The sequence below is a fragment of the Erwinia persicina genome (assembly GCF_014838825.1).
Taxonomy (GTDB): Bacteria; Pseudomonadota; Gammaproteobacteria; order Enterobacterales; family Enterobacteriaceae; genus Erwinia; species Erwinia persicina_A.
In genome coordinates, this window is sequence record NZ_JACYMO010000003.1 from 461,373 (window position 1) to 512,428 (window position 51,056).

A 51,056-nucleotide genomic window follows, 5' to 3' on the forward strand; every position below is an offset into this window, starting at 1 on the left:
CACGGGTGGCGAACTGCAGATTGAGCTGCTGGCGGGCGGTGTCCAGCTCATATTCCCACAGCGGACGGCGGCGCAGGCCGCGACGATTTTCAATCAGCGCCATGGCGGCGAAGTCTTCCGGGTAGAGCAGTTCAGCCGGATTAGTCCGCTGCAGTTCGGCGGCCATGGTTTCCAGGTCCGTCGGTTCTGCCAGGCGAAAACGCCCGGAGCTGATATCCAGCGTCGCATAACCAAAGCCGCGCGGGCTCTGCCAGATGGCTGCCAGCAAATTGTCCTGACGTTCATTCAGCAGCGCTTCATCGCTGATGGTGCCGGGGGTGACGATGCGGACAACTTTACGTTCGACCGGACCTTTGCTTAACGCCGGGTCGCCAATCTGCTCGCAGATCGCCACCGACTCGCCCAGCTGGACCAGCTTTGCCAGGTAGTTTTCCAGCGAATGATAGGGCACGCCCGCCATGGGGATCGGCTCTCCTGCCGAGGCCCCACGCTTCGTCAGGGAGATTTCCAGCAGCTGAGAGGCGCGTTTCGCATCGTCGTAAAACAGCTCATAGAAGTCGCCCATGCGGTAGAACAGCAGGATCTCAGGATGGTCAGCCTTTAGACGTAGATACTGCTGCATCATTGGAGTGTGGGAGGATAAATTTTCGGTGTTGTTCATAGGGTTGATACTCCAATCCATTGAAAGTCCTTGCCACTTCAAGCTGTCGGGACGATGAAGCAAACGGGCAAGGATAAAGCTGACATGGGTGAAAACCGGGTCTTACTCGTGATAACGGCATGACAGGTATCAGGACATTTCTCTGCGGCTATATTATCCCAGTGAGTAAGGCGCTGTCACAGGTAAAAGTGGGAGAAATGCTGCAAAATGCACAGGTTGCGGCGAGGATAGGGTTACAAAAAATTAAAAATAATCAGTAGTACATAAAAAAAGATAACGTAAGGTTCGCCATAATCTATAAAAACGAACCGTTAATGAAGCGTTCTCTATGTTAACGAAGACCCAACGGTCAGACCAGACTGGTGATGAAGGTTATACTCTGATTGAAAACAATAGCTCGAAAATCTATTTGCGGCAGATTAAAAAAATCCCGATATGGGGAAATATGAGAATAAAAGAGATGTAAAAAAGGAATGTTTTATTAGTAACCCTTACTATACATCCCACGAAAAAATTCCATTACCACAATAAGAAGTCAGGGATGAGCCAGGGAAATCTATTCAGGGAGGAGTCTGTTAAGCATCAGCAGGATAAATGGGCAGGGAAAGCAATGCTGCTATCTTCAATACCGGGGAGATGGGTGGCTGGGCTGTCGTTTTTATTTATTTTGACCCTGATACTTTTTTTACTGCTCAGTAGTTATACCCGATGTATTCAGGTGAGTGGTGAGGTAACTACACTACCTCGTGCAATGAATGTTTTTTCAACTCAGCAAGGAATCATTTCAAAGCAATTTGTGGGGGCAGGGCAATCGGTAAAAAAAGGGCAACCTCTGTACAAGATTGATTTAGGTAAGGTGACTGATTCCGGGAAGGTCAGCATACTTGGTAGCAAAAAAGCATAGAAAGACAGTCCAACACTGTTACCGTTCGCTGCAATTTTGTTAGCGCAAACCTGAATTATCTTCGTTCTTAATGTTGGTCTCATTATGATCCCTTCGCAAGTGACAATATCATTACTTCTACAGCCATCGAATTACCTGTCACAGGCTTTCTCAAGCTTCAGGACGGTATCGACAACTCTACGGGCCGACGGCAATCGTTCCACGTCATCAGCTTGCCAATTGGTAACGTCAAGATTACCCGGCCCACCCTGTTTATACCTGGTCACGTGATCTCCCCTATCGGTGCCCGCTACAATCCGCGATTCTGGCCTTTTTACAGATTCAGGTTATTTAATGATGAATGAAGTCTTTCATCATTCTATGTCTGCCGCCAGCGTTAGATGTTCTTCTGGGCATCTGTCGCGGCAGCCGCGGTAGCTGTACACCGTGCGTCTCTGCATTATCCGCCAGCATCTCCTGCGCACGCCGATACGGTGCGCCGCAAGCCGTTACTCCAGCGCCTTCTACAGGTAAGCAATGAAGACGCTGCGCAAACTTCCTGCGCGATCACCCGTATAAACGCGTTCCCGCAGTGTGAGGCGGGTAACGATCGTGACGGGGCTGTGTGTACTGCACGGCCGTATCCATTGCAAACTATAATTTAATCTTTATGTCATTTTTAAAACTGCTCAACAGGAAGGGCGAGGTAGCCTGCTCTCTTATTTTTCTTAATCCTCTTTAATTATAGTTTTCAGAGAATTTCATAAAAATAACAAATATCATGAATTACTCATTAATGATTTTTAAAAATCATTTGTTGTATCATAAAAAATGAGATCAATTACGGCATGTTGTTATGTACAACTTAATACATATCCTCCACATTACTTCCTGAGGGACAAGGAAGTATCATTTTTTTGCTGACTTTATTCTTTGAATCAGTGTTTTACTATTTTCATGGAGGAGTGGCTTACAGATATGCATAATCACTATATCATTAATGGAATTATCGAATTCCACCCGGCGACCAGCACGCTGCGGGATCTGGAGGACCCTGAACATTTGGTCGTTTTGAACTCGCCTGCCGGTCGGTGTCTGTTGTTGTTAATAAATCGCATAGTCACGATTGTGACGCAACACGAGTTAATGGACATCGTCTGGGCGAAAAGCGGAATGCAGGTATCTCCAAATACTTACTATCAAAATATTTCTATTATAAGAAAGGGACTTAAAAAATTTAATCTGAAGGAAGATCCGGTTGTCACGATACCACGTATCAGTTTGACCCTCGCCAGCAGCCCCCGGATCCACAAGATGACCGCTGAACAACAGCGGGAAGACGCTTATAACGAGACGCAGAGCATGAGTAACGCCGGACTGACATCGGAGCCCGGCGAGCGGCAGTCTCCTGAGGGTGAAAGCGAAGGAGATGGCGTTGAAGGCCGCTTACCCGCTGAGGTCAGAGTCCGGGTAGCATCCCGCCCACTTTACACCAGACAGCTGGCGCTGTGCGGTGCGGGTGTTCTGGTAGGCGTGGCTTTTCTCTCTGGCATTGTGTTGGGGACCAGGCCGCATAATGAGGTGCCATTTTTCGCCCACTATCGTTTTTTGACCACCGTGGATGGTTGCCTCATTTTTGTCACAGATAAAAGCTCCACGGCGGTGGCCAGCATGGAGGTTGAATTCCTGGGTGAACAGATGAAAGCCCGCTGCCACAGCTATCCCTGGGTGTTACCCAGGGTGTCGGTGATACGGTGTAACAAACCCATTAATGAAGTGAGCACCTGTATCTCAGACTATTTTATCAAGGGGGGACAAGATGCATAAAAAAAAGTACGCAATAGCTGTGAGCATTATCTTCGGGCTGCTGTTGATGGCATGGATAGTCTGGAAATTTATTCATCAGTGGTATCATAAAGACTTTACGTGCTCGGCCAGTATCTTCCAGCATTACAATCAAGAGAGGCTGGATGTCTCATTAAGCTATGTTTTTCGTGGAGACGAAGGGGTGGTGAGCATGAACGGTCGCTCCGTTCAGTACCCTGATAAGGTCTTCAATCGTGAGGTGTCTTTTCGTTTTAATCGGCGAGGCGATCTCTATTCGCTGGTATCCTGGGAAAATATTAAGCTGCCGGGTGACAATGTCAACGATGGTGAACTCAGCCGCTATGAGCCGGATTTTTTTATATATCCTAATAAAAAGATATTAATGAGGATAGTCAGGCAGCCGAATGGGAACTATCTCTTTATGATAAATTCCATTCCGGCATATATTTGTAACGATGATTTTTCTGTATCGGGAGAGTAGCAATTAAAAGAGGTGCAGATGATTCTGCACCCAATTTTAACGGTTTTTTTGGGCAGATATTATGAGTCGGATTGCAGGCCTGGTTACGAGGTACCGAGCAGAGCAATAAATTCATCCTTTGGTATTTCAGTGACACCGGTTCGGTTGATATTAATAATCCGGTCGGCGCTTAAAATGGTTTCAGGTCGGTGTGCGATGATAATGCGGGTAATGTTCATATGCTTGATCGCATTATTAATGGCGCTCTCACGGGCCACGTCGAGATGGCTGGTAGCTTCATCGAGGATCAGAATGCGCGGATCACGGTAGAGAGCACGTGCCAGGATGACGCGCTGTGCCTGCCCACCGGACAGCGATGATCCCATATCGCCGACCATGCTGTTATACCCCATTGGCATGGCGATGATATCCCCGTGTATTTGCGCGATCTGCGCAGCCCGCTCAACCTTCTCTCTGTCGAGACTGGCATCGAAAAAGCTGATGTTATCCATAATTGATCCGGCAAAAAGCATATCGCTTTGCATTACGCTGCCAATCAGATCGCGGTACTGAGTCATGCCGAGCTGGGTGTGATCTACGCCGTTGACATAAATGGTACCGGCAACGGGTTTAAGCAGCCCCAGTAGTAATTTTGCCAGCGTGGTTTTGCCCTGTCCCGACGGGCCGACAATCGCCACGGATTCACCCGCTTTAATGGCAAGATTGAAGTCGGTAAAAATGTCGGCATCGGTGCTGGAGTAGCGGAAAGAGAGTGCAGAGATGTCGATGCTCATTGACCCCTCCTTCTCAGGCAGAGCCACGTTGCTTGTCATATTCTGCTCTTTTTCCGTGAGCACGATATCGGAAAGACGTTCGCCATGTAAACGCAGCATGCGGAAATCGATCAGCGCATTGATGAGGCCGCCGGAACGCGAGATAAACTGGTCAGCAAAGGAAATAAACGCCACCAGCATGCCGCTGGTGAAGTTGCCGTCGAGCACCTGCAGGGCCGCCAGCCATATCAGCACAATTTTTCCTATGCCAGAAATACTGTCCTGCAGCGTACTGAATCCAATAGAGAGTTTTTGCGTGGTGATCCCTTTATTGGTCGCTTCGACGGTTTCATTGGTATAGGTCGATACACGCAGGTCCTGTTTATTGTTGAGCTTTATTGCCTGCATACCACGAATGGATTCCAGCAGCTGCGACTGTACGACTGCCGAAGCCATCAGTTGATCCTCATTGGCGCGGCGGAACGGCTCAAAGGACACCCAGCGTAGCAGGGCATACAGCAGGAACAGGCCGATGACCACAAAGGTCAGGTTAGCGTTATAGGTAAAAATGACCGCCAGGGTGATCAGCGCCATAACGCCATCAAAGATGGAGGAGATAAAGCGGCCCGTCAGCGTGCTTTGGATAGTCGAGATCGAGCCAAAGCGTGACAGGATGTCACCCACGTGACGTTCTTCGAAGTAGTTCAGCGGCAGGCCAAGCAGGTGAGCACAGAGGTTACTCGACCACTGCACACTTAACAGACTGGAAAACCAGGTGGTTACCCAACTTCGCAGTGCGGAGATCAGGTTCTGGAAGACGGTAATGCAGATAAAGGCCACGCCCAGCAGCGTCAGTAAATCGCGGTCCGCTGACACCAGCACCTGGTCGATGACCCACTGCATATAGAACGGCGTAATGATGCCGAAAAACTCCAGAGCCAGTGACAGCACGACCACCTGCATAAAAGCGGAACCAATCCCGGATACGTTACGGATAAGGTTCAGCATTGAGATGTTTTTTTTCTCGTTTTTCTTCTCAAACGTTGCCGCAGGGAAGACCTCCAGCGCCACGCCGGTAAAGGACGCTGAGACTTCGTCCATTGGCACATTTCGCACGCCGCGAGCGGGGTCGTGAATAATAATTTTGTTTTTTGCGATACCTTTCAGCACCACAAAATGGTTCATATCCCAGTGCAGCACACAGGGCATCGACAGCTTATGTAACTCGTTCAGGTCCAGGCGAAGCGCGCGGCAGCCCATCCCCAGGTTTTGCGCAATGGACATCACATCGGATAGCGTGCTGCCCTTCAGGGAGGTCGGGAAACGCTGGCGCAGCGACACCATGTCGATCTGGTGACCGTAATAGCCAGCAATCATACCGATACAGGTCAGGCCGCACTCAGCGGCCTGGGTCTGACGTAATACCGGTAACTTATGGCGAAATGACAAATTGAGCTTGTGAAATAAATCCATGATAAACCTGATTAAATGATAATAATTATAGGGATGTCATCTTGCCCAGCGCCCGAAGCGGCTCAAGAACCCATTGATAGATATGGCGTTTATCCACAATAAAATCGGCTTCCAGCCCGCTACCGGGTCTCAGTTCGACCTGTTTGCCATAAGCCTGTACCGTCTGATGGTCAACGGTCACTTTGACCTGGTACATGGATTCCTGAACCTGACTGTCACCCGTTATCGTCGCCACCTCCTGCGGCGAGAGCGCCGAATTGGAGATCTCTTTTACCGTGCCGTATTGCTGTCCAAACGTCTGCCAGGGGAAGGACTGATAGCGCAGAACAACCCGCTGGCCGGGGCGAATGAAGCCGATGGCACGGCTGCTCAACATGATGCGCGCCTGTAACTGAGCGTTATCAGGCACCATCATCGCCAGCGTTTGCCCGGCGGTGACAACCTGTCCTTGTTTAACCAGCACGGCGCTGACCGTGCCTTTTTCCGGCGCGAGTAAATCGACGGAGCGGCGCGATTCGTTTTCCATCATCGACTGTGAAATCGTGGAGAGTTTTTGCTGAATATCATTCTTCTGCTGAGAGTAGTTCATCGGCTGTTCGCGCAGCTGCTGGCGCGCCTGAGACAGCTGCTGACGAACATCAATTCTCTGCCGGGCCACATCCTGAAGGCGCACGCTGGCATCCAGCAGTTCATTTTGCTGCTTTTCCACCTGAGTATTAGAGGCATAGCCTTCCACGCGCATCGCTTTGGTTTTATCCAGCTGCGTCCTGGCCAGGGCGATTTGCTCCGTCCGCTGCTTGTAAATGGTGTCCAGCTCGACAGACTGCTGCTGCAGCAAACTGTCTTTTTCGCGTAATGATTTCAGCGTTTCGGTATTCAGTTGTTCAAGATTGCTCAACTGCTGGGTGAGGCCCTCCCGTTGCAGATCCAGCTGGCGGGCGATCGCTTCCCGCGTCTGGCCAAAGCGGGTAGAGATTTCCGAAGAAACGGTGGCGATATGACTGCCTTTTTCCAGCATGTCCCCTTCATGAGCGGGCAGGGCGATCACCGTACCTGGCGTCATCGCGGTGATGGTCATCATGCCATTTTCAGGTACCAGCACACCCTTTGCGGTCTCCCGTTTGGTGTAGCTGCCGAAAACACAAAATGCGATCAGCACCACTACCAGTAAAGCGACCAGCGAAATAATTACCCAGCGAAAGGGCGGGCAATACAGCGCGACGGACCCTAACACTTTGGGTTTTTTTGCCTCTAGCACCTGCCGGCGAAATAAGTCGTTATTCATTAGTAAAATCCCTGATCATGGAGCATCGCAGCTGAAATTTTTCATGGCGGCATAATCCAGCTCACCGGTGGCTGACTTTAATTTAACGATGGACTGGATCAGCGTGTTTCGGGCCTGTGCCAGATTCTGAATGGCCTGGTAATAGTCCTTTTCCGCGTTGAACTCATCGATCAGCGTGCGCTGGCCGATCTCACGCCCGTACTGTGTCGAGGAAAGACGCTTACTGGCAGAAACGATTGCCCGCTCATACGCTTTAATACGCGACTGGCTGCTCTTCACCCCGGAAGCTGCCTGCAGTGCCTGCTGCGCAGCTTTACGCCGCGCTTCAGTCAGCAGATCTTTGCTTTCCTCAAAGCGGTGTGCGGCCTCGATGCTTTGGGAGATATGGCTGCCCCCAGAAAACAGAGGGATAGAAACATTAAGGCCCACGGCGGTATTATCTGTTTTTGACGTAGTACCAAATAAGGAGTCGAGTAAGTTTGCGTTTTCAGCACGCGTCCAGTTTTTGCCGTAGCTCGCCTGGAACGTCACCACGGGAAGATAGTTAGAGGAGGTGGAGAGGATATCGACTTCACTGCCTTTCTGCGCCTGAATAGCGGAAAGCACATCCAGATTATTTTCTGCGGCCTCGCGTGTGATCCGCTCTGGTTTCAGCGCCATATTGAAATGCACGCAGCTCAGACTCTTGTCCGGGATACCCTCCGCATCAAGACCGGTTAACTGATGAAAGGCAATATAGGCATCATCCAGGTCATTTTCAGACGCCAGTTCATCGGCGACGGCCGTATCGTAATTGGCCTGAGCCTCAGCTTCATCCAGCCGTGTGCCATCGCCTACCTCGACGGCCTTTTGCGCCTGTTTCAGCCGGGCGTCGAAGGCAACCAGTATCCGCTGGTTGGTCTGCAATACGCTGCGCTGATAGACCACGTTGTAATAAGCATTGGTGACATCGCTAATCAGTTTTCGCTGGGCAATCATCAGTTTGACATCGGCCATATTGCTAATTACCAGGCTTTTCCGCCAGCTGGCATATTTTGAAGCATCAATAATGGGTTGTGTCAGATTAAAACTGTAATTATGGCGGGTAACGCCGGCAGAATAGGCAGCATCTGGCTGGTCGGTTTTATTCCACCCTCCATCAAGTGTCACCACCGGCAATAATCCGGCGAAGCCTTGATACTTCCTTTCATGATCGGCGGCATGAAGGCTACGGGCAGCCTTCATTTCTGCGTTGTAAGTGGTTGCTGCAATCAGCGATTCCTGAAGCGACAGCGCACAGGCATAGTCAGAAAGAAAAAATCCTGGCAACAATAGCAGGGTGATTTTTATTAGCGCGGCATTCCAAAAGGTTCTCATACGGATAAAAATGCCTGCTGCTGTAAGTCGCGTAATAACTCATTCTCATTATTGACATGGAGCATGTTCGTGGCGTTTCTTTTCTGTGTTGAAATGGTACTCAGCGCGCGGCATTTTTTAGCGACAATTTCAGAAGGGGAATCCCCCTGGTGTATCAGGTTACTCACTGCCCACTCCTTCGGCATCAGTACATCGCTTTCCTGCTGTAACCGTTTCATCACTTTGGATGAGATATAGGGCCGGCATTGTGGGGGGGGCAGAATGTTAACTAGCGCGCTGGTCAATTCCAGCGGAGTATTCCGCACGCTAATCATCATACTGATACCGAAATTAACGGTTTTCTTAAGGAAGTTCTTATTCATGTTTTCTTCAAAAACCAAGGTGATTATTTAGAATTGCTGGTTAGTGTTTTCATGGTGTTTTTAATTTCGATTTCCAGAAAGTAACCATTAATTGAGTGGATTGCATTAATAATAATGAGGGCGATTTGTTTTTCTGCGGCTGACTTTAACAGTTCTTTGGTGGGATTAAAATGGCGTAAGGTGAAATTGTAATTATCCACCTCGCCCGGGAATAGGGTGGTAATCAAATCGTAAGACATATGATACGTGTGGAAATAGGTGGTATTTAAGTTATGAGTCATGATTCTCTTGAATGACGTAAAGTGTCAGGGGCGTTAATCATGCCAGAGGGGCCGTTTCCGCCATGGTGTCCTGATTCAACACCTGCCGCCTGCGGGGGCTGTTCACCATCGCTCTGCCATCACCGGCACTCAGTATCAGTGCCGGTGATGGCAGCTTCTGAAGACTGACAATGATCTGTGCCTGGGCAACGATAGTCCTCAGCATAAGTGGCATGTGGAAATAAAGATTGCATGATTGCCTACGACATTAGTGCGATGTGAAAGTCAATTTTATTATTACTGAACTGGATGTTCATGCGTTTCTATCGGCCCATAATCCTTGATCAGATCGATTATGATTCCTTTACTTCCTCCTGATGCTGGTGATCTCAGAGGAACGTCGGTATAGGTAAAAGGCGCAATCATTGGCATCTTCTCTTTTGAGACGGCGTTTTTACCTCTAAGCGGCCCAGGGATATATCATAAGGTGAGTGGTTAATTATTCTTATATGGCTGGTGGATATTCTGCTAAATGTTAAGTCATCCAACAGATTTTTATTTCTTCCCTTAAGGTTTGCTGGGCGATAAAAATCTTTAAGACGTTTTTTTGATAAAAGTATCATCTGATTTCCTTTATCAGGGTTTCCCGGGGGGATTTGTAGAAAGTTAAAGTAAAAACAGATTCTCTGTACTGAGGTCGTCATGGCGGAAGAAAAGGCGGATGACAGGTAAATGCAGAAGATAGCAGCCTGACAGTCAGGGCTGTCCCCGTTGAATTTTGCAGTGGTTTATGAGATTTCATGTCAATATGTAACCCTTCTTTTACCTACGGGACGTTGGCATGGATGATCTTCTGATAGCGGCCGGGCTGATAGCCATACTGGTGCTGGTGGTGATGCCAGTCATGCTCTTTATTGCGCTGTCGCGTAGTAAACGTAATGAACGCGATCTGGCGCAGCTTAAAAAGACCGTGATCACGCTGCAGCAACAGCTGGCGAAATGGCAGCGGGGCGAAACGCGCTCCGCAGGTACTGATAATGCGGCCAGTGAACCGGCGGACAGGGTCCGCGCTCCGGAGGCCTTAACCGCAGCGCCAGCCGTCAGCCTCAGCGCGCGGACTGCTCCGGCGACGGCAAAAGTGCCTTCCTCTCCACCGGCAGCCTCTGCGCCCCCTGCGCCCCCGCCACGGGTTAAGCCGCTGCCTGATATGTTTACCGGTCTGCTGTCAGGCCTGCTGGCCTGGTTTATGAAGGGTAACCCGCTGGCGAAGCTTGGCGTGCTGCTGATGTTCTTCGGTCTGGCGTATCTGCTGAAATACACGGTCGAGCGGGATATGCTGCCGGTTGAGCTGCGCCTGGCCGGGGCGGCCCTGGCCAGCCTGGCGATGCTGGGGCTGGGCTGGCGGCTGAGAATCAAACAGTCGCTTTATGCGTTAATTCTGCAGGGTGGGGCAGTTGGCGCACTCTATATCACTGTGTTTGGCGCTTTCCGGCTTTATGCTTTGTTGCCGCATCTGCTGGCCTTTGCCCTGATGCTGGTGATCTGTGCTGCCAGCGTCGGCCTTGCCGTGCTGCAGCGAGCCCTGAGCCTGGCAATGCTGGCCAGTATTGGCGGCTATCTCTCCCCCCTCCTGCTGTCGACCGGGGGTGGAAGTCACATCGCGCTCTTTTCTTATTATCTGCTGCTGTCGCTCGGTATTCTGGCCATCACCGTCTGGCAGCCGTGGCGTCCGCTCAACCTGCTGGGCTTTGCCTTCTCCTTTGGTGTGGCGGGACTGTGGGGGCTCCGTGACTATCAGCCAGAATATTATCTGAGCTGCCAGCTGTTTCTCATCGCCAATATTGTCATTTTCGGCGTGCTGTCGCTGGGACTCTCGCTGCGCGGTCAGGTGAAGGGGGAAAAGGTCATCGATGGTGTGCTGCTCTTCGGTCCACCGCTGATCGGTTTTGGCATGCAGTATCACATCACGCAGCACTGGGCATTTGGACCGGCGTTTTCTGCGCTGGGCTTTGGCCTGGCATATTTGCTGCTGGCGTGGGTCGGGCTGCGCCGCTACCCGTCACTGGGACGCCCGCTGGCGGTGGCCGGACTGGCGCTGGGGGCCGTGTTTACCACCCTGGCCATCCCGCTGGCGCTCTCCGCGCAGTGGACGTCAATGGCGTGGGCGCTGGAAGGACTGGGTATTCTGTGGCTGGGTCATACTCAGCGGCAGTCGCGGGTCAGCTACAGCGGTACCGGACTGCTGCTGCTGGCGCTGGGTTCTGCGCTGCTGGCCAGCTATAACGGTATGACCTCGCTCTCATTCAGCCTGATTTTTGCCGTACTGGCCCTGACATGGCTGGGGGCGGCGTGGCTGTGGCGCAGCGTTAACCTGGTGGTGTCACGCACGCTGCTGGGCGGGGGGACAATATTCTGGCTGGTCGCACTCTGTGGTGCGGTATCCGCCAGCCCACTTTATGACACGGATCTCCTGTTTGTGCTGTTGGCACTGATAACCCTTTCCGCGCTGGTGTGGCACCTGGCCAGCCGCCGTCTTGCCTGGATGGATCTCGGATACCTGCCGTGGCTGTTGTGGATCGCTATGCTGCTTGCCCTGCTGTATCAGCAGCTGATCGATAACGCTCTGCTGGCAGCGGGCTGGATGAATCTGGTCTGGCTGCCGGTGCTGGCCGTAGCGTATGCACTGCTGAAACGGGAACAGGGCAGAGTCAGACCGCCATACCTGGAGAAGGGGCTGCATTTATCTCTGTTCTGGATGCTGTTGTCCACCTGGGCGGAGGTCTGGCGCGTGACGGATACGCTGCCATGGGGCATGGACGAATGGCGTATGTCTGCGCTGATGGTGTTTATTGCTGCCATTATCCTGCTGACGCTGTGGGCGCTGCGCCGTGGCCGGTGGCCGTTCGCGGCTTTCCCGCGGTTATATTCGTCGCTCGGGCTGTTGCCGCTGGCGCCCTGTGCGCTGATCGTGCTGCTACAGGGGAATCTGCACGACGGTGTGATGATCGACTGGTGCTATCTGCCGCTGATCAATCCCCTGGAAGAGGGCGCGCTGATGCTGATGTTTGCCCTGTTATTCTGGGGCTGGCAGCTGCGTGCGCAGTTTATGGCGGCTCTTCCTGGTCTCGATCTTGCCCTGCGTCTTGGCGCGATTGCGCTGCTGTTCTGGTGGGGCAACGGTCTGGTGATGCGCATTCTGTCTTACTACGCCGGGATCGCCTGGCAGGCCGATGCACTCTGGTCGTCGCGGCTGGTGCAGACGACCTTTACGCTGCTGTGGATGCTGACCGCACTGCTGACGATGTTGTGGTCAACCCGCTACCGCTACCGCCAGGCCTGGTTTGGAGGCGCCGCCCTGCTTGTGGTGGTCATTATTAAACTGATGCTGGTGGACAGCGCACATGGTGGAGGGCTGGCGCGTGCGGTGGGCTTTATCGGTGTGGCGGTTCTGGTACTGATTGCCGGGTATTTCTCGCCTTTGCCGCCGAAAAACGGACATCAAAAAGAGGCGGTCACCGCCACTGAGGGAAACGATGAAAAATAAAATAAGCCAGGCCTTATTGCTGGTTACGCTGTACCTGATGGCCGGCGCAGCAGCGAACGCGAACGAGGTGCCAAAGGATTATGCTTACGGCCTGCCGTTGATGACCCCGGGGGCTGAACCCTTTTACCGGGTGAAGCTGCCTGAAGAGGTCTATCAGCAAACGGCCTGGCCTGATATGCGCGACCTGCGGGTGTTTAACAGTCAGGGAATGACGGTACCTTTTGCCCTCTATTCCACGGAGATAAGTGAAAGCAAAACGAAGACCTGGCCATTGCGCGTTTTTCCCATGAACAGCCAGCCGCGTCAGGCAAGTGAGAACGCACAGGTGACGCTGAAATCGGCCAGCGGCATTGAGGTCACGCTGCCTGTTGAGGGTGAAAAGCCGCTGGGGCGCAGCCTGCTGCTGGAAGTACCGCAGGAGGGAGAGGGTTTTTCCCCCAGGTTGAGTGGATTGAAACTGACCTGGGAACGTTTACCGCAGAACTGGCAGGCGCGGGTCAGTGTATTCTACAGCAGCGATTTGAAAGACTGGGAGGCCGTGACGGATGACGCCCCGCTAATGGATCTGACCTCCGGGGACAGCAGGCTGCTGCTGGATACGCTCGATTTCAATGAAGATCGGGGCCTGCGTGCGCGCTACCTGATGCTGGTATTTAAAGACGATGCCCAGCCGGAGAATCTTAACCTCAGCGCCATTTCGGGGATTGAGGCGGCGGCAAACCCGGTTCAGCACTTTATCAGCCTGACGCCCTCAGTTAAGGCCGTCTCAGCAAGCGAAGCGGAATACAGCTGGTCGACTCCCCAGCCACTGATCCGACTGAAGATCACGCCTGCCCAGTCAAATGCGGTGTTACCGGTGCACATAGACTATCGCAGCACCGCGGAGGGTGACTGGCTGCCGTTGGCTGACCAGGTGGTTTACAGCCTGGGTGAAAACGCTTCCGCGCCGCTTATTCTTCAGGGCGCGTTAATCCAGGCCATTCGCGTAAAAGGGGTTCACCAACAGTGGAGTGGAACGCCACCGCTGGTAAGCGCGGAGCGTGAAGTGCGTAAGCTGGTTTTCAATGCACAGGGCAGCGCACCCTATATGCTGGTCTGGGGCAATAAGAATGCCGGCTCACAGGTGATCAGTCTGGATCAGCTGATACCGCAGGAGACCCATCCATGGATGAGCCTGCCTGATGCCGGTCAGGAGGGCATACAGACGCTGGGGGGTCGGGAACGTTTAACCGCTACCGCTGAAACGGAGAAAAGCGCACTCTGGCAGAAAGGGCTGCTCTGGGCGCTGTTGATTATCGGTGCGGGCGGGCTGGTGCTGCTGGCACTGAAGGTCTGGCGAGAGGTACAACGGCAGCCAAAATAACCGGAACAGGGGAGAAGGGAGCGCAGGTTATGTTTATTAACAATAATTCCTTCAATCTCTTAGCCACATCATCTTATTATCTCAGGTAACTGTGCCGGAACCATCTTACTCTCAGGCTCTCTAAGACTTACCGGGCGAGAATGGAACCGGCTTATTGTTGATTATTATCGTTTTGATGTACGTTGATTTTGCAGCGGATCGCTGCCAGATAGCCTAATTTTTGGAGAATATATGCGTAAGTTGAAAGTGGTATTCTGTTCAGCGCTCTTCTCGGCTGCGGCGTTATCCTGTGCCCCTGCCGCCTGGGCGGAAGGTGAGCAGAGCGCAGCAGCGACCCCTGAAGTGCAGACACCCGCCGTTCAGACCCCGGAAAGTCAGAACTCACTGGCGCAGGATCCCCAGGCTGCTGCCCCGCAGGCTAATCCTGCCGATCCTTACGATCTGCAATACTTCTTTGCTGACTTTACGCGTTTTGCCATCGGTGACGTGGTGCCCGATCTCTACCGCAGCAAAAAGTATGAAATTGTTCAGTGGAAGGTGCGCCATCTGCCTGCCCCGGAAGCCGATAGTCACTGGACCTATATGGGCGGTAACTACGTGCTGATCACCAATGCGGATGGAAAAATTCTGCAGGCGAAGCAGGGTGAAATCTACTACAAACGCTGATTGACTGGCCCAGCCTCCTCTTGCTTCAGCCTGAGGGGGTTTTCACCGCTTTCCTTCACGCCTTTTGCGTAAATCCGCTTAACTCCTCCCCATCAATGCTTTACCATCGGTTTCTGAGAAATTTAAACGGTTATATGGATATCTGATGCGTTATCTGGCTTCGTTCCTCCCTGTCCTCGCATTACTCACCGCCTGTAGCAGTCAGCCGAAGTCGGCCCCGGCTGAACCGCATGGCAATCCGTTTAAAGGCAACGGCGGGTTCCTGCTGGAACCGGCGCACAGCGGCACCGTGCTGGGGGGCGATTTCGCCAATAACCAGGCGGCTAATGCCTTTATCGATAAAATGGTGCGTAAGCACGGTTTTGAACGTGAACAGCTGCACAACGTGCTGGCGCAGGCGAAGAATCTTGACTGGATTGTCCGCCTGATGGATCGCCAGGCCCCGTCGACTACCGCTCAAGGCCCGACCGGTCCGAACGGCGCATGGATCCGTTATCGCAGTAAGTTTATTACCCCGGATAACGTGCAGAATGGCGTGGCATTCTGGAATCAGTATCAGGATGCCCTTCAGCGTGCGGAAAAAACCTATGGTGTGCCGCCGGAAATCATTGTCGGTATTATCGGCGTGGAAACCCGCTGGGGCCGGGTAATGGGTAAAACACGCATTCTTGATGCGCTGGCGACGCTGTCATTTAACTATCCGCGTCGCGCTGAGTACTTCAGCGGTGAGCTGGAAACCTTCCTGCTGATGGCCCGTGAAGAAGATGACGATCCGCTCGATCTGCGCGGTTCTTTCGCCGGGGCGATGGGGTATGGGCAGTTTATGCCGTCGGCGTTTAAACAGTACGCGGTGGACTTCAACGGTGACGGGCACATTAACCTGTGGGATCCGGTGGATGCGATTGGCAGCGTGGCGCACTACTTCCAGGCACACGGCTGGCTGACCAACGGAACCGTTGCGGTTGAGGCCACTGGCCAGGCTCCGGGACTGGAGAGCGGTTTTAAAACGCGCTACACCGCAGGCCAGCTGGCCGCAGCCGGACTGTCACCGGTTATCCCCTTGGATCACAACCAGCAGGTCAGCCTGCTGAAGTTTGACATGGGTAAGAGCTATAAGTACTGGTACGGGCTGCCCAATTTCTATGCCATCACCCGCTATAACCACAGCAATCACTATGCGATGGCCGTGTGGCAGCTGGGGCTGGCCGTGAAGCAGGCGCGCTAAATCGCGTCTGGAATGTTGCAGCTATCGTGTTATTTATCGCCGGGGCAGCCAGATTTCCAGGAGATCGGGCTGCCACTGCTTATCTGAGCGAGGAATAATGAAAGACTGGAACCCCAATCTTTACCGTCAGTTCGAAGCCGAACGCACGCGCCCGGCGCAGGAACTTCTCCACCGCATTACACGTCCTTTCCCTTCTTACGTTACCGACCTTGGCTGTGGCCCGGGCAACAGTACCGAATTGCTTCGCCGGCGCTGGCCTGAAGCGCAGATTACCGGGCTGGACAGTTCGCGGGCGATGCTCGACCAGGCACGTGAGCGTCTGCCGGACTGTGGGTTTCACGAGGCGGATATTCGTTACTGGCAGGCGACTCCCCTTCAGGATGTGATCTTCGCGAATGCTTCCCTGCAATGGCTGAACGATCATCCGACCCTGCTCCCCGGTCTGGCATCTCAGCTTGCCGCCGGTGGCGTTCTGGCTGTTCAGATGCCGGATAACCTTGAGGAACCGAGCCATCGTCTGATGCGCAGCGTGGCTCAGCGTCCTGAGTGGAATGCTAAAATCGACCCGAAGACGTCGTCGCGTGTGTCTCTGCTGTCAACGGAACAGTACTATGATCTGCTGACGGCTGCTGGCTGCCGGGTCGATATCTGGCGGACCACTTACTATCATGTCATGCCGTCGCCGCAGGCCATTGTTGACTGGCTGCGGGCGACCGGGTTACGCCCCTACCTCGCCGCATTGGATGAGGCTGAACAGGCCTTATGGCTGACAGAGTATCTGGCAGAGATCACCCTGGCGTATCCGCGACGTCAGGATGGCAACCTGCTGCTGGCCTTCCCGCGTTTATTTATGGTGGCAGAGAAAGTCTGACGGAAAATCGCCAGGACAGGCCGCAAAAACGGGTTTTGACGCCGTCTGAATCGGTGAAAAGTGCTACTCTCTTGCTCTGGAACATCGGTAAGGGGAGAGCCATATGACCGATAACGAATTACTGCAGTTGAGCATCCGCGTGGGCGAACGTCTGCGGGCGCATCAGGCCTGTGTGAGCACCGCCGAGTCCTGTACTGGTGGCTGGATTGCAAAAGTGCTGACGGATGTTGCCGGCAGTTCGGCCTGGTTTCAGCGCGGCTTTGTGACCTACAGCAATGATGCCAAGCAGCAGATGATCGGTGTGTCGGATACCTCACTGGCCCGCTTTGGTGCGGTGAGTGAAGAGGTGGTCCGGGAGATGGCGCAGGGCGCGCTGCGTGAAGCGGGTGCGCAGTATGCGATCTCGGTCAGCGGTATTGCCGGGCCGGATGGCGGCAGCGAGGGGAAACCCGTCGGCACCGTCTGGTTTGGATTTGCCTCGGAAAGTGGTGAAGTACTGACACTGGTGCAGCGCTTCAGCGGTGACCGCGAGGCCGTTCGCCGCCAGGCTACGGCTTGGGCGCTGCAAACCCTGTACGATCACTTTCTCAAAAATTAAACTTGATACTGTATGAGCATACAGTATAATCAGCGCATATTTTAGAGACGAAGCAGCATCTATGTGTGCTTTACCCGCATGATTAGGAGTAAAAATGGCTATCGACGAAAACAAGCAAAAAGCACTGGCAGCAGCGCTGGGCCAGATTGAAAAGCAGTTTGGTAAAGGCTCCATCATGCGCCTGGGTGAAGACCGCACCATGGATGTGGAAACCATCTCAACCGGTTCTTTATCACTGGATATCGCGCTGGGTGCCGGTGGTTTACCAATGGGCCGTATCGTTGAAATCTATGGCCCGGAGTCTTCCGGTAAAACCACCCTGACGCTGCAGGTTATCGCTTCTGCACAGCGTAAAGGGAAAACCTGTGCATTTATCGATGCCGAGCATGCACTGGACCCGGTCTACGCTAAAAAACTGGGCGTGGATATCGATAACCTGCTGTGTTCTCAGCCGGATACCGGTGAGCAGGCGCTGGAAATCTGTGATGCGCTGGCCCGTTCTGGTGCCGTTGACGTCATCATCGTTGACTCCGTAGCCGCCCTGACGCCAAAAGCGGAAATCGAAGGTGAAATCGGCGACTCTCATATGGGCCTTGCAGCACGTATGATGAGCCAGGCGATGCGTAAGCTGGCCGGTAACCTGAAGAACTCCGGTACGCTGCTGATCTTTATCAACCAGATCCGAATGAAAATTGGCGTGATGTTCGGTAACCCGGAAACCACTACCGGGGGTAACGCCCTGAAATTCTACGCTTCTGTCCGTCTGGATATTCGCCGCATCGGCGCAATCAAAGAGGGCGATGAAGTGGTGGGTAGCGAAACCCGCGTTAAAGTGGTGAAAAACAAAATCGCAGCACCGTTTAAACAGGCTGAGTTCCAGATCATGTACGGCGAAGGCATCAACGTTTACGGTGAGCTGGTCGACCTGGGCGTGAAGCACAAGCTGATCGAAAAAGCCGGTGCCTGGTACAGCTATAACGGTGACAAGATTGGTCAGGGTAAAGCCAACTCAGGTAACTTCCTGAAAGAGAACCCGGCTATCGCCAACGAAATCGAAGCTAAACTGCGTGAAATGCTGTTGAACAGCCAGGACGATAAGCCTGATTTTGTTCCTGCTCCGCATGAAGCTGACAGCGAAGTTAACGAAGATATCTAATCGTTACTCACCGGGCGGACAGCGTTTTGTCCGCGCCATAAAAAGGGAATCGCTAACCACAGCGATTCCCTTTTTTTTAATGATATTCCAGAACATTCTGTATTAAACGGCTGAACCTGCTCGTTATCCTCTCCTTTCTACGCTTTTTCCTCGCAAGCACTGCCATCAAACGTTAACCTGACTGTCTGTTACTTAGACTGAACGCGGTATGAGGCAATATGTCAGAATCCACTGAACGAACCCGGCATGCAAAACTGCTGGAGCGGGCAATGCGTATTCTCGCCATGCGCGATCACAGTGAGGCCGAGTTTCGCCGAAAGCTGCAAATCTCCAGCGATCGCGCCGCCCAGTTCGCGAAACAGCAGCCGGCTAAAGCCGAAGCGCCACCTGAGCCGCTGGCTCCTGAAGAGATCGATCGCATTGTTGAGTGGTGCTATCAGCACAACTGGCTGGACGATACGCGCTTTGCAGAGCGCTATGTGGCCGGGCGCAGTCGTAAAGGCTATGGGCCACAGCGGATTCGTATGGAGCTGGGGCAGAAGGGCATTGATAAAACGCTGATTGATGATGCCCTGTTTACTGCTGAAATCGACTGGCAAAAGGAAGCATTTGCGCGGGCAGAACGTAAGTTTGGACTGCCCCTGCCCACAGAATGGAAGGAAAAAGCCAAAGTGCAGCGATTTCTGATGGCGAAAGGTTTCTTTATGGAAGATATTCGCGCCATTTTCGAGAATTTTGATGATTGACCGTCGATGGGATTTTACTTCCCTCTGAAGAAAATTTATCTTATTCACCACTTTTTGTTCGTGTGTCGCCGCAGGCAGAAGCCGATCCGGCGTAACATGACCCACGAAACGTACGTTAGCGTGATTCCAGGACAAATATGAGCAAGAGCACTGCGGAGATTCGTCAAGCGTTTCTCGACTTTTTCCAGAGCAAGGGACATCAGGTTGTAGCCAGTAGCTCCCTCGTCCCTAACAACGATCCGACGCTGTTATTCACCAACGCCGGGATGAACCAGTTTAAAGACGTTTTCCTTGGGCAGGACAAGCGCAACTACTCGCGCGCCACCACGTCGCAGCGCTGCGTGCGCGCCGGTGGTAAGCACAACGACCTTGAAAACGTCGGCTACACCGCCCGCCATCACACCTTCTTCGAAATGCTGGGCAACTTCAGCTTTGGTGATTACTTCAAAAAAGAAGCCATCGCCTTTGCCTGGGAATTACTAACCAGCCCGGCGTGGTTCGGGCTGCCAAAAGAGAAACTGTGGGTCACGGTATACGAGACCGATGATGAAGCGTACGGCATCTGGGAAAACGAGATCGGCGTACCGCGCGAACGCATTATCCGTATCGGTGACAACAAGGGGGGCGCGTACGCCTCTGATAACTTTTGGCAGATGGGCGATACCGGCCCGTGTGGCCCGTGCTCCGAGATCTTCTTCGACCACGGCGACCATATCTGGGGTGGCCCTCCGGGTAGCCCGGAAGAAGATGGCGATCGCTATATTGAGATCTGGAACATCGTCTTTATGCAGTTCAACCGTCAGTCAGACGGTACCATGCTGCCGCTGCCGAAGCCGTCCGTGGATACCGGGATGGGACTGGAGCGTATCAGTGCCGTTCTGCAGCATGTGAACTCCAACTATGAAATCGACCTGTTTGCCCGACTGATCAAATCGGTCGCCGAGGTGACAGGCGCAACTGACCTGGGCAATAAATCCCTGCGTGTGATTGCCGACCATATCCGTTCCTGTGCTTTCCTGATTGCAGATGGTGTGATCCCCTCGAATGAAAACCGCGGTTATGTGCTGCGTCGCATCATTCGCCGTGCGGTACGTCACGGCAACATGCTGGGTGCAGAAGGCACATTCTTCTACAAGCTGGTTGCTCCGCTGATTGCCGTCATGGGCGCTGCGGGTGAAGACCTGCAGCGTCAGCAGGCACAGGTTGAGCAGATCCTGAAGAGTGAAGAAGAGCAGTTTGCGAAAACGCTGGAGCGCGGTCTGGCGCTGCTGGATGAAGAGCTGGAGAACCTGCAGGGCGATACCCTGGATGGTGAAACCGTCTTCCGCCTGTACGACACCTTCGGATTCCCGGCTGATCTGACGGCGGATGTCTGCCGTGAACGTAATCTGAAAATTGATGAAGCGGGCTTTGAGCAGGCAATGGAGCAGCAGCGTCAGCGTGCGCGTAATGCCAGCGGTTTCGGTACGGACTACAACAATGTGATCCGCATTGACCAGGCCTCTGCTTTCAAAGGTTATGAAGAACTGGCGCTGAATGCAGCCGTGACCGCTATTTTCGTTGATGGCCAGGCGGCGGAGGAGATCAGCGCCGGTCAGGAAGGGGTCATCGTTCTCGATGAGACACCGTTCTACGGTGAGTCCGGTGGCCAGGTGGGCGACACCGGCGAGCTGAAGAGCGAGAAGGGTGCCACCTTCACCGTGAACGACACACAGAAGTATGCTCAGGCCATTGGTCACATCGGTACTCTGGCGTCCGGCCAGCTGCGGGTGGGCGATCGTCTGGCGGCACAGGTTAACGAAGCCCGTCGTGCTCGCATTCGCCTCAATCACTCCGCGACGCATCTCCTGCACGCCGCGCTGCGGCAGGTGCTGGGCGATCACGTTGCGCAGAAGGGCTCTCTGGTTAACGATAAATATCTGCGTTTCGACTTCTCGCATTTTGAAGCGATGAAGCCGCAGGAGATCCGCCAGGTCGAAGAGATCGTTAACGCACAGATCCGTCGCAATCTGCCGGTTGAGACCAATATCATGGAGCTGGAAGCCGCGAAAGCACACGGGGCGATGGCGCTGTTTGGTGAGAAGTACGATGACCACGTGCGCGTTGTTGGCATGGGTGACTTCTCAACCGAACTGTGCGGTGGTGTTCACGCCTCCCGTACGGGCGATATCGGCCTGTTCCGCATCACCTCAGAGTCTGGCACTGCTGCAGGCGTGCGCCGTATTGAAGCGGTGACGGGGGAGGGGGCACTGGCGCAGGTTTACAGTCAGAATGAGCAGTTACTGGATATTGCTCACCTGGTGAAGGCCAACAACAGTAACCTGAATGAAAAAGTGCGTGCGCTGATTGAACATGCGCGCGGGCTGGAAAAAGAATTGCAGCAGCTGAAAGATCAGCAGGCTGCGCAAGAGAGTGCATCACTGAGTAGTAAAGCCATTGCGCTGAAAGGCACCAGGCTGCTGGTCAGCGAACTGAGCAACGTTGAGCCGAAGATGCTGCGTACGATGGTCGATGACCTGAAAAACCAGCTTGGTTCTGCGGTTATCGTGCTGGCGACAGTCGCTGATGGCAAAGTATCCCTGATTGCCGGGGTGACTAAAGACCTGACCGACCGTGTTAAAGCGGGCGAGCTGGTGGGCGAGCTGGCCCAGCAGGTCGGTGGTAAGGGTGGCGGTCGACCGGATATGGCTCAGGCTGGCGGTACAGACGCACAGGCGCTGCCTGCTGCTCTGGCTGGCGTTGAGGCATGGGTGGCTGCAAAACTGTAACACTATAAAAAGGTATTGCCGGGAAGACGCTCAGGGCTACGGGTTCGGGCGTCTTTTCAAGTGATACACCCCTGTAATCATAAAGTCAGGTTGATGATCTGGTTTTCGGCTAAACTAAGTATCAGCAGAATGTATTGGTATGCAGGTGCACAAAGGGTGTATTTGTCATAGGCTACATTTAGCGTTATACGATGGATAATGCCGGGAAGCACTTAACCCGACTCTTTTAATCTTTCAAGGAGCAAAGAATGCTTATTCTAACTCGTCGAGTTGGTGAAACCCTCATGATCGGTGATGAGGTGACTGTAACTGTGCTGGGTGTTAAAGGTAACCAGGTACGTATTGGTGTGAACGCCCCTAAAGAAGTGTCGGTGCATCGCGAAGAGATCTATCAGCGTATTCAGGCCGAAAAGACTCAGCAAACAAGTTACTAACGGATCCAGCGCCTCGCTCCAGTAGCGAGGCGCTACCGGTTTTTCGCTATTCCCCTCTCTTTTGTCGCTCTCATTCTTTCCTGCGTTCTTATCCACGTCATTTTATGACCTTTTTTTTCTCCTCCCTCCTTTTTATTCGTGTGTACTCATTCTGTCTGGGCCCACTTTCTTTGTTGATAAATCACTCTTTTTGTCGTCAAAATGGCCGACTTGCGTGGCTTTTGTGCAATCAGACACGAGTGATGAAAAAAGGGGGAGAAATTGTTTGACTTACAACGCCCAGAAAGTAATATGTGCGCCACGCAGTGCCGATGAGCAGATACAACGTTCTGAAGCACAACTCGAAAGAGTGCTAGTGGTGAGGTGGCCGAGAGGCTGAAGGCGCTCCCCTGCTAAGGGAGTATGCGGTCAAAAGCTGCATCCGGGGTTCGAATCCCCGCCTCACCGCCATTTTGCATCCATAGCTCAGCTGGATAGAGTACTCGGCTACGAACCGAGCGGTCGGAGGTTCGAATCCTCCTGGATGCACCACATTTTTTAAAGCGGCTTAGTGCGGCTTTAATATTGGGAAGTACTGGTGCAGCGTTAGCAGCCCTGCATCACGGTGAGTAGTCAGCACACTGCGTTATACAAGAAGTAGCAATGCATCCATAGCTCAGCTGGATAGAGTACTCGGCTACGAACCGAGCGGTCGGAGGTTCGAATCCTCCTGGATGCACCATTTTATTTAAGAGTGAAACCCTGTGGGCTGGCATGTTGTAAAGTTTTTCGCCAACACAAAGGAAGGTAACGTCGTTCACGACGACACATGAGGCTTAGGTCATAGCCGAATGTTCTTCCGGGTGACATCATTTCTTAATGAGTGGTCGTGATTTTCTTCAGTATCTCCTCAGGTTTGTCGCTTTATCTCCCCCGATAGTGTTACCCCGCAGAAAACTGCGTCGCTTTACCCTTGCATCCATAGCTCAGCTGGATAGAGTACTCGGCTACGAACCGAGCGGTCGGAGGTTCGAATCCTCCTGGATGCACCATATTCTGAAAAGTGGCAGGCTACTCTGTAGTAGCCTGCTTCTGAAGTCTGTAAAATCAACATGCCTTACCCCTGCATCCATAGCTCAGCTGGATAGAGTACTCGGCTACGAACCGAGCGGTCGGAGGTTCGAATCCTCCTGGATGCACCATATTCTGAAAAATGGACGTCTCTTTGAGTGGGCACCGTGTAGAGCTCTTACCGCCAGCACAAGGAAGAATAAGCGCGTTCGCGACGGCTCTTCCGGGGAAGGCGAAGCCGAATCATCCTCCTGACTTCCCCCTCATCGACTTATTCTCTTCGCTTGTTTACTGCACATCCTTCTTCAGGATCATCATTTTAAAGCAAATTTTCCTGCGCTTTATCTCACGCATTTATCTGATAATCAAAATCCCTCTATATTTCAAGGCATTTGCTGATCCATACCAGCAGCGACAACACGGGTGCTTTACGCTAAAGTAATCGTTCCGTGATCAGAATGGATGCGCGAATGTACGATGCTTACGACGGTTTGATCTTCGATATGGATGGCACCCTCCTCGATACCGAGCCAACACACCGTAAAGCCTGGCATCAGGTGCTGGGAAAATATGGTATGACCTTCGATGAAGCCGCCATGGTGGGGTTGAATGGTTCACCTGCATGGCACATTGCACGGGTGATCCTTACCCGCCATCAAAGCGATCTCGATCCTTACCGGCTGGCGGAAGAAAAAACGGCGCTGCTCAAAACGATGTTGTTTGATAGCGTACAGCCGCTCCCGCTGGTTGAGGTGGTCAGAGCGTACAAAGGGCGTCGCCCGATGGCCGTGGGCACCGGCAGTGAGCATTCAGTGGCCATCGGCCTGTTACAGCATCTTGGCCTGCTCAATCATTTTGATGCGATTGTCGCAGCAGATGATGTTAAACGTCATAAGCCAGAACCTGATACATTCCTGCGCTGCGCTGAGTTAATCGGCGTACCGCCTGCACGCTGTGTGGTGTTCGAAGATGCTGACTTTGGTCTTCAGGCGGCCTGCGCGGCCGGCATGGATGCCGTGGATGTCCGACAGCTGTGAGTGAATGGTTCGCTTACGGTTCAATGTTTGCCAGCAGTTTTCTGAGTGCCACGCTACTGCCGGGCAGTTCAGAAGCCTTACTGGTGGGGTTACTACTGGCAGGGAAGGTCTCTGTCAGTATGGTGGTCCTTGTTGCCGCGCTGGGGAATACGCTGGGCGGTCTGACCAACATCGTGATTGGTCGCCTGCTTCCCGTAAAAAGTCAGGGGCGATGGCACAACACAGCAACGGCGTGGCTGCACCGATTCGGGCCTGCTGCGCTGCTTTTTAGCTGGTTACCCGTGATGGGTGACCTGCTGTGCGTTCTTGCTGGCTGGCTACGTTTCGCCTGGCTGCCGACGGTGATTTTTCTCGCCATCGGTAAAACCTTGCGTTATGTGCTGCTGGCAGCCGCAACACTACAGGGCATGGAATGGTGGCATTGATTCGCTTTAAGGCGGCGCTGCGATTAACATTATGCTGAACAATAATAAATTTTTCTCTGAGCGGGAGGTCAATTTGATCCCGGACGTATCACAGGCGCTTTCCTGGCTGGAAGCTCATCCTGACGCACTTAAAGGTATTGGTCGCGGTATTGAGCGCGAAACGCTGCGCGTCATGCCGGATGGGCACCTTGCCACCACCGGACACCCGGCTTCTCTTGGTTCCGCTTTAACCCATAAGTGGATCACCACTGACTTTGCAGAAGCACTGCTGGAATTTATCACACCGGTCGATCAGGATATTGATCATCTGCTGGCATTTTTACGCGATATCCACCGCCACGTTGCCCGTGAACTGGGTGAGGAGCGTATGTGGCCGATGAGCATGCCGTGCATGATCGATCCCCACCAGGATATCGAACTGGCACAATATGGCCGTTCCAATATCGGCCAGATGAAGACGCTGTATCGCCAGGGGCTGAAAAACCGCTATGGCGCACTGATGCAGATTATCTCGGGCGTACACTACAACTTCTCGCTTCCGCTCTCTTTCTGGCAGGCGTGGGCAGGGGTAGCCGATGCTGAGAGCGGTAAAGAGGCCATCTCAGATGGCTATCTGCGCCTGATCCGCAACTACTACCGTTTTGGCTGGGTAATTCCGTATCTCTTCGGGGCGTCTCCGGCCATCTGTTCCTCCTTCCTGCAGGGCAAAGAGAGTGCGCTGCCGTTTGAACGAAGCGATAAGGGAATGCTGTCATTGCCTTATGCCACCTCGTTACGTCTCAGCGACCTGGGGTATACCAACAAATCCCAGAGTAACCTCGGTATTACCTTCAATAACCTTCCTGACTACATCACTGGTCTGAAAGCGGCGATCAAAACGCCTTCAGAAGAGTTTGCGGCCATGGGCGTCAAAGATGAGCAGGGTAACTGGTTACAGCTGAATACTAACGTGCTGCAGATTGAAAACGAGCTGTATGCGCCTATCCGGCCCAAGCGCGTCACCCGCTCCGGGGAAGCGCCTTCTGATGCATTACAGCGCGGGGGCATTGAATATATCGAAGTTCGCTCACTCGACATTAACCCGTTTTCCCCGATAGGTGTCGATGCCAATCAGGTGCGCTTCCTCGACCTGTTCCTGATCTGGTGTACGCTGGCTGATGCTCCTGAGATGAACAGCGCAGAGTTGGCCTGTACGCGTAAGAACTGGAACCGGGTGATCCTTGAAGGACGTAAACCTGGCCAGACCATCGGCATGGGCTGTGAAGAGTCTCAGCATCTGCTGGTAGATGTGGGTAAGGCGTTGTTCAGCGATCTGCGCCGCGTGGCGGAAACGCTCGACAGCCAGAGCAACGAACATCACTATCAGGACGTGTGCGACCGTCTGGTGGCGTCATTTGACGATCCCGACCTGACCTTCTCTGCACGATTCCTGCAGACGCTGAAAGAGAACGGCATCGGTGGTGCCGGTCTGGCGCTGGCAGAACAGTATCGTGCTCAGTTAAGCGAAGAGTCTTATGAAGTGCTGACAGAACAGCAGTTTAGCGATGAAGCGCAGCGATCTAAGGTGAGTCAGCAGGACATTGAAGAAAGTGATACGCTTGACCTGGAAACCTTTTTGCAAGGTAAGCGTTAAGCGGCACAAAAGAAAAAGGCCACATTACTGTGGCCCAAATTACATCTCTGTTGTCAGGGATGAGATGATGATAACAAATGCGCGTCTTTCATATATTCAGACGTACATAGTTTGAAAAAGTTTCATCGGTTCAAAAATAAATTCATTAGTTGAGGTAACAAGTATGCCATTGCTGGATAGCTTTACCGTCGATCACACCATCATGGCCGCTCCCGCCGTGCGCGTAGCCAAAACCATGAAGACCCCTGCGGGTGATACCATCACCGTATTCGATCTGCGTTTTTGCCGCCCGAATATCGAGATCCTGACCGAACGTGGTATCCATACTCTGGAGCACCTGTTTGCAGGCTTTATGCGCGATCACCTGAACGGCGACGGCGTAGAAATCATTGATATTTCGCCAATGGGCTGCCGTACTGGTTTTTATATGAGCCTGATTGGGACGCCGGACGAGCAGCGCGTGGCAAAAGCATGGAAGGCCGCGATGGCTGACGTGCTGAAGGTAAAAAACCAGAGTGATATCCCTGAGCTGAATATTTATCAGTGCGGGACCTGCGAGATGCATTCACTGGATGAAGCGCAGGATATCGCGCGCAACATCATCGACAACGACATTCGCGTTAACCGTAACGATGAGCTGGCGCTGCCGAAAGAGAAGCTGAAAGAGCTGCACATCTAGTTGGTGTGTCTGGTCGATTGAAAAAAGGCCGGCCCCTGCGGTATGCAGGGCCGGCCTTTTTTTTAACCCACTGAACCCATTACGCTTACGACCCCACTGATTCCTTCAGCGACGTCTGCGGGGTGATGCGAACCTGCTTGATCATGTTGTCCTGCACGTCGAGAATATCGACGGCGTAGTGATCGATTTGCACCGTAGTGTTGGCCAACGGGATATCCTGTAAGGCTTCCAGAATCATGCCGTTAATGGTGCGGGCTTCTTCTTCCGGCAGCGTCCAGTTAAAGGCTTTGTTCAGCTCACGCACGTTAGCGCTGCCTTCAATTAATACCGAACCGTCATTCTGCGGCATCACCTCTTCAGCCAGCGAAGGGGACATTGAAGTCGTGAAATCACCGACAATTTCTTCCAGAATATCTTCAATGGTCACCAGCCCCTTAATGTCACCGTACTCGTCGATCACCAGACCCACTTTTTCCTTATTGCGCTGGAACTTAACCAGCTGCACGTTAAGCGGTGTCCCTTCAGGCACAAAGTAAATCTCATCTGCCGCACGTAGCATCACCTCTTTGGTGAACTCTTTTTTCTCGGTCATCAGGCGATAGGCTTCGCGCACCCGCAGCATGCTCATGGCATTGTCGAGAGAGTCGCGGTAAAGCACAATGCGGCCGTGCGGGGAGTGAGTGAGCTGGCGCACGATGGACTTCCAGTCGTCGTTGATGTTGATGCCGACAATTTCATTACGCGGCACCATGATGTCATCAACGTTGACTTTTTCCAGATCGAGCACGGACAGCAGCATATCCTGATTACGGCGTGACATCAGCGATCGTGACTCGTACACAATCGTGCGCAGCTCCTCTTTGCTCAACGCGGCACTGGCTGCGCCATCGCTTCTGATCCCCACCATACGCATCAGCATGCGGGTAATGGTGTTTAGCAGCCACACCAGCGGCATCATTACCACCTGCAGCGGGCCCAGCAGTAAGCTACTGGGGAAGGCCACTTTCTCCGGGTAGAGCGCGGCAATGGTTTTCGGCAATACCTCAGCGAAAACCAGCACGAGGAAGGTCAGAATACCGGTAGCAATCGCCACGCCGGCATCGCCATACAACCGCATTCCGACAATGGTCCCCAGCGCGGAAGCCAGGATGTTGACCAGATTGTTACCAATCAGCACCAGGCTAATCAGGCGGTCAGGACGGCGCAGTAATTTTTCGACACGACGGGCGGCACGGTCGCCATTTTTAGCCTGGTGGCGCAGTTTATAGCGGTTGAGGGTCATCATGCCGGTTTCAGAACCGGAGAAGTACGCTGATACTAAAATCATAATGACCAGCGTAACGATGAGGGTCGTGGTTGAAACGTGTTCCAAGGGAAATCCTTGTGGTGATCAATCAGGAGGTAAGAAAATGCTGCAACATGCGGCTACCGAAATAGGCCATGGTCAGTAAGAAAGCGCCGCCGCAGTTAAACCACACCACGCGGCGACCGCGCCAGCCTTCATGGTAGTGGCCCCATAGCAGTACGATATAGAGGAACCACGCCAGAATAGAGAGTACGGCTTTGTCGATATTTTCCCGACTGAACAGGTCCTGCATGTAGAACAGGCCGGTACAGAGCACCAGCGTCAGCAGGACAACGCCTATCTGCGTGATATGGAACATTTTACGTTCAATGGTCATCAACGGAGGGATGTCCGTGTTGAACGCCAGCTTCTTATTCTTCAGCAGCCAGTCAATCCACGCCAGCTGTAAGGCGTACAGCGCGGCAATAATCAGCGTGGCATAGGCAAAGAGTGCAAGGCCGATATGCACCATCATACCCGGCGTGGTTTCCAGGTGAGTGATAAAGGCGTTGGGCACGAACGTCGCAAATGCCAGATTGATCAGCGCAAAGCTGTAAACCACAGGCAGCAGGATCCAGCCACGGTTACGCGAGGCGACAATGGTCATAATGGCGCAAATCAGCAGGCTCACCAGCGAACCAATATTCAGCAGGCTCAGATTCTGCCCGCCGTCCGGCCCGAAAATACGCTGCTCCAGCGCTACCGCATGGCACACCAGGGCCACCACAGCTGACAGAACCGCCAGCCGACGCCAGGTGCTGTTTTTCCGCAGCAGACTGGGAACGATAAGTGCAAGGCTGAATGAGTAGGCAAGTAGCGCCAGAATCGCAATGACAGACATAGATTTCGTCAGGTACAGACCAGATAAGAAAAAAGTCAGTATAGCGCCAGCGGCTGCTGGCTCCAAACGATCTCATCGCATATGGCTGAGATCCCGCCATCTCTATGTTATAATCCGCGCCATTGTGTCGCTGAGGCGGCCTCTCATTACGTTGAGCGAGAGACGATGTTTGATAATTTAACCGACAGACTGTCGCAGAGCCTGCGCAATATCAGCGGCCGCGGGCGTCTGACAGAAGACAATATTAAAGACACGCTGCGCGAAGTTCGCATGGCGTTGCTGGAAGCAGACGTTGCGCTGCCGGTCGTTCGTGACTTCATCGGGCGCGTTAAAGAGCGCGCTGTCGGTCATGAAGTGAACAAAAGCCTGACCCCGGGTCAGGAGTTCGTCAAGATCGTGAAAAACGAGCTGGTTGCCGCCATGGGGGAAGAGAACAACACTCTGAACCTGGCCGCTCAGCCGCCAGCCGTGGTGCTGATGGCCGGTTTGCAGGGTGCGGGTAAAACTACCAGCGTCGGTAAACTGGGGAAATTCCTGCGTGAAAAGCACAAGAAAAAAGTGCTGGTGGTGTCCGCCGACGTTTATCGCCCGGCGGCGATTAAACAGCTGGAAACCCTGGCCGAACAGGTCGGTGTTGATTTTTGTCCATCAGATCTCAGCCAGAAACCGGTCGATATCGTTAAGAGCGCGCTGCAACAGGCGAAGCTGAAATTCTACGACGTACTGCTGGTGGATACCGCCGGCCGACTGCACGTTGATGAAGCGATGATGGACGAGATCAAACAGATCCACGCCGCGATTAATCCGGTAGAAACGCTGTTTGTCGTCGATGCCATGACGGGGCAGGATGCCGCTAATACGGCCAAAGCGTTTAACGAAGCGCTGCCGCTGACGGGTGTGGTCCTGACCAAGGTCGATGGTGATGCCCGTGGTGGTGCGGCACTGTCGATTCGCCATATTACCGGTAAGCCGATTAAATTTATGGGTGTCGGTGAAAAGACCGAAGCCCTCGAACCGTTCTATCCGGACCGTATTGCCTCGCGTATCCTCGGCATGGGCGACATGCTGTCGCTGATCGAAGATATCGAAAGCAAGGTAGACCGTGCTCAGGCAGAAAAGCTGGCCAGCAAGCTGAAGAAGGGGGATGGCTTCGACCTGAACGACTTCCTCGACCAGCTGAAGCAGATGCGTAACATGGGTGGTATGGCCAGCCTGATGGGCAAACTGCCGGGCATGGGGCAACTGCCGGATAACGTTAAATCGCAGATGGATGACAAAGTGCTGGTGCGAATGGAAGCGATGATCAACTCAATGACGCGTAAAGAGCGTGAAAAACCTGAGATTATCAAAGGCTCCCGTAAGCGCCGCATTGCCACAGGTTCAGGTATGCAGGTGCAGGACGTTAACCGCTTATTGAAGCAGTTCGACGACATGCAGCGCATGATGAAGAAGATGAAGAAGGGCGGTATGGCGAAGATGATGCGCGGCATGAAAGGTATGATGCCGCCGGGCTTCCCTGGCCGTTAAGCCAGCCGGAAAATCACTCAGGCGAATTAGATTGCTTTTTGCGCCAAAATGAGTAAAATTTTCGGGCTTTTTATATTGCATCCGGGCCCCGTTCCCTCAATGGGGCCCGGCTGTTTTATTAACTAAAGAGGATGTTATGGTAACAATTCGTTTGGCACGTCACGGCGCTAAAAAGCGTCCGTTTTATCAGGTAGTCGTAACCGACAGCCGTAATGCTCGCAACGGTCGCTTCATCGAGCGCGTTGGTTTCTTCAACCCGATCGCTTCAGGTCAGGCTGAACCACTGCGTCTGGATCTGGACCGCATTGAGCACTGGGTTGGCCAGGGCGCTACTCTGTCTGATCGCGTTAACGCGCTGATCAAACAAGCTAAGAAAGCAGCTTAATCTGTCACGGTGGTCAACATGAGCAAGCAACTCACCTCGCAGCCTCCCGCTAACCCGTTAATTCTGGGGAAGATGGGCTCGGCTTACGGTATTCGTGGTTGGCTCAAAGTGTTTTCCTCCACCGAAGACGCCGAAAGCATTTTTGACTATCAGCCGTGGTTTATCCAGCGGGCGGGTCAATGGCAGCTTGTCGAGCTGGAAGGCTGGAAGCGCCACAATCAGGACATGATCATCAAAGTCAAAGGCATTGACGATCGTGATGCTGCGGGTCTGCTGACGAATTGCGAAATTGTCGTAGGCTCAGAGCAACTGCCGGAACTGGATAGCGGTGACTACTACTGGAAAGACCTTATGGGCTGCCAGGTGGTAACCACTGAAGGGTACGAACTGGGTAAAGTCATCGATATGATGGAAACCGGTTCGAACGACGTTCTCGTCGTGAAGGCAAACCTGAAGGATGCATTTGGTGCGCAGGAGCGGCTAATTCCGTTCCTCGATGAACAGGTTATCAAGAATGTCGATCTCACTACTCGTACCATTAAAGTAGATTGGGATCCTGGTTTTTGAGCTCCGAACAAAACGGTAATACTCCGGCGCAAAGTATGTGGATTGGCGTAATCAGCCTGTTTCCTGAAATGTTTCGCGCAATTACCGAATACGGAGTAACTGGTCGGGCAGTAAAAAATGGCCTGCTCAACATTCAGAGTTGGAGTCCTCGTGACTTCGCTCATGACCGGCACCGTACCGTGGATGAACGTCCTTACGGCGGCGGACCGGGAATGTTAATGATGGTACAACCCTTACGGGATGCCATCCACGCAGCAAAAGCGGCGGCAGGAGAAGGGGCCAGGGTGATTTATCTGTCACCTCAGGGGCGCAAACTCGATCAAGATGGGGTTTGTGAGCTGGCGACCCACCAGAAGTTAATTCTGGTCTGTGGTCGCTATGAAGGGATTGATGAGCGTGTAATCAAAACCGAAATCGATGAAGAATGGTCGATTGGGGATTACGTACTCAGCGGTGGCGAGTTGCCAGCGATGACGCTGATTGACTCAGTATCCCGGTTTATTCCGGGGGTGCTGGGAAAACAGGCGTCAGCCGAAGAAGATTCGTTTTCTGACGGTTTGCTGGATTGCCCCCACTACACCCGCCCTGAAGTGTTAGAAGGGATGGAAGTACCGCCAGTTTTACTGTCGGGTAACCATGCTGATATTCGCCGGTGGCGCCTGAAACAGTCGCTGGGCCGTACCTGGCTTAGAAGACCTGAACTTCTGGAAAACCTGGCTCTGACTGAAGAGCAAGCAAAGTTGCTGGCTGAGTTCCAACGGGAACACACCCAGGCAACAAAACGATGATACGGTTGAACGGGCATAGCGCTTAGTTCACCTTAACTATCAGTTTACCCAGGATAAGAGATTTAATTATGAGCAACATTATTAAGCAGATCGAACAAGAACAGTTGAAACAGGACGTACCTTCATTCCGTCCGGGTGATTCCGTGGAAGTGAAAGTATGGGTCGTTGAAGGTGCTAAAAAGCGTCTGCAGGCATTCGAGGGCGTGGTTATCGCTATTCGTAACCGCGGTCTGCACTCTGCATTCACTGTTCGCAAAATTTCTAACGGCGAAGGCGTTGAGCGTGTATTCCAGACTCACTCCCCGGTAATCGACACGATTACTGTGAAACGTCGTGGTGCTGTGCGTAAAGCCAAACTGTACTACCTGCGTGAGCGTACTGGTAAGTCTGCACGTATCAAAGAACGTCTGGGCGCTTAAGCGACATCTGATAGTTAATAGCAATAAAGGGGCTGACCAGCAGGTCGGCCCCTTTTTTATCGTCTTTTGCCGACAGCGTAACGGAATGACACTTTCTGCCTCCTGCCTGCCGCTAAAAAAAATTAAAAGCCGTTTGCCGCTGATTTTTAAGCTGATCTAAAACAAAATCCGCGTATGTTTGAGTGATCCCTCCCTTGCCAGGAATTCTTTTTGCTATGCGTTCTTCGCCCAGCCCTTCCACCGGCGTGTCGATGAAAATTGCCGGTGCCCTGACCTCAACGCTGATGATGGCCTGTGTCAAAGGACTTGATGGCGGTATTCCAGTCGGAGAAGTCATCTTCTTTCGTTCCTCCGTGGCGCTTATCCCGCTGTTTATCTGGCTGTGGTGCCAGGGGAATATTCTGGATGGTATCCGGACGCGTAACGTAAAAGGACATTTTATACGCGGGCTGGCAGGGACGGGCGGGCTGTATTTTAGCTATCTGGCCCTGATCTATATCTCCCTGACCGATGTCACGGCGATCAACTATGCGGCTCCGCTGTTTACGGTAATTATGGCGGCGATTTTTCTGCGGGAGAAAGTGAAGTATCACCGCTGGGTAGCAGTGATCGCCGGGTTTGCCGGGATTCTGGTGATGCTGTCCGGCCAGCTGTTCTTTTCTTCTGGAGGGGCTTTCACCACGGTAAGCTGGCTGTCGACGCTGGGCATGGTGCTGGCCCTGATGGCGGCAGTCTGCATTGCCACAGCCTCCATCCAGATACGCTATCTCAACGGTATTGAAAAGCCGGGGGCTATTGCATTCTGGTTTGCTATCACCACCACGCTAACCTCGCTGCTTACACTGTGGTTCGGCTGGTCAGTACCCAGTGGCAGGCAGCTGCTGTTACTTCTGGGCTGTGGTCTGTTAGGCGGGATCACCCAGATTTTACTCACTCTGAGTCTGAAATACGCAGATGCCTCCCTGCTGGCACCGTTTGACTACAGTACGCTGCTGTGGTCGGTGTTTATCGGTTATCTGTTCTGGGATACGCTCCCGGAGTCTGCCACCATTGTAGGCGCAGGTCTGGTGGTTACCGGCGGCGTCATCTCAATGTATTTTGAACGGCGTCAACGTCGGGCGATCACGCCGTTGAATGTCAGCGGCTAACGACGTATATCCATAGCGATAACCCAGGGCTGGCCATGAGGTCGGCCTTTTTAGTTTTTTTCAACATGATGACGAATGTTTCACAGAATGTTAGGATATTTCTTAACTTAAGAGAGGAATAACCCGGATGACAGGGCCAGAGTGAGGGCCGGGGCTGCAGAGGTTTCATGGCGAAAAGATATGTACTGCTACTGTCGATCCTGCTGGGTGTCATCAGTTTACCGTTAAGAAGTGAAATGTCGTCTGTAAAGCCAGAGGGGGCTTCAGCGTCTGACGTGCGCCAGACGGTAGCCGGTATGATCAGTTATACCCGCTGGCCTCATCTGAACGGCTTACCCCGGTTATGTGTTTTCCGGTCCGCTCACTATGCTTCAGTGCTGATCAGCGCCTCTGTCCAGCATCCCCCCGCTGTGTGGAATGCCGTTCAGGTCGATGATGTGCAGCAGGCGCTGACCTCGCAGTGTGATGTCCTCTATTTTGGTCGTGAATCCTCACATCAGCAGGTTGAACTGATTAACAGCTATCAGCCACGGCCCCTGCTGACCATTGCCGAACAAACCCCTGATTGTGCAGTCGGTAGTGCATTCTGCCTCAAGTTTATTAACCACCGCGTCAGTTTCTCGGTCAATCTCGACTCACTGGGTCGAAGCGGCGTTCGGGTGCATCCCGATGTATTAATGCTGGCCTCTTCAGGGAGTGAAAGACATGGATAAATTTTCAGCAGAGAAGAGCAGGCCCAGCTTTCGTAAAATGCTGGCACGTATCAGCGTGATCAGCGCGGTGACGACAATGATCGTCGCCTGGCTGTTTATCTCTGCCACCTCAATGCTATCGTTTCGCCAGTACGCCGACAAGAACCTGCAGCTGCTGGCCTACACCGTCAGCCACAGTCTGGAAGCCGCAGTCGTCTTTGGTGATGGCAACGCGGCAATGGAAACGCTGGTGGAGCTGGGTAAGCAGGGGCAGTTTTCTTCGGCTATTGTGGCAGACAGTAAAGGTAAGGTACTGGCGCACTGGGGACAGGATAATGAGCACTCGCTGCGTGCCGATCCGCTGGCCCGGCTGGTTTCTGGCTGGTTGTTCCCGAAACCCGTTCAGCAACCGATCCTGCACAACGGGGCGCAAATCGGCACTATCACGCTGACCGGAGAAGACGCCACCGTGACCGATTTTGTTTATCGTTCCTTAAGCGTACTGACCCTCTGCCTGCTGCTCGCCTCGGTAGTGGCATTTCTGCTGACCCGTCATCTGTTCAGCGGCCTTATCGCCGCCTTAAGAAACATGACAGGCGTGGTGCATGACATTCGTGCGACGCGTAATTTCTCGCAACGGGTTCCCCCGTCCAAAATCGATGAGCTGCACGTTTTCGGTGAGGACTTTAACAGCCTGTTGAATGAGATTGAGAAATGGCAGCGGCGTGAGAAAAAAGAGCGCGATTCACTGCTGAAGCGTGCGTTACACGACCCCCTTACCGGATTGGCAAATCGCTCAGCCTTCCGCAGCGCGCTGGACAGCGTGCTCAGTGACAGTGAGCGCAAGACGCATACCGCACTGTTGTTTATGGATGGCGATAATTTCAAAGATATCAACGACACCTGGGGACACGCTGCCGGGGATGAAGTGTTGATGGCGATAGCCGGGCGACTGCTTGAGTGCGCGGCTAACACCTATCTGGTATGCCGCTTTGGCGGAGATGAGTTTGCCATGATCCTCGATGAGGTGAATCACCATGAGGATATCGAGAGGGTAATCGATACCATCACTATGCGGATGGCCGAGCCGATCGTTCTTAACTCCGGTGAGTCTGTCGTCATGACGTTAAGTATTGGTTACGCAGTGGCCAGTCAGGCGGCAACGGCAGAAGGCATTATGGAAGCGGCCGATCGCAGTATGTATCTGGAGAAACAGCAGCACCATCAGCGTGCGGCTGGCTAATAAGAATCAGGAGAAAGACGATGAAGATATTACGCGTGATGGCTGGCGTGCTGTTGGCTCTGGTGCTGGCGGGGTGCCAGACTGCGCCGCAGGGTAAATTTACGGCAGAACAGATCAGCGCTATGCGCGCCCAGGGCTTTACCGAAGTCCCGGAGGGGTGGATGCTGGGGATCTCGGAAAAGATTCTGTTTGGTAAAAACAAGGCTGAACTGACGCCGGAAAGTGTGGCAACCGTCCAGCGCATGGCAAAAACGTTGTCCGCCAGTGGCCTGCGTCATGCCCGTCTTGATGGCCATACTGATAACTACGGTGACGAGAAGTACAATGAGGCACTTTCGCTGAAGCGTGCCAACGTGGTAGCCGATGCGTGGGCCAGCGGGGCCGGCGTGACGCGCAGCAATATTACCACGCGCGGCCTGGGTGCCCGTGACCCGGTGCAAAGCAATAAAACCTCGCAGGGCCGTGCGGAAAACCGTCGGGTCGCGGTGGTTATCAGCGCTCCCTGACACTGGTGTTGCCATGCCGCTCGCTGGCTGACCGGATATGCCGGCGAGCGGCATCACTAGCTGGCGGCGCGGAGCAGTTCGACGACCAGCGGGGAAAGTTCGTTGCGCAGGGCAGCCCGTTCGGACTGGAACAGGGTGGCAGCATAAAATTTGTGCTCGGGCAGCTCAATTGCCCGGACATCCCCCTCCCGGTCGTAAGCGGTGATCTGCAGCGGATAACGTTTGAGGTCGGCCACAAAATCCGCATTGACACCATAGTTACAGTGATATCCTTCACTGATCTCCGTCCTTCCGTAAGCCCGCGCCAGCAGTGTATCCGGTTCAATGACGATATCGCCGGTTTTTTCAACCAGCGAACAGGTTAATGGTGCAATCACCAGACGCCCACCGCTGTCAGTTTCAGCATGTCCGGCATCGCTCCAGCCCATCACATTGCGTGCATATTCCACAATGGCGTACTGGAACCCCCCACAGGAGCCCAGAAACGGGATATTGTTTTCACGGGCGTAGCGAAGAGTAAGGAAGGCACCGTCATCGTTGACATACGGGCTGCCGGGGATCAGCCAGAAAGCATCGTAATCCAGCAAAGCGCGACGGTCAGTAATCGCGGCGGTCGGCAGCCAGTGTGATGTGACATCAAGGTTTAAGAAATTTGCAGCAAGCGTGATGGCTTTAGGGATGGCCTGATGCGAAACGGCATTGGCGCGGTAGTCACCAACCAGAGCTAAACGAACCATGAGTATGTCCTGTGCAGGTAAAAAAGGATGCTACTGCACTGCGGCAATACTGGCAAGACGCCAGCGTTATTCGTATGCTGGAAAATTGCCACCGCAAGGAGAACGATGTGACGCAGAGAACCAATCAGTACGGCCAACCCGTTGGCGAGCCACTGCCTTACTGGCAGCCTGTTCCCGTCCCGCAAGCCACCATGATGGTCGGGCTTTACTGCCGGCTGGAACCTCTGGATACCGCACGGCACGGCGAAGATCTTTACACCGCCTTTGCCTCCGCGCCCGACGACAGTGACTGGACATGGCTGACGGAAGATCGGCCCGGCTCACTGGCTGCCTTTCAGGTCTGGCTCAGCCAGCGTGCGGCAGAGCCCGGGTTTGTGACCTTTACCATTATCTGTGCAAAGCGCAATAAACCGGTCGGGCTGGTATCGTATTTGCGGATTGATCCGGTCAATGGATCGCTGGAGATCGGCGGAGTGACCTGGTCCCCCCTGATGAAACGCACGGTAACAGGCACCGAGGCCCTGTGGCTGATGCTCAATAATACCTTTACCCTTGGCTATCGCCGCTGTGAATGGAAGTGTGATGCTCTCAATGCGCCTTCGCGGCAGGCGGCACTCCGTCTCGGTTTTACTTACGAGGGAACCTTCCGTCAGGTGATGGTGCGTAAGGGACGTTCACGGGATTCCCACTGGTTTTCTATCATAGACAGCGAATGGCCGGCGGTTAACCAGGTGCTGACCCGGTGGCTGTCGACAGAGAATATCGATGCCAGCGGACAGCAGCGCCAGTCACTGGGCAGCCTGATGCGGGCGCTGAAGCCGGTAGATGGCGGTATTGACCGGCCCGCTGTCTAATACAATCAGGCCGTAACGAACGGCCATCAGCTCTGCGCCAACGCTGGTGGCCACCGCACGGCTGGCGATATTATTCTCAGCCGCAAGAATTTCGATAACATCGATGTCAGGCTGTTTAAAGGCTTCTTCAGCGATCAGCCGCACAGCCTGACGGGCAACGCCTTTTCGCTGTTCGCTGCTGCGTACCCAGTAGCCCAGTGCGGCCGGAATGCCTGGCTCCGTACTGTAGCGCAGACCCACCCCGCCCAACAGGCGGCCATCCCCGGCAAACAGGCCTGACTCACTAGCGGCCCCCTGACGACGTTGCCAGTGCGTGTAGCTGAACCAGCGACGGGCTTCGTCCGGCGTATAACCCTCATGGGCCCAGACCATCCAGGGTTTCAGGCTTGCCACTGATTCCTGCACGGCGTCAGCAAAGGCTCCGGCATCGGCATGTTCAAAAGGTCGTACGATGATTTCCATTATGCTCTCCGGTAGCGGCCTACAGGCCGGAAGTATAGATCGTTCCAGCCACACGGGCAGTGTTAACAGGACGAGAGGGAACAGGGTAGAATTGAGTGTAATTATTTATTTACAGATTGGTTAATGGTGTTGGTTTGTGTGTTTTATTTATATCATTGTTTTGCATGGTAAATGATAAATTTTTTGTTGTTGTTTGATTGAGTGGTAATAAAAGTGTACAACATGCGATTGTGTTATGTACGCATTCTGGTACAGTTGTCAGCAACCTCAATGAGGATCCCTTTTAAACGAATCACCCAGGATAACGATCATGCAAAAAGATGCGCTGAATAACGTTCATATCGCTGACGAACAGATTCTGATTACCCCGGAAGAGCTGAAAAAACAGTTTCCGCTGAACAGCGTACTGGAAGGGCAGATCGCCGCTTCACGCCAGACCATTTCTGACATTATCAGCGGTAAAGATCACCGTCTGCTGGTGGTCTGCGGTCCCTGCTCAATTCACGATCCTGAGGCCGCGCTCGCCTATGCCCGCGACTTAAAAGCCCTTGCGGACCAGGTTGACGATCAGCTTTACATCGTGATGCGCGTCTATTTTGAAAAGCCGCGGACGACGGTGGGCTGGAAAGGTCTGATCAACGACCCGCACATGGATAACACCTTCGATATGGAAGCGGGTCTGCATATTGCGCGTCAGCTGCTGTTGAACCTGGTCGAAATGGGACTGCCCCTGGCCACAGAGGCACTGGATCCTAACAGCCCGCAGTATCTTGGCGATCTGTTCAGCTGGTCAGCGATTGGCGCACGGACGACGGAATCGCAGACACATCGTGAAATGGCTTCCGGTCTGTCCATGCCGGTGGGCTTTAAAAACGGCACCGATGGCAGCCTGGGCACGGCGATCAATGCGATGCGCGCAGCAGCAATGCCGCACCGTTTTGTGGGGATTAACCAGGCAGGGCAGGTATGCCTGCTGCAAACGCAGGGTAATCCGGACGGACACGTGATCCTTCGCGGTGGTAAAAGCCCGAATTACGGCCCGAACGATGTGGCCCAGTGTGAAAAAGAGATGCAGCAGGCGGGACTCCGTCCTTCCTTGATGATAGATTGCAGTCATGGCAATTCTAACAAAGATTTCCGTCGCCAGTCCGGCGTGGCTGAGTCTGCTGTTGCGCAGATCAAAGATGGTAACCGTTCCATTATTGGCCTGATGCTGGAAAGCAATATTCACGAAGGCAACCAGTCTTCCGAGCAGCCGCGCAGTGATATGCGCTACGGTGTTTCAGTGACCGATGCGTGCATCAACTGGGAAACGACTGAACACCTGCTGCGTAATATTCATCAGGATTTGACCGGGGTACTGGCGGCGCGTCTGTCGCAAGAGGGTTAACGAGTTATGGTGGCTGAACTGACCGCGCTACGCGATCAAATAGATGTAGTGGACAAAGCGCTGCTGGACCTGCTGGCAAAACGACTGGCGCTGGTGGCCGAAGTGGGCGAGGTCAAAAGCCGCTACGGATTACCGATTTACGTCCCCGAGCGTGAGGCCACCATGCTGGCGTCGCGCCGGGCAGAGGCTGAAAAGTTGGGTGTTCCCCCGGATCTCATCGAGGATGTGCTGCGCCGAGTGATGCGGGAATCCTACACCAGCGAAAACGATAAAGGCTTTAAAACGCTTTGTCCTGAACTGCGTCCGGTGGTGATTGTGGGCGGTAAAGGTCAGATGGGGCGTCTGTTTGAAAAGATGCTCACGCTGTCGGGTTATCAGGTGCAGATCCTTGATAAAGGGGACTGGGATAACGCGGAAGCGATGCTGTCCAATGCGGGTATGGTGATCATCAGTGTGCCAATCCATCTGACCGAGCAGGTGATCGGTCAGCTGCCGCCGCTGCCGCAGGACTGTATTCTGGTTGATCTGGCATCGGTAAAAAACAAACCGCTGCAGGCGATGCTGGCGGCTCACGCCGGACCTGTTTTAGGATTACATCCGATGTTCGGTCCCGATAGCGGCAGCCTGGCAAAGCAGGTTGTGGTGTGGTGTGATGGGCGTCAGCCGGAAGCGTATCAGTGGTTCCTGGAGCAGATTCAGGTGTGGGGCGCGCGCCTGCACCGCATCAGCGCAGTGGAGCATGATCAGAACATGGCATTTATTCAGGCACTGCGTCACTTCGCGACTTTCGCTTACGGCCTGCATCTGGCGGAAGAAAATGTGCAGCTCGACCAGCTGCTGGCACTTTCGTCACCGATCTACCGGCTGGAGCTGGCAATGGTCGGACGGCTGTTTGCACAGGATCCTCAGCTCTATGCGGATATCATCATGTCGTCAGAAAATAATCTGGCGCTGATCAAACGCTATTATCAGCGCTTTGGTGAGGCGATTAAGCTGCTTGAGCAGGGTGATAAGCAGGCGTTTATTGACAGTTTCCGCCGCGTGGAGCACTGGTTTGGTGACCATGCCCAACGTTTCCAGGCAGAAAGCCGCACGCTGCTGCGCCAGGCGAACGACAGCAGGGCATAACAACGCTTATGCCCTGCTGTCGCGGGCTGACCCGAACAGAAGGTCAGCCCGCGACAGTACCAAATCCCGCCGCGACTAAAATCTTTTGCCCCTCCTGCGTTAACAACATCTCGGCCAGTTTTTTCCCGACAGGGCGACACACCGCATAGCCATAATCAGCCCGCGTCTGCCATTCAGCAGGGATTAACACGGTGCTGATGGCGTCGGCCGCCTGCAGCTCATGCGCATAGCTTTGATAGCCGATAAAAATCTCTGCCTGGCCCGACTGAATGATCCACTGCGACGCCCGTTTACCCGGCGGGACAGGCAATGACTTTTCTCCCCCGACCAGCTTTAGTGCCCGCTGCTTTAACTGTTTACCGAGAGTGGCATATTGCCGCTCAATGCGATCGAACAGCAGCCAGGCATAATCACCGCACGGATCGCATCCCGGCGTTGAGGTTGCAACGCGCAGCACCGGGTTGCCCAGCAGTTCGAGCCAGGGGGCGGGGGGGATACGGTGAGAGACGTTCAGACACAACAGGTTGTGACAACATACTCCCACATCCTGTGCCCGTCCGGCCCGCTTTAGCGCCAGCGGGTGCATCATGCTGGCGGAGACGAAAAGATCGCACTGTTCGCCCTGTTCAATGCGCTGGCGCAGTAAACCTGCCGGACCAAACTGCGTCACGATGCCTGCCGGATAGTGATGCTGGAATGCAGCGATGATGGCAGGCCAGACGTCGCGCAGGCTGCCTGCTGCCAGCACCTGTAAAGGGAGCATCAGTTGCCACCGCGATAGTGTGTGCGGTAAAAACGCTGATACCAGCGGTCTGCCTGCTGCTGCATATCAATATCGGCAAATCTCGCCGGATAGAGTTTTTTCGCCATCCACAATTCACCCAGTGCCATGGCTTCCGGCATCGGATATCCCCACGCCTTAGCATATTCCGGCATCAGATAAACCTGATGGTTTTTAACGGCATCCACAGCCTGCCAGGCGGGCTGCTGTGCGATCTCGTCAATCACCCGTGGATAGCGATCCTGCACAAAAATGACCTGTGGGTTCCATGCCAGAATCTGCTCCATGGAAACCTGCTTATAACCTTTGACCGTGGCGGCGGCGACGTTGATCGCGCCAGCGTGGGCCATCATCAGACCAGTATACTTACCGGTACCGTAGGTCGTCAGGTCAGGATTAGCCATATACACGCGAACGCGCGCTTTTTCGGGTATATCCTGCAGCCGCCGGGCTACCTGCTGGCGCTGGCTGAACGTGGCGGTAATCAGTTGTTCTGCCTGCGGTTGCTGACCCACCACGTCCCCTATCAGACGAATGCCCTGCGCAAGACCCTCATTATAGGCCTGCTCTTCGTTTTTCAGCTGTGGGTTGAGCTGTCTCGCCTGTTGCGTATCGCTGCGCAGAGAGATGGCAACCACCGCGATGCCCAGGCTCTGGATCTGATCGATCATCTCCTGTGGGGCATAATTGGTGACAAAGACCACCTGGGGATGCAGGGCTACCAGCTTTTCCAGATCAACATGAGTAAGATCGCCCAGCGTGGGCAGGGTATTGAGTTCCGGGACCAGCCGGCTATAGTCATCGCCAAGCTGTTGTTTCCAATTGCTGAGGATACCCACTATCTTATCTGTCGCATTCAGCTCTACCAGCAGATTTAACGCCTGATGTTGCAGAACCACGACCCGATCGACCCGGTCGGGGAGGGTCACCTGCCGGCCAAGCTGGTCGGTCACCAGTCTGGAAGCCTGGGCGGAAAAAGTCATAAAGACGCTAAGGAGTAATGCAGGATAAAGGCGGGTGAGGGAGATCATAAGTATTGCTCGAACATCGTTGTATATCTAATGATATAGCGATGGTGCGTCAGCGTAAATATTTCTCTGCAGGAAAGACGAAAACCGCCAGTGGTAAAGCACTGGCGGGCAAAAACTTACTGCGGATCGACAGCGACAACATTCTCGCTGGGATAGCAGCCGAGTACTTTGAGGGATCGGGTAATGGGCGTCAGTTCACGTAGCGCCTGCTGCACGTCTTCGGTATTCAGGTTGCCCTGAAAATCGATATAAAACATCTCCTGCCACGGGTTGCCGTTAATCGGACGTGACTCCAGTTTACTCATGGTCAGGTTGTGCTTACGCAGTACCAGCAGGGCTTCAACCAGCGCACCCGCCTGCTGGCCTGTAGCCATAATCAGCGTGGTTTTTGCCGGAACCTGCAATGACACCTCAACCGGCTTGCGGGCCAGTACGATGAAGCGGGTAATGTTCTGGCGCTGATTGGCCAGATTGCGCTCCAGCACCTGCAAACCATACAGCTCACCGCCTGCTTCGCTGCCCAGTGCGGCCACCTTCGGTGAATTCATCGCCGCCACTCTTTCCATCGCAGCGGCGGTACTTTCGGTGTACTCAATTTTCCAGTGCGGGTAGCGGTTAATAAACTGGCTGCACTGCTGGAACGGCTGCGGATGGCTGTACACCGTTTCAATTTCCTGCAGCGTGGTTTGACCGGTGACCAGTACGCAGTGATCGATAGGCAGGGTGATCTCGCCGACAATGGACAGGCTGGTTTGCTGCAGCAGGTCATAGACATCGTTAATCGACCCCGAGGTGGTGTTCTCGACGGGTAACACGGCATAGTCCGCCAGCCCGGTTTCTACCTGATTAAAGATATCGTGAAACTTCAGGCAGCCACTCTCGATAAAATTATCAAAATGGCGTGCAGCGTAGTGGCGTGAGGCCAGGTGCGAATAAGAGCCCTTTGGCCCGAGGAAGGCAATACGTGCCGAGTGGGGATTCGTGTTGTTGAGATGCTTTTGCAGCAGCGCCTGCTGCGTCAGCACGGAGTCTTCAATGATCTGTTGAAACAGGCGCGTAATGTAGTGTGCGTCCAGCTTGTGGCTTTTACCCAGTGTGATCAGGTTTTCAAGCAGGTCACGTTCGCGGTCGATGTCGCGAACGGGGCGATGGGTGGCCATTTTGGCCTCGGCAACTTCAATGGCCAGTGCGCGGCGCCGGGCCAGCAGTGACAACAGCTCTTCGTCCAGAGCGCTGATCTTACCGCGCAGAGCCAGCAAAGGATTTTCGGGATTCATATTTGCTACCTGTCAGATGTGGCTAAAAAAAAAGCCTCCCGCTGGGGAGGCTTTATTGTTCGTCTTCGCATTGCTTCTTACACGACGAATAGCCTCCCGGTCAGGGGAAGGTAAAGAAGGTAAAAAAGAATGCGAAGAAAAACGAAGATTGTTTCATCAGGCTATCCATGAAGTCAGAAAGGATAAAGTAACCGCTGCAATTTCATTCTGTCAATAAAAAACGCGCCCTGAGGCGCGTTATCACTGTTTTAGCAATTACTCTTCGTCAGTCTCAACCACACTGAGATCTTTAACACTGGCAGAGGCGCGACGCGCTTCACCTTTATGCTGAACCTTGTTCAGCTGACGTTCCAGTTTGTTAATCAGATCGTTGATTGCCGTGTACATATCTTCATGCTTGGCGCTGGCGATCAGCGGGCCATTTGGCGTATTAATGTTGGCATCGGCAACGAATTCTTTCGGTTCTTTTGACAGAACGATGTGCGGGTTAATCAGATGAGTTTGCCATTTTTCAAGCTTGGCGAGACGGTCTTCGACATGTTGGCGGATAGCCGGAGTGATTTCCATTTGCTTACTGGTAATGTTCAGAATCATAGTGCTTACCTCTCTGTCATTTCCGTCTTGGTGAACCCAGCATACCGTGAAAAGGGTAAAAAAGTGTGATCAAAATCACGTTATTTTGTCACTTTTTGTCAAGGAGAAGAAAAGTGTGAGACGGAAGGATAAATCGGACTCTGAGGGTTGTCGGGCGGCGTTTTCAATGGCATTGTTGACCAGTTAAACTGACTGGAAAAAGGGGATTACCTCCGTTTCAGGTCAAAAAAAGGCAGCCCGCAGGCTGCCTTTTTTATGACTTCAAACTTAAGCCTGATTGGCGGCAATAATTTTTGCCACGCGATCGGCCTCAGCATTCAGCTGCAGCTGACGGTAAGCATTTTCCATCAGTGGCAGTGCGTTTCGTGTAGCCTGTGTATCCGGGTAATCTTTCAGCATTTGTTCTACGCGGTTAACCACAGCGACATATGCCTCACGTTTAGTGTAGAATTCCGCCACAGACAGTTCGTATTTCGCCAGACGATCTTTCAGGAACACCAGGCGCTTGCGTGCATCCGTCGCATACTGGCTGTTTGGATAGCCACGCAGCAGCTGCGAGAAGTCTTTAAAAGCATCACGCGCATGGGTCGGATCGCGGTCTGAACGGTCTATACCAAAAAAGCCCTGCAGTGCACTGTCATCCAGCGCCATATCCGTCAGACCACGCATATAGATAACGTAGTCCACGTTTGGATGCGTAGGATTCAGACGCATAAAGCGGTCAATGGCGGCTTGCGCCAGTGGCAAATCGGCATTTTTATAGTAAGCGTAGATCAGGTCTAGCTGAACTTGCTGGGAGTAAGGGCCGAATGGATAGCGGTTATCGAGCGCTTCCAGTTGCGTTATTGCTCCTTTAAAGTTACCGTCCTGCAGTTTTTGCTGGGCAGTGGCATAGATCTCGGAAGGCGGGCTGTCAGGCACCACATCCTTGGAGCCGGAACATCCAGCTAATGCCAGGCTCAACGTGGCTGCAGCCACCAGATATTTCATACGCGTCATGACGATTTGCTTATCCTCAGAGTGTTATTCAGGAAGCTGTCCGTTAAGCTTCCGGTAGTGACCAGGTACGATAGCACATTATATTAAACGGCATCGCCGTGAAAACCCAACGTTAACGAAGAAGCTGTTTATTTATGGCACAACAAGTAAAACTCAATGCAACGGTATCCGAATCGCAACTCGGACAACGGTTAGATCAGGCTTTGGCCGAATTGTTCCCTGATTATTCACGTTCCCGCATAAAAGAATGGATCCTCGACCGCCGCATCACCGTCAATGGTGCAATAATCGACAAACCGAAAGAAAAAGTGCTCGGCGGCGAGCTGATTACGCTTGATGCAGAAATTGATGAAGAAGCCCGCTGGGAAGCCCAGGACATTGCCCTGAACATCGTTTACGAAGATGACGATATTCTGGTGATCAATAAACCGCGCGACCTGGTCGTGCATCCGGGGGCCGGTAATCCTGACGGCACCGTGCTGAATGCACTGCTGCACCATTTCCCGGCGATTGCCGATGTCCCTCGTGCAGGAATTGTGCACCGTCTGGATAAAGACACCACAGGCCTGATGGTGGTGGCAAAAACGGTACCGGCACAGACGCACCTGGTGGAGTCGCTGCAACTGCGTGAGTTTACCCGTGAATATGAAGCCGTTGCTATTGGCCGCATGACGGCGGGGGGGACGGTCGATCAACCGATCAGCCGCCACTCGACGAAGCGTACCCACATGGCTGTACACCCGATGGGTAAACCAGCTACCACCCACTACCGTATCATGGAGCACTTCCGTGCCCATACACGCCTGCGGCTGCGGCTGGAAACCGGGCGTACGCACCAGATCCGTGTGCATATGTCGCATATCAATCATCCGCTGGTGGGTGACCCGCTTTACGGCGGTCGTCCTCGTCCACCAAAAGGGGCTTCTGAAGCCTTTATCAGTACTCTGCGTGGTTTCGACCGTCAGGCTTTACACGCCACGATGCTGCGTCTCTATCACCCGATCACCGGGATTGAGATGGAATGGCATGCGCCTCTGCCACAGGACATGGTCGATTTGATCAATGCTCTGAAGGCCGATACCGAAGAGTTCAAAGAGCAGCTGGACTGGTAATGAACCTGATTATTCCCGGCTGGCAGGTTCCGGCCAGTGTTCGAGCGTGCAGCAGCACGCGTCGGGGGGGCGTAAGCCAGTCCCCCTGGGACAGCCTCAATCTCGGTGCGCACGTGGGCGACGACGAGCAGCATGTGCAGACCAATCGTCAGCGCCTGCTGGAGCTCGGCGACCTTCCCTCCATGCCGCAGTGGCTGGATCAGGTACATGGCACAGAGGTACTGACGCTGGACTGGAAGGTCCCGCCATCACTACGGGCGGATGCGGCCTATAGCCGGACGCCGGGTGTGGTTTGCGCCGTGATGACCGCCGACTGTCTTCCGGTATTGTTCTGTTCCCAGGATGGTCAGGAAGTCGCTGCTGCTCATGCAGGCTGGCGGGGGTTGTGTAATGGGGTACTCGAAGAGACATTAAATGCTTTTTCTGCCCCTCCCTCACAGATTTTTGCCTGGCTGGGCCCGGCGATTGGCGCGGACGCATTTGAGGTCGGACAGGAAGTCCGTGAGGCCTTTATTGCACAAAATCCAGGCGACTCAGTGGCTTTCCGCCCGGCGGGTGAAAAGTTTTATGCCGATTTATCGTTGCTGGCAAAACATCGTCTTCAGGCCTGCGGAGTGCGTCACGTCTGGGATGATGGCCTGTGTACCTATACACAGCCTGAGCAATTTTTCTCCTTCCGACGCGATGGCGTCACTGGCCGTATGGCAAGTTTGATCTGGCTGATATAACCTAGCGCCATAAGACGGTCCGGATTGATGTTTTTTTCTCCAAAATGTCAGGCCATTAACCTTGAAAAATTTGAGGGATGACCTCATTTAATCTCCAGTAGCAATTTGACCTGATAGGGGGAAATTATGCGTCTGGATCGTCTTACTAACAAATTCCAACTGGCACTCGCCGACGCTCAGTCACTGGCTCTTGGCCGCGACAACCAATTTATCGAACCTCTGCATCTGATGAGCGCACTGCTTAATCAGGAAGGCGGATCCGTTCGTCCATTACTCACCACCGCAGGCCTTGACGTTTCATCACTGCGCACCGGCATTGAACAGGCCCTGAGCCGTTTACCGCAGGTGGAAGGTAGCGATGGTGATGTTCAGCCTTCTGCCGATTTAGTGCGGGTACTTAACCTGTGCGACAAGCTGGCTCAAAAGCGGGGCGATAATTTTATTTCATCAGAGCTGTTCGTTCTGGCGGCGCTCGACTCCCGTGGCTCGCTGGCTGACCTGTTAAAGTCCGCCGGTGCCACCAGTGACAAACTGAGCAAAGCCATTGATCAGATGCGGGGAGGAGACAGCGTGAACGACCAGGGAGCAGAAGATCAGCGGCAGGCACTGAAAAAATACACCATCGATCTGACTGAACGGGCGGAGCTGGGTAAGCTGGACCCGGTTATCGGGCGTGACGAAGAGATCCGCCGTACCATTCAGGTGCTGCAACGCCGTACTAAAAACAACCCGGTACTGATCGGTGAGCCTGGCGTGGGTAAAACGGCCATCGTCGAAGGCCTCGCGCAGCGCATCATTAACGGAGAAGTGCCGGAAGGGCTGAAAGGCCGTCGTGTGCTGGCGCTTGATATGGGGGCGCTGGTCGCCGGGGCGAAATATCGCGGTGAATTTGAAGAGCGCCTGAAAGGGGTGCTGAGCGACCTGTCTAAGCAGGAAGGCAACGTCATTCTGTTTATTGACGAGCTGCATACAATGGTCGGTGCAGGTAAGGCCGATGGGGCAATGGATGCCGGTAATATGCTGAAGCCAGCGCTGGCACGAGGTGAGCTGCACTGTGTGGGCGCGACCACGCTGGATGAGTATCGTCAGTATATAGAGAAGGATGCTGCACTGGAGCGGCGTTTCCAGAAGGTCTTCGTTGCTGAACCAACGGTCGAAGATACCATCGCGATCCTGCGTGGCTTAAAAGAACGTTATGAGCTGCATCACCATGTGCAGATCACTGACCCGGCGATTGTGGCGGCGGCGACGCTCTCTCATCGCTACATTGCCGACCGTAAGTTACCGGACAAGGCGATTGACCTGATTGATGAGGCCGCGTCCAGCATTCGTATGCAGATTGACTCGAAGCCGGAATCACTGGACAGGTTAGAGCGTCGTATTATTCAGCTGAAGCTGGAACAGCAGGCGCTGAAGAAAGAGTCTGACGATGCAAGTATCAAACGGCTGGAGATGCTGGAAACCGAACTGAACCAGAAAGAGCGTGAATACTCTGAGCTGGAAGAAGAGTGGAAAGCAGAAAAAGCGGAACTGTCTGGCACCCAGCATATTAAAGCCGAGCTGGAGCAGGCGAAGCTGGCAATGGAACAGGCTCGTCGTCAGGGCGATCTCGGTCAGATGTCTGAGCTGCAGTACGGAAAAATTCCGGAGTTGGAAAAACAGCTGGCGGCGGCCACGCAGAATGAAGGCAAAACCATGCGTCTGCTGCGTAACCGCGTAACGGACGTCGAAATTGCCGGTGTGCTGGCGCGTTGGACCGGGATCCCTGTCGACCGGATGATGGAAGGTGAGCGCGACAAACTGCTGCGTATGGAGGAGGAGCTGCACACCCGGGTGATTGGGCAGAATGAAGCGGTGGAAGCGGTATCCAATGCGATTCGCCGCAGCCGTGCCGGACTGGCCGATCCTAACCGCCCAATCGGGTCATTCCTGTTCCTCGGCCCGACCGGTGTGGGTAAAACAGAGCTCTGTAAGGCGCTGGCTAACTTTATGTTCGACAGCGACGACGCGATGGTACGTATCGACATGTCCGAATTTATGGAAAAACATTCGGTATCGCGTCTTGTCGGGGCACCTCCGGGTTATGTCGGGTATGAAGAAGGCGGTTATCTGACCGAGGCGGTTCGCCGTCGCCCTTATTCTGTCATTCTGCTGGATGAGGTAGAGAAGGCGCATCCGGATGTGTTTAACATCCTGCTGCAGGTGCTGGACGATGGTCGTCTTACTGACGGGCAGGGCAGGACGGTCGACTTCCGTAATACGGTTGTGATAATGACATCGAACTTGGGGTCAGACTTAATCCAGGAGCGCTTCGGTGCGTTGAGCTACGGCGATATGAAAGAGATGGTGCTGTCAGTCGTCAGTCAGAACTTCCGTCCGGAGTTCATCAACCGTATTGATGAGCTGGTGGTGTTCCATCCGCTGGGTGAACAGCATATTGCTTCTATTGCCCGCATCCAGCTGGCCCGCCTGTATCAGCGACTGGAAGATCGTGGCTATACTCTGCACATCTCCGAAGAGGCGCTGAAGAAACTGGGCGAAAATGGTTATGACCCGGTCTATGGGGCAAGGCCGCTGAAACGCGCTATTCAGCAGCAGATAGAAAACCCGCTGGCTCAGCAGATCCTGTCTGGTGCGCTGGTTCCGGGCAAAACCATAGAAATGGATGTCGAAGACGGCGTTATCGTCGCTCATCAATAATCAGTGCAAGCAACAGAAATGGGCCTTTGGCCCATTTCTGTTTATTAAAGCAGCATAAAACGAGGTTAAAGTGCAGTTTTGGGTGAAAAGTAATCACTTGAAAGTATTTTTGCAATTTACCCTTGTCAGCTGCCAGAAAATCCCTATACTGCGCCTCCACTGACACGGAACAACGGCTTACAGGTTACCGGGTCAGCAGCATCAGGTAACTGATAGCGCCGGAAAAACTTCTCAAAAAGAAGTTGACTCCGAAGGAGGAAAGCGTAA

49 protein-coding genes, 5 tRNA genes and 1 other annotated feature (1 of these 55 only partly in view) are annotated in these 51,056 nt (G+C 53.5%); of the genes, 37 read left to right on the forward strand and 17 right to left on the reverse strand.

What is annotated here, in order from left to right; translation table 11 throughout:
* On the reverse strand, window positions 1–682 hold the start of the coding sequence (gene mutS, locus IFU29_RS11245) for a DNA mismatch repair protein MutS (RefSeq protein ID WP_423244836.1). The gene continues 1,895 nt to the left of window position 1, outside the view; the window shows 682 of its 2,577 coding nt (coding positions 1–682); its start codon is at window positions 680–682; its stop codon lies off the left edge, out of view.
* A gap of 520 nt (window positions 683–1,202) precedes the next feature.
* On the opposite strand from mutS, the gene IFU29_RS11250 reads away from it, so the two are divergent.
* The 3 genes from IFU29_RS11250 to IFU29_RS11260 all read left to right on the forward strand — a co-directional run bounded on the left by IFU29_RS11250 (window position 1,203) and on the right by IFU29_RS11260 (window position 3,852).
* Window positions 1,203–1,565 carry a hypothetical protein gene (locus tag IFU29_RS11250; RefSeq protein ID WP_191934001.1) on the forward strand — a complete coding sequence of 121 codons (363 nt, stop codon included), beginning with the start codon at window positions 1,203–1,205 and terminating at the stop codon, window positions 1,563–1,565.
* A 957-nt stretch (window positions 1,566–2,522) separates the two neighbouring features.
* On the forward strand, window positions 2,523–3,371 hold the full coding sequence (locus IFU29_RS11255; protein WP_191934002.1) for a winged helix-turn-helix domain-containing protein: 849 nt from the start codon (window positions 2,523–2,525) through the stop codon (window positions 3,369–3,371).
* On the forward strand, window positions 3,364–3,852 hold the full coding sequence (locus IFU29_RS11260; protein WP_191934003.1) for a hypothetical protein: 489 nt from the start codon (window positions 3,364–3,366) through the stop codon (window positions 3,850–3,852). The genes IFU29_RS11255 and IFU29_RS11260 overlap by 8 nt, the downstream gene beginning before the upstream one ends.
* Window positions 3,853–3,935: 83 nt before the next feature.
* Here the strand turns inward: IFU29_RS11260 and IFU29_RS11265 are convergent, their stop codons facing one another.
* The 6 genes from IFU29_RS11265 to IFU29_RS22815 all read right to left on the reverse strand — a co-directional run bounded on the left by IFU29_RS11265 (window position 3,936) and on the right by IFU29_RS22815 (window position 10,044).
* The gene (locus IFU29_RS11265; protein WP_191934004.1) at window positions 3,936–6,077 is read right to left on the reverse strand and encodes a peptidase domain-containing ABC transporter; all 2,142 of its coding nucleotides are present in this window, start codon (window positions 6,075–6,077) and stop codon (window positions 3,936–3,938) included.
* Window positions 6,078–6,102: 25 nt separating this feature from the next.
* The gene (locus tag IFU29_RS11270; protein WP_191934005.1) at window positions 6,103–7,362 is read right to left on the reverse strand and encodes an HlyD family secretion protein; all 1,260 of its coding nucleotides are present in this window, start codon (window positions 7,360–7,362) and stop codon (window positions 6,103–6,105) included.
* A 15-nt stretch (window positions 7,363–7,377) separates the two neighbouring features.
* Window positions 7,378–8,718 (reverse strand): TolC family outer membrane protein, encoded by a 1,341-nt coding sequence (locus IFU29_RS11275; protein WP_191934006.1) that lies wholly within the window; start codon window positions 8,716–8,718, stop codon window positions 7,378–7,380.
* Window positions 8,715–9,080 carry a hypothetical protein gene (locus IFU29_RS11280; RefSeq protein ID WP_191934007.1) on the reverse strand — a complete coding sequence of 122 codons (366 nt, stop codon included), beginning with the start codon at window positions 9,078–9,080 and terminating at the stop codon, window positions 8,715–8,717. Before IFU29_RS11280 ends, IFU29_RS11275 begins: the two co-directional genes overlap by 4 nt.
* A gap of 318 nt (window positions 9,081–9,398) precedes the next feature.
* Complete coding sequence (locus IFU29_RS11285) at window positions 9,399–9,566, reverse strand: hypothetical protein (RefSeq protein WP_191934008.1); 168 nt, start codon at window positions 9,564–9,566, stop codon at window positions 9,399–9,401.
* A 196-nt stretch (window positions 9,567–9,762) separates the two neighbouring features.
* Window positions 9,763–10,044, reverse strand: coding sequence for a fimbrial biogenesis chaperone (locus tag IFU29_RS22815; protein WP_191934009.1), 282 nt, complete (start codon window positions 10,042–10,044; stop codon window positions 9,763–9,765).
* A 137-nt stretch (window positions 10,045–10,181) separates the two neighbouring features.
* On the opposite strand from IFU29_RS22815, the gene IFU29_RS11295 reads away from it, so the two are divergent.
* The 19 genes from IFU29_RS11295 to luxS all read left to right on the forward strand — a co-directional run bounded on the left by IFU29_RS11295 (window position 10,182) and on the right by luxS (window position 27,535).
* Window positions 10,182–12,884, forward strand: coding sequence for a DUF2339 domain-containing protein (locus IFU29_RS11295; protein WP_191934010.1), 2,703 nt, complete (start codon window positions 10,182–10,184; stop codon window positions 12,882–12,884).
* Entirely contained in the window at window positions 12,874–14,247 is a 1,374-nt protein-coding gene (locus IFU29_RS11300) for a DUF3999 family protein (RefSeq protein WP_191934011.1), read from the forward strand. Before IFU29_RS11295 ends, IFU29_RS11300 begins: the two co-directional genes overlap by 11 nt.
* A 231-nt stretch (window positions 14,248–14,478) precedes the next feature.
* Window positions 14,479–14,913 (forward strand): RcnB family protein, encoded by a 435-nt coding sequence (locus tag IFU29_RS11305; RefSeq protein ID WP_191934012.1) that lies wholly within the window; start codon window positions 14,479–14,481, stop codon window positions 14,911–14,913.
* Window positions 14,914–15,058: 145 nt separating this feature from the next.
* Complete coding sequence (mltB, locus tag IFU29_RS11310) at window positions 15,059–16,138, forward strand: lytic murein transglycosylase B (protein ID WP_191934013.1); 1,080 nt, start codon at window positions 15,059–15,061, stop codon at window positions 16,136–16,138.
* 97 nt (window positions 16,139–16,235) lie between these two features.
* On the forward strand, window positions 16,236–17,009 hold the full coding sequence (gene tam, locus IFU29_RS11315) for a trans-aconitate 2-methyltransferase (RefSeq protein ID WP_191934014.1): 774 nt from the start codon (window positions 16,236–16,238) through the stop codon (window positions 17,007–17,009).
* Window positions 17,010–17,112: 103 nt separating this feature from the next.
* Window positions 17,113–17,607, forward strand: a complete 495-nt coding sequence (gene pncC / locus IFU29_RS11320; RefSeq protein ID WP_191934015.1) for a nicotinamide-nucleotide amidase — start codon at window positions 17,113–17,115, stop codon at window positions 17,605–17,607.
* A 94-nt stretch (window positions 17,608–17,701) separates the two neighbouring features.
* Window positions 17,702–18,763, forward strand: a complete 1,062-nt coding sequence (gene recA, locus IFU29_RS11325) for a recombinase RecA (protein WP_191934016.1) — start codon at window positions 17,702–17,704, stop codon at window positions 18,761–18,763.
* Between the two features lie 218 nt (window positions 18,764–18,981).
* On the forward strand, window positions 18,982–19,509 hold the full coding sequence (locus tag IFU29_RS11330) for a regulatory protein RecX (protein WP_191934017.1): 528 nt from the start codon (window positions 18,982–18,984) through the stop codon (window positions 19,507–19,509).
* A 137-nt stretch (window positions 19,510–19,646) separates the two neighbouring features.
* Window positions 19,647–22,277 carry an alanine--tRNA ligase gene (gene alaS, locus IFU29_RS11335; RefSeq protein WP_191934018.1) on the forward strand — a complete coding sequence of 877 codons (2,631 nt, stop codon included), beginning with the start codon at window positions 19,647–19,649 and terminating at the stop codon, window positions 22,275–22,277.
* Between the two features lie 248 nt (window positions 22,278–22,525).
* A complete protein-coding gene (gene csrA, locus IFU29_RS11340; RefSeq protein ID WP_004155916.1) occupies window positions 22,526–22,711 on the forward strand; it encodes a carbon storage regulator CsrA in 186 nt (61 codons plus the stop codon).
* Window positions 22,712–23,068: 357 nt separating this feature from the next.
* A tRNA-Ser gene (locus IFU29_RS11345) sits at window positions 23,069–23,161 on the forward strand.
* Window positions 23,162–23,165: 4 nt separating this feature from the next.
* Window positions 23,166–23,242: transfer RNA gene (locus IFU29_RS11350), tRNA-Arg, on the forward strand.
* A 113-nt stretch (window positions 23,243–23,355) separates the two neighbouring features.
* Window positions 23,356–23,432 (forward strand) — tRNA-Arg (locus IFU29_RS11355).
* A 233-nt stretch (window positions 23,433–23,665) separates the two neighbouring features.
* A tRNA-Arg gene (locus IFU29_RS11360) sits at window positions 23,666–23,742 on the forward strand.
* 73 nt (window positions 23,743–23,815) lie between these two features.
* Window positions 23,816–23,892: transfer RNA gene (locus tag IFU29_RS11365), tRNA-Arg, on the forward strand.
* 339 nt (window positions 23,893–24,231) lie between these two features.
* The gene (gene yqaB, locus IFU29_RS11370) at window positions 24,232–24,798 is read left to right on the forward strand and encodes a fructose-1-phosphate/6-phosphogluconate phosphatase (protein WP_191934019.1); all 567 of its coding nucleotides are present in this window, start codon (window positions 24,232–24,234) and stop codon (window positions 24,796–24,798) included.
* A 23-nt stretch (window positions 24,799–24,821) separates the two neighbouring features.
* Entirely contained in the window at window positions 24,822–25,223 is a 402-nt protein-coding gene (locus tag IFU29_RS11375; RefSeq protein ID WP_194710716.1) for a YqaA family protein, read from the forward strand.
* Between the two features lie 31 nt (window positions 25,224–25,254).
* Window positions 25,255–26,856, forward strand: a complete 1,602-nt coding sequence (gene gshA, locus IFU29_RS11380; RefSeq protein WP_191934021.1) for a glutamate--cysteine ligase — start codon at window positions 25,255–25,257, stop codon at window positions 26,854–26,856.
* Between the two features lie 163 nt (window positions 26,857–27,019).
* Window positions 27,020–27,535, forward strand: a complete 516-nt coding sequence (gene luxS, locus IFU29_RS11385; RefSeq protein ID WP_062744165.1) for an S-ribosylhomocysteine lyase — start codon at window positions 27,020–27,022, stop codon at window positions 27,533–27,535.
* 85 nt (window positions 27,536–27,620) lie between these two features.
* Here luxS and IFU29_RS11390 read toward each other — a convergent pair whose 3' ends face one another.
* Both IFU29_RS11390 and IFU29_RS11395 read right to left on the reverse strand, forming a co-directional pair.
* On the reverse strand, window positions 27,621–28,907 hold the full coding sequence (locus tag IFU29_RS11390) for an HlyC/CorC family transporter (protein ID WP_191934022.1): 1,287 nt from the start codon (window positions 28,905–28,907) through the stop codon (window positions 27,621–27,623).
* A gap of 22 nt (window positions 28,908–28,929) precedes the next feature.
* Window positions 28,930–29,721 (reverse strand): cytochrome C assembly family protein, encoded by a 792-nt coding sequence (locus IFU29_RS11395; RefSeq protein WP_191934023.1) that lies wholly within the window; start codon window positions 29,719–29,721, stop codon window positions 28,930–28,932.
* A gap of 165 nt (window positions 29,722–29,886) precedes the next feature.
* Here IFU29_RS11395 and ffh point away from each other — a divergent pair, with 165 nt between their 5' ends.
* The 9 genes from ffh (at window position 29,887) to IFU29_RS11440 (ending at window position 36,996) form a co-directional block, all read left to right on the forward strand.
* Complete coding sequence (gene ffh, locus IFU29_RS11400; RefSeq protein WP_062744162.1) at window positions 29,887–31,248, forward strand: signal recognition particle protein; 1,362 nt, start codon at window positions 29,887–29,889, stop codon at window positions 31,246–31,248.
* 136 nt (window positions 31,249–31,384) lie between these two features.
* Window positions 31,385–31,633, forward strand: a complete 249-nt coding sequence (gene rpsP / locus IFU29_RS11405; RefSeq protein WP_004155935.1) for a 30S ribosomal protein S16 — start codon at window positions 31,385–31,387, stop codon at window positions 31,631–31,633.
* Between the two features lie 18 nt (window positions 31,634–31,651).
* Complete coding sequence (rimM, locus tag IFU29_RS11410; protein WP_062744161.1) at window positions 31,652–32,200, forward strand: ribosome maturation factor RimM; 549 nt, start codon at window positions 31,652–31,654, stop codon at window positions 32,198–32,200.
* Between the two features lie 35 nt (window positions 32,201–32,235).
* Window positions 32,236–32,988, forward strand: a complete 753-nt coding sequence (trmD, locus tag IFU29_RS11415; protein WP_187510490.1) for a tRNA (guanosine(37)-N1)-methyltransferase TrmD — start codon at window positions 32,236–32,238, stop codon at window positions 32,986–32,988.
* A 68-nt stretch (window positions 32,989–33,056) separates the two neighbouring features.
* Window positions 33,057–33,407, forward strand: coding sequence for a 50S ribosomal protein L19 (gene rplS, locus IFU29_RS11420; protein ID WP_062744160.1), 351 nt, complete (start codon window positions 33,057–33,059; stop codon window positions 33,405–33,407).
* Window positions 33,408–33,622: 215 nt separating this feature from the next.
* Window positions 33,623–34,555, forward strand: a complete 933-nt coding sequence (locus IFU29_RS11425; RefSeq protein WP_191934024.1) for a DMT family transporter — start codon at window positions 33,623–33,625, stop codon at window positions 34,553–34,555.
* 167 nt (window positions 34,556–34,722) lie between these two features.
* Window positions 34,723–35,268, forward strand: coding sequence for a YfiR family protein (locus tag IFU29_RS11430; protein WP_062744158.1), 546 nt, complete (start codon window positions 34,723–34,725; stop codon window positions 35,266–35,268).
* A complete protein-coding gene (gene dgcN / locus IFU29_RS11435; protein ID WP_191934025.1) occupies window positions 35,261–36,490 on the forward strand; it encodes a diguanylate cyclase DgcN in 1,230 nt (409 codons plus the stop codon). The genes IFU29_RS11430 and dgcN overlap by 8 nt, the downstream gene beginning before the upstream one ends.
* Before the next feature lie 20 nt (window positions 36,491–36,510).
* Window positions 36,511–36,996 carry an OmpA family protein gene (locus IFU29_RS11440; protein ID WP_191934026.1) on the forward strand — a complete coding sequence of 162 codons (486 nt, stop codon included), beginning with the start codon at window positions 36,511–36,513 and terminating at the stop codon, window positions 36,994–36,996.
* Window positions 36,997–37,052: 56 nt separating this feature from the next.
* On the opposite strand, the gene IFU29_RS11445 is transcribed toward IFU29_RS11440, so the two are convergent.
* Window positions 37,053–37,733 (reverse strand): CTP synthase C-terminal region-related (seleno)protein, encoded by a 681-nt coding sequence (locus IFU29_RS11445; protein WP_191934027.1) that lies wholly within the window; start codon window positions 37,731–37,733, stop codon window positions 37,053–37,055.
* Window positions 37,734–37,840: 107 nt separating this feature from the next.
* Here IFU29_RS11445 and IFU29_RS11450 point away from each other — a divergent pair, with 107 nt between their 5' ends.
* Window positions 37,841–38,587, forward strand: a complete 747-nt coding sequence (locus tag IFU29_RS11450) for a GNAT family N-acetyltransferase (protein ID WP_191934028.1) — start codon at window positions 37,841–37,843, stop codon at window positions 38,585–38,587.
* On the opposite strand, the gene IFU29_RS11455 is transcribed toward IFU29_RS11450, so the two are convergent.
* The gene (locus IFU29_RS11455; RefSeq protein WP_191934029.1) at window positions 38,522–39,049 is read right to left on the reverse strand and encodes a GNAT family N-acetyltransferase; all 528 of its coding nucleotides are present in this window, start codon (window positions 39,047–39,049) and stop codon (window positions 38,522–38,524) included. The two genes, IFU29_RS11450 and IFU29_RS11455, sit on opposite strands and share 66 nt — an antisense overlap.
* A gap of 310 nt (window positions 39,050–39,359) precedes the next feature.
* Here IFU29_RS11455 and IFU29_RS11460 point away from each other — a divergent pair, with 310 nt between their 5' ends.
* Both IFU29_RS11460 and tyrA read left to right on the forward strand, forming a co-directional pair.
* On the forward strand, window positions 39,360–40,439 hold the full coding sequence (locus IFU29_RS11460) for a 3-deoxy-7-phosphoheptulonate synthase (RefSeq protein WP_191934030.1): 1,080 nt from the start codon (window positions 39,360–39,362) through the stop codon (window positions 40,437–40,439).
* A gap of 6 nt (window positions 40,440–40,445) precedes the next feature.
* Complete coding sequence (gene tyrA, locus IFU29_RS11465; RefSeq protein ID WP_062744152.1) at window positions 40,446–41,567, forward strand: bifunctional chorismate mutase/prephenate dehydrogenase; 1,122 nt, start codon at window positions 40,446–40,448, stop codon at window positions 41,565–41,567.
* A gap of 43 nt (window positions 41,568–41,610) precedes the next feature.
* Here tyrA and IFU29_RS11470 read toward each other — a convergent pair whose 3' ends face one another.
* From IFU29_RS11470 to bamD, 6 genes are all read right to left on the reverse strand, one after another.
* Window positions 41,611–42,330: a substrate-binding domain-containing protein gene (locus tag IFU29_RS11470; protein ID WP_191934031.1), complete on the reverse strand. Its 720-nt coding sequence runs from the start codon at window positions 42,328–42,330 to the stop codon at window positions 41,611–41,613.
* Entirely contained in the window at window positions 42,330–43,379 is a 1,050-nt protein-coding gene (locus IFU29_RS11475; RefSeq protein WP_191934032.1) for an ABC transporter substrate-binding protein, read from the reverse strand. The genes IFU29_RS11470 and IFU29_RS11475 overlap by 1 nt, the downstream gene beginning before the upstream one ends.
* Before the next feature lie 116 nt (window positions 43,380–43,495).
* On the reverse strand, window positions 43,496–44,656 hold the full coding sequence (pheA, locus tag IFU29_RS11480; protein WP_191934033.1) for a bifunctional chorismate mutase/prephenate dehydratase: 1,161 nt from the start codon (window positions 44,654–44,656) through the stop codon (window positions 43,496–43,498).
* Window positions 44,657–44,680: 24 nt separating this feature from the next.
* Window positions 44,681–44,814 (reverse strand) — a sequence feature (Phe leader region).
* On the reverse strand, window positions 44,757–44,825 hold the full coding sequence (gene pheL, locus IFU29_RS22820) for a pheA operon leader peptide PheL (RefSeq protein ID WP_187510489.1): 69 nt from the start codon (window positions 44,823–44,825) through the stop codon (window positions 44,757–44,759). It overlaps the preceding feature by 58 nt.
* 86 nt (window positions 44,826–44,911) lie before the next feature.
* On the reverse strand, window positions 44,912–45,250 hold the full coding sequence (gene raiA / locus IFU29_RS11490) for a ribosome-associated translation inhibitor RaiA (protein ID WP_191934034.1): 339 nt from the start codon (window positions 45,248–45,250) through the stop codon (window positions 44,912–44,914).
* A gap of 267 nt (window positions 45,251–45,517) precedes the next feature.
* Window positions 45,518–46,249: an outer membrane protein assembly factor BamD gene (gene bamD, locus IFU29_RS11495; RefSeq protein WP_062744148.1), complete on the reverse strand. Its 732-nt coding sequence runs from the start codon at window positions 46,247–46,249 to the stop codon at window positions 45,518–45,520.
* Window positions 46,250–46,383: 134 nt separating this feature from the next.
* On the opposite strand from bamD, the gene rluD reads away from it, so the two are divergent.
* From rluD to clpB, 3 genes are all read left to right on the forward strand, one after another.
* Window positions 46,384–47,361 carry a 23S rRNA pseudouridine(1911/1915/1917) synthase RluD gene (gene rluD / locus IFU29_RS11500; RefSeq protein ID WP_191934035.1) on the forward strand — a complete coding sequence of 326 codons (978 nt, stop codon included), beginning with the start codon at window positions 46,384–46,386 and terminating at the stop codon, window positions 47,359–47,361.
* The gene (gene yfiH / locus IFU29_RS11505) at window positions 47,361–48,089 is read left to right on the forward strand and encodes a purine nucleoside phosphorylase YfiH (protein ID WP_191934036.1); all 729 of its coding nucleotides are present in this window, start codon (window positions 47,361–47,363) and stop codon (window positions 48,087–48,089) included. Before rluD ends, yfiH begins: the two co-directional genes overlap by 1 nt.
* A 126-nt stretch (window positions 48,090–48,215) precedes the next feature.
* On the forward strand, window positions 48,216–50,789 hold the full coding sequence (gene clpB, locus IFU29_RS11510; protein WP_191934037.1) for an ATP-dependent chaperone ClpB: 2,574 nt from the start codon (window positions 48,216–48,218) through the stop codon (window positions 50,787–50,789).
* Window positions 50,790–51,056: the final 267 nt, after the last annotated feature.

Bases quoted from the DNA above. Each gene is read 5' to 3' on its own strand.
- dgcN (WP_191934025.1), top strand. From the start codon at position 35,261: ATGGATAAATTTTCAGCAGAGAAGAGCAGGCCCAGCTTTCGTAAAATG.
- IFU29_RS11330 (WP_191934017.1), top strand. From the start codon at position 18,982: ATGTCAGAATCCACTGAACGAACCCGGCATGCAAAACTGCTGGAGCGG.
- rpsP (WP_004155935.1), top strand. From the start codon at position 31,385: ATGGTAACAATTCGTTTGGCACGTCACGGCGCTAAAAAGCGTCCGTTT.
- IFU29_RS11255 (WP_191934002.1), top strand. From the start codon at position 2,523: ATGCATAATCACTATATCATTAATGGAATTATCGAATTCCACCCGGCG.
- trmD (WP_187510490.1), top strand. From the start codon at position 32,236: ATGTGGATTGGCGTAATCAGCCTGTTTCCTGAAATGTTTCGCGCAATT.
- IFU29_RS11425 (WP_191934024.1), top strand. From the start codon at position 33,623: ATGCGTTCTTCGCCCAGCCCTTCCACCGGCGTGTCGATGAAAATTGCC.
- IFU29_RS11270 (WP_191934005.1), bottom strand. From the start codon at position 7,362: ATGAATAACGACTTATTTCGCCGGCAGGTGCTAGAGGCAAAAAAACCC.
- luxS (WP_062744165.1), top strand. From the start codon at position 27,020: ATGCCATTGCTGGATAGCTTTACCGTCGATCACACCATCATGGCCGCT.
- IFU29_RS11305 (WP_191934012.1), top strand. From the start codon at position 14,479: ATGCGTAAGTTGAAAGTGGTATTCTGTTCAGCGCTCTTCTCGGCTGCG.
- ffh (WP_062744162.1), top strand. From the start codon at position 29,887: ATGTTTGATAATTTAACCGACAGACTGTCGCAGAGCCTGCGCAATATC.
- IFU29_RS11285 (WP_191934008.1), bottom strand. From the start codon at position 9,566: ATGCTGAGGACTATCGTTGCCCAGGCACAGATCATTGTCAGTCTTCAG.
- rimM (WP_062744161.1), top strand. From the start codon at position 31,652: ATGAGCAAGCAACTCACCTCGCAGCCTCCCGCTAACCCGTTAATTCTG.
- pheA (WP_191934033.1), bottom strand. From the start codon at position 44,656: ATGAATCCCGAAAATCCTTTGCTGGCTCTGCGCGGTAAGATCAGCGCT.
- raiA (WP_191934034.1), bottom strand. From the start codon at position 45,250: ATGATTCTGAACATTACCAGTAAGCAAATGGAAATCACTCCGGCTATC.
- clpB (WP_191934037.1), top strand. From the start codon at position 48,216: ATGCGTCTGGATCGTCTTACTAACAAATTCCAACTGGCACTCGCCGAC.
- rluD (WP_191934035.1), top strand. From the start codon at position 46,384: ATGGCACAACAAGTAAAACTCAATGCAACGGTATCCGAATCGCAACTC.
- IFU29_RS11440 (WP_191934026.1), top strand. From the start codon at position 36,511: ATGAAGATATTACGCGTGATGGCTGGCGTGCTGTTGGCTCTGGTGCTG.
- IFU29_RS11375 (WP_194710716.1), top strand. From the start codon at position 24,822: ATGTTTGCCAGCAGTTTTCTGAGTGCCACGCTACTGCCGGGCAGTTCA.
- alaS (WP_191934018.1), top strand. From the start codon at position 19,647: ATGAGCAAGAGCACTGCGGAGATTCGTCAAGCGTTTCTCGACTTTTTC.
- IFU29_RS11475 (WP_191934032.1), bottom strand. From the start codon at position 43,379: ATGATCTCCCTCACCCGCCTTTATCCTGCATTACTCCTTAGCGTCTTT.
- csrA (WP_004155916.1), top strand. From the start codon at position 22,526: ATGCTTATTCTAACTCGTCGAGTTGGTGAAACCCTCATGATCGGTGAT.
- tyrA (WP_062744152.1), top strand. From the start codon at position 40,446: ATGGTGGCTGAACTGACCGCGCTACGCGATCAAATAGATGTAGTGGAC.
- tam (WP_191934014.1), top strand. From the start codon at position 16,236: ATGAAAGACTGGAACCCCAATCTTTACCGTCAGTTCGAAGCCGAACGC.
- yfiH (WP_191934036.1), top strand. From the start codon at position 47,361: ATGAACCTGATTATTCCCGGCTGGCAGGTTCCGGCCAGTGTTCGAGCG.
- IFU29_RS11260 (WP_191934003.1), top strand. From the start codon at position 3,364: ATGCATAAAAAAAAGTACGCAATAGCTGTGAGCATTATCTTCGGGCTG.
- gshA (WP_191934021.1), top strand. From the start codon at position 25,255: ATGCTGAACAATAATAAATTTTTCTCTGAGCGGGAGGTCAATTTGATC.
- IFU29_RS11275 (WP_191934006.1), bottom strand. From the start codon at position 8,718: ATGAGAACCTTTTGGAATGCCGCGCTAATAAAAATCACCCTGCTATTG.
- IFU29_RS11265 (WP_191934004.1), bottom strand. From the start codon at position 6,077: ATGGATTTATTTCACAAGCTCAATTTGTCATTTCGCCATAAGTTACCG.
- IFU29_RS11250 (WP_191934001.1), top strand. From the start codon at position 1,203: ATGAGCCAGGGAAATCTATTCAGGGAGGAGTCTGTTAAGCATCAGCAG.
- IFU29_RS11295 (WP_191934010.1), top strand. From the start codon at position 10,182: ATGGATGATCTTCTGATAGCGGCCGGGCTGATAGCCATACTGGTGCTG.
- IFU29_RS11430 (WP_062744158.1), top strand. From the start codon at position 34,723: ATGGCGAAAAGATATGTACTGCTACTGTCGATCCTGCTGGGTGTCATC.
- IFU29_RS11470 (WP_191934031.1), bottom strand. From the start codon at position 42,330: ATGCTCCCTTTACAGGTGCTGGCAGCAGGCAGCCTGCGCGACGTCTGG.
- recA (WP_191934016.1), top strand. From the start codon at position 17,702: ATGGCTATCGACGAAAACAAGCAAAAAGCACTGGCAGCAGCGCTGGGC.
- mltB (WP_191934013.1), top strand. From the start codon at position 15,059: ATGCGTTATCTGGCTTCGTTCCTCCCTGTCCTCGCATTACTCACCGCC.
- bamD (WP_062744148.1), bottom strand. From the start codon at position 46,249: ATGACGCGTATGAAATATCTGGTGGCTGCAGCCACGTTGAGCCTGGCA.
- pncC (WP_191934015.1), top strand. From the start codon at position 17,113: ATGACCGATAACGAATTACTGCAGTTGAGCATCCGCGTGGGCGAACGT.
- IFU29_RS11460 (WP_191934030.1), top strand. From the start codon at position 39,360: ATGCAAAAAGATGCGCTGAATAACGTTCATATCGCTGACGAACAGATT.
- yqaB (WP_191934019.1), top strand. From the start codon at position 24,232: ATGTACGATGCTTACGACGGTTTGATCTTCGATATGGATGGCACCCTC.
- IFU29_RS11455 (WP_191934029.1), bottom strand. From the start codon at position 39,049: ATGGAAATCATCGTACGACCTTTTGAACATGCCGATGCCGGAGCCTTT.
- IFU29_RS11395 (WP_191934023.1), bottom strand. From the start codon at position 29,721: ATGTCTGTCATTGCGATTCTGGCGCTACTTGCCTACTCATTCAGCCTT.
- IFU29_RS11300 (WP_191934011.1), top strand. From the start codon at position 12,874: ATGAAAAATAAAATAAGCCAGGCCTTATTGCTGGTTACGCTGTACCTG.
- IFU29_RS22815 (WP_191934009.1), bottom strand. From the start codon at position 10,044: ATGACGACCTCAGTACAGAGAATCTGTTTTTACTTTAACTTTCTACAA.
- IFU29_RS11445 (WP_191934027.1), bottom strand. From the start codon at position 37,733: ATGGTTCGTTTAGCTCTGGTTGGTGACTACCGCGCCAATGCCGTTTCG.
- rplS (WP_062744160.1), top strand. From the start codon at position 33,057: ATGAGCAACATTATTAAGCAGATCGAACAAGAACAGTTGAAACAGGAC.
- IFU29_RS11280 (WP_191934007.1), bottom strand. From the start codon at position 9,080: ATGAATAAGAACTTCCTTAAGAAAACCGTTAATTTCGGTATCAGTATG.